Here is a 56,955-nt window from a genome sequence, read left to right as displayed (position 1 = left end):
GCAGGGCCTGGATCCCGATACCCTGAATCTGGATTCCGACGAGCTGCGCGAGCAGTTCCGGGAGAACGCCACGAACCAGGTCAAGATCGGCTTGATGGTCCCGGAGATCGCCCGCATCGAGGGCGTCGAGACGAGCCAGGACGAGATCCGGGAGGAGCTGGAGCGTATGGCCGACCAGTACGGCTCGCAGCGCGATCAGTTCCTGCAGTACGTGGCCCAGAACCAGGAGCAGATGCAGGAGGTCGAAGGTAGAGCGCTCGAGACCAAGGTGGTAGATTGGATCGTTGAGAACGCCCAGATCAACGAGGAAAAAGTGCCCGTCAGCACCCTCTTGGGCTGGGAGGAAGAGTCGGGGGAAGGCAGCGAGTGACGGCGGCCCCGGCGAGGATGGCGCCACCTTGAAACCCTGGGGCGCCATCCCCATCTAAGGGACTGCCCGATACCTTCAACCAACCGAAAAGATCAGGAACCGCAATTGGATTGGGAACCGAGCCGGCACGGAGCGGGCGATACGCAGGCCCTGGGCTACGTCCCCATGGTCGTGGAGCAGACCGGCCGCGGCGAGCGTGCCTATGACATCTATTCCCGCCTCCTCAAGGAGCGCATCGTTTTCCTGGTGGGTCCGGTGGAGGACCACATGGCCAACGTTGTGGTGGCCCAGATGCTGTTCCTGGAGGCGGATAACCCCGACAAAGACATCTACCTCTACATCAACAGCCCCGGGGGCTCCGTGACGGCCGGGCTGGCCATCTACGACACCATGCGCTTCGTGCGGCCCAACGTCTCCACCCTGTGCGTGGGCCAGGCCGCCAGCATGGGGGCCCTACTGCTGACTGCCGGGGCCGAGGGCAAGCGCCACATGCTGCCCCACTCCCGGGCCATGATCCATCAGCCGCTCGGGGGCTTCCAGGGCCAGGCCACGGACGTGGACATCCACGCCCGCGAGATCCTCAAGACCCGGGAGACCCTGAACAAGATCATGCAGGAGCACACGGGTCAAAGCTACGAACGGATCCAAGAGGACACCGAGCGCGACTTCTTCATGTCCGCGAACGAAGCGGTGGATTATGGACTCGTTGATTCGGTCCTGGAGAACCGCCCCTCCGGAGGGACCGCCTAGGACCGGCTAAAGGTATTCTGCGATGAGCGACGACAACGAAGGCCGCAACAACGGCGGGGAGCAGCTTCTCTACTGCTCCTTCTGCGGAAAGAGCCAGCACGAGGTCCGCAAGCTGATCGCGGGCCCCTCGGTCTTCATCTGCGACGAGTGCGTGGATCTCTGCAACGAGATCACCGCCGAGGAGGAGGAGGAGCCCGCCTCCCTGTCGGGCATGGAGGGCCTGCCGCGGCCCCGCGAGATCTACGAGACCCTCGACGACTACGTGGTGGGCCAGGATTTCGCCAAGCGGGTCCTGTCCGTGGCGGTGTACAACCACTACAAGCGCCTGGAGTCCCAGGGGCTCGACGACGAGGTGGAGCTCTCCAAGAGCAACATCCTGCTCATGGGCCCCACGGGCTCCGGTAAGACCCTGCTGGCCCAGACCCTGGCGCGGATCCTCAACGTTCCCTTCGCCATCGCCGACGCCACCACGCTTACCGAGGCGGGCTACGTCGGCGAGGACGTGGAGAACATCATCCAGAAGATCCTCCAGAACTGCGACTACGACGTGGAGAAGGCGCAGAAGGGGATCATCTACATCGACGAGATCGACAAGGTCACCCGCAAGTCCGAGAACCCCTCCATAACCCGCGACGTGTCGGGCGAGGGGGTGCAGCAGGCCCTGCTCAAGCTCATCGAGGGCACCACCGCCTCGGTGCCGCCGCAAGGGGGGCGCAAGCATCCCCAGCAGGAGACCCTGCAGGTGGACACCACCAACATGCTGTTCATCGCCGGCGGGGCCTTCAACGGTCTGGAAGAGGTGATCCGGCAGCGCAGCGAGCAGGGCGGCATCGGCTTCGCCGCCGAGGTGCGCAGCGAGGACGAGAAGGGCAAGCGCGACGAGCTGCTGCGCAAGGTGGAGCCCGACGACATGATCAAGTACGGCCTGATCCCCGAGTTCGTCGGCCGCCTGCCCGTGCTCGCCACCCTGGACGAGCTCGACGAGGAGGCCCTGATCTCCATCCTCACCGAGCCCAAGAACTCCCTGGTGAAGCAGTACCAGCGGCTGTTCGAGATGGACGGGGTGGAGCTGGAGCTGCGCGACGAGGCCCTGCGCGCGGTGGCCCGCAAGGCCATCGAGCGGGGGACCGGCGCCCGGGGTCTGCGCTCCATCCTCGAATCCTCCATGCTCGAGATCATGTACGAGCTGCCCTCCATGTCCGGCGTGAAGAAGTGCGTCATCGACGCCTCCGTGGTGGAGGAGGGCGGCGAGCCGCTGCTGATCTACGAGGACGAGGAAGAGAACCGCTATGCCGGGGGCGACGCGAGCCGCTGAGGCCCCCGCATCCAAAGGTGCCCGGCGGCGCCTGCCCCGATCGCGGGGACAGGCGCCGTTGAGTACCGGGGAAGGTAAATAACGCTATGGCCGAACAGGAACAGAACCAGATTACCGCGCAAACCGGGGACGTGGTGCCCGTCCTGCCGCTGCGGGACGTGGTGATCTTCCCCCACATGGTGATCCCGCTGTTCGTGGGCCGGGAGAAGTCCATCGCCGCCCTCGAGGAGGCGATGGCCAACGACAAGCAGATCCTGCTGGTCGCCCAGAAGGACGCCTCCGTGGACGAGCCCGAGGCCGAGGGCATCCATACGGTGGGCACCCTTTCCACCATCCTGCAGCTGCTCAAGCTGCCCGACGGCACGGTGAAGGTGCTCGTGGAAGGCGGCAAACGCTCCAAGGTGAGCGAATTCCGCACCGAGAACGAGCACTACGTCGGGCGGGTGGAGCTGCTCGCCGAGAGCGCGTATGAGGACAAGGAGATGGATGCCCTCATGCGCTCGGTGATCAACCAGTTCGAGCAGTACGTCAAGCTCTCCAAGAAGACGCCGCCGGAGGTGCTCACCAGCCTGTCCTCCATCGAGGACCCGGCGCGGCTCGCCGACACCATATCCGCCCACCTCTCCCTGAAGGTGGAGGAGAAGCAGGAGGTCCTGGAGATGGAGGACCTCCGCGAGCGCCTGGAGCACCTCTACAGCCTGATGGAGTCGGAGATCGACCTCCTCCAGGTGGAGAAGCGCATCCGCGGCCGCGTGAAGTCGCAGATGGAGAAGTCCCAGCGCGAGTACTACCTCAACGAGCAGATGAAGGCCATCCAGAAGGAGCTCGGCGAGCTCGAGGAGGGCGGCAACGAGGTAGACGAGCTGGAGGAGAAGGTCGAGCAGGCGGGCATGCCCAAGGAGGTCAAGGAGAAGGCCGACAAGGAGCTCAAGAAGCTGCGCATGATGAGCCCCATGTCCGCCGAGGCCACCGTCGTCCGCAACTACATCGACTGGCTGGTCTCCGTGCCCTGGAAGAAGAAGTCGCGGCTCACCCGCGATCTGGCCAAGGCCCAGCAGGTGCTCGACGAGGACCACTACGGGCTGGAGAAGATCAAGGAGCGGATCCTCGAGTACCTGGCCGTGCAGCAGCGGTCCAAGAAGCTCAAGGGTCCCATCCTCTGCCTGGTGGGTCCCCCGGGCGTGGGCAAGACCTCGCTCGGCAAGTCCATCGCCCGCGCCACCAACCGCAAGTTCATCCGTATGAGCCTGGGCGGCGTGCGCGACGAGGCGGAGATCCGCGGCCACCGGCGCACCTACATCGGCGCCCTGCCGGGCAAGATCGTCCAGAACCTGGCCAAGACCGGCACCCGCAACCCCCTCATGCTGCTGGACGAGGTGGACAAGATGGGCATGGACTTCCGGGGCGACCCGGCCTCCGCCCTGCTGGAGGTGCTCGACCCGGAGCAGAACAGCCACTTCCAGGACCACTACCTGGAGGCGGAGGTGGACCTGTCGCAGGTGATGTTCCTCACCACCGCCAACAGCATGAACATCCCGCCGGCCCTGCGGGATCGCATGGAGATCATCCACCTCCCCGGCTACACCGAGGAGGAGAAGCTCCATATCGCCGAGAAGTACCTGCTTCCCAAGCAGAAGGAGGCGAACGGGGTCAAGGAGGACGAGCTCACCGTCTCCCGTAACGCCATCCTCGACATCATCCGCCGCTACACGCGGGAGGCCGGCGTCCGCAACCTGGAGCGGGAGATGGGCACCCTGTGCCGCAAGGCGGCCAAGGAACTACTCACCGAGTCCAAGCGCAAGAAGGTGCAGGTTACCCATAAGAACCTGGACAAGTACCTGGGCGTGCCGCGCTACCGCTACGGCCAGGCCGAGGAGGAGAACCAGGTGGGGGCCGCTACCGGCCTGGCCTGGACCGAGGTGGGGGGCGACATCCTCACCATCGAGGCCACGGTGGTGCCCGGCAAGGGCAAGCTGACCATCACCGGCCAGCTGGGTGACGTCATGCAGGAGTCCATCCAGGCGGCCATGAGCGTGGTGCGGGCCCGTTCGCGCTGGCTGGGCCTGGAGGACGATTTCTACCAGAAGCACGACATCCACGTGCACGTTCCCGAAGGCGCCACGCCCAAGGACGGCCCCTCGGCCGGCATCGGCATGTGCACCGCCATCATCTCCTCCTTCACGGGCATCCCCGTGCGGGCGGATGTGGGCATGACCGGCGAGCTGACCCTCCGGGGGCGGGTCCTGCCCATCGGCGGCCTCAAGGAGAAGCTCCTGGCGGCCCGGCGCAGCGGTCTCAAGGAGGTGATCATCCCCCGCGAGAACGAGAAGGACCTCACGGAGATCCCCGCCAATATCAAGGATCCCCTGCAGGTCCACGCGGTGGACACCATCGACGAGGTCCTGCGGATCGCCCTGGAGTATCTGCCCGAGCCGCTTCCTGGGACCGGGCCGGCCGCCAAGGGCGAGGAACGGGATACCGCGCAGGGAAGACCTACAGCACATTAGAAAATTATAAATTTAGAAAACCGGGTCGGGTTCCGACCCGGTTTTTTTTGTGTTGAGCCTCGGAATGAACGCTGGTATGTTGCATTTCCAGTGTCCGGGATACGCTGACGCGTAGCCGGACAACCAACCGAATTTCCAAAATTTGGTGGATTTTTTTGTCAGGGGGCCTTGGCGTGGGTTTTCTCATGGTTGACACTGTCGCGCACGGGCCCGTATAAGAAATCAGGGTCACTCACCGGAAGAAAGGGGAGTACTGTGAACAAGACCGACCTGATCGAGAAGGTGGCGAAAGACGCGGACCTGTCCAAGGCTGCGGCCGGGCGGGCCGTAAATGCGGTGTTCGAGGGGATCTCCGATTCCCTGTCCAAGGGCGAAGAAGTGGGCATCGTCGGCTTCGGGACGTTTTCCGTGTCCGAGCGTCCGGCGCGCCAGGGCCGCAACCCCCAGACTGGCAAGCCCATCCAGATCGCGGCGACCAAGGTTCCCAAGTTCAAGGCTGGCAAGAACCTCAAGGATTCCGTAAAATAAGGGGTTTTCGGCGGGCGGTTAGCTCAGTTGGAAGAGCGCCGGTCTTACACACCGGAGGTCACAAGTTCGAACCTTGTACCGCCCACCAAAACTCGTTATAATACGTTTTCCATTTGCGGGGCGGTAGCTCAGTTTGGTTAGAGCGCTGGCCTGTCACGCCAGAGGTCGCGAGTTCGAGTCTCGTCCGCCCCGCCATTTTTGTAAAAGCGAACCTCCGGGTTCGCTTTTTTTATGCCCGGTCACAGGGGGCCGCAGGGGGTTCAGTTCCATCCCGCGGGCCTTTATCTTGGTGGCCTTCTTCCCGGCTCGGTCCGGGCGCGGATCCATAACCACCACGAACGGAGCAAGGACCCCGTAAATGCTCGATTTCATGCGCCGCCAGGCCCAGGGATGGATCGTCAAGGTCCTGTTCGGCCTGATCGTTCTGAGCTTCGTCTTCTGGGGAGTGGGGGATTACTTCTCCGGAAACTCCTCGGTTACGGTGGCCACCGTGGGCGACCAGGAGATCACCCAGCGGGGCCTGGAGAACCGGGTGCGGAGCGAGCGGAATCGCCTGCGCCAGGTGATGGGGGATCGGTTCTCCCCGGACCAGATCGATCCCGAGCGGCTCCGCCGCCAGGTCCTTCAGGACCTGATCCGGGAACGGCTCCTGGAGCTGGAGGCCGAGCGCCTGGGCCTGACGGCCAGCGACCAGGCCGTGCGGCTGGCCATCCGGGGCCAGCCGGCCTTCCAGCAGGGCGGCGAGTTCAGTACCAGCCAGTACGAGAGCATCCTCGGTCGCATGGGCCTCGGGCCCAGCCAGTACGAGAACCGGGTGCGTCGGGACTTGGCGGTGCAGGCCTACCAGGGGTTTTTCTACGAGGGCACCCTGGTGGCCGAGGAGGAGGTCTGGGAGGCCTACCGGACCCGCAACGAGGAGCGCCGCATCCGCTACGGACGGCTGGCCCCTGACCAATTCCGCGACCAGGTGACCCTGGAAGACGCGGCCGTGGAGGCGTACTACGAGGAGCACCAGGACCGCTACCGTCGACCGGCCCGGGCCAAGGTGGAGTACGTGGTCCTGAGCCCCGAGACCGTGGCCGGGCAGATGGGGGAGCCGGGCAGCGACCAACTGCGCTCCTACTACGAAGCCAACGCCGGCCGATACACCGACGATGCCGGGGAGACGGCACCCTTCGAACAGGTGCGGGACCAGGTGGCGGAGGATTGGCGCCGGGAGCAGGCGGAGCAGCGGATCTACGACCGCCTGCCCACCTTCCAGGACCTCCTCTACACCCGGGACAACCTGACCGCCGCGGCGGAGGAGTTCGGCCTGGAGGCGCGCACCTCCCCCTGGATCCCGCGTAACGGGGACCTGCCGGACGGGGTTCCCGAGGACCCCGCCTTCCGCGAGGCCGCCTTCGACGTGGGCGTTGGCCGGAACTCCGAGGATCTGGAGCTCGAGGATAACCGCTTTGTGGGCCTGCACGTCCTGGAGCGCCAACCGCCCTCGGCCCGCCCGCTGGAGGAGGTGCGCGAGGAGGTGCGCCAGGACCTGCGCCGGGAGCGGGCCCGGGAGCTGGCCCGGAAGCGGGCGGAGGAGATCCGCGAGGCCGTGGCCCAGGGAGGGTCTTTGGCCGGACAGCTGGAGGACCTGGGCGTCCAGGTGGAGGAGGCCGGGCCGATTACCCGCTCGGAGGCGGGGTCCCGACTCCCCGGGGACCTCGCGGGATCGGCCTTCGCCGCCCAATCCAGCGCGGCCGGGGTGGCCCGGATGGACCGGTCCGATTTCGCCGTGTTCCGGGTGGAGGAGGTTATCCAGCCCGGCCGCGACGATCTGGAGGAGGGCCAGCTCCGTAAGCTCCGCTCCGGGGTGCGCCTGGATCGGGGCGAGTCCCGCATGCAGGCGGTGATGGATCAGCTCCGCCAGCGGCACGGGGTGCGTATCCTGAAGGAGTTCGGCTCCGGGAACGGCTGAGCCCACCGGCCTGATAGCCCCTCGCCGGACAGGCGGGATTCCGCCCGGGGACGGTCGATACCGTCGCCCGGGCGTTTTTGTTGGTGGATCCCTCTCCGGACGGGGCACCGCGCGTGTGCACCCTTTCCCCCACCTTGGATTCCCCTCCCGGCCGCCCCTGGCGGTTACGCGGTACAGTCCCGGGCGCGGCAGGCAGTACAGTTTCCGTCCGCACAAAACTGTACCGGTATATTAACTGGACTATGAATCTGTATGGATCCGTTCCTTCCACCTACAGTAGGGGCTGTGAGGCGGCCCGCCGGCCGCCATCGACAGCCAAGAAGGAGCAGTCATGACCATTCGCAACGTGAACACCGGCAACCAGTACGGCCAATACACCCCCGACTTCGTCGACTACTGGGACGATCTGGTGGGCTGGGAATCCCGTGCCGCCTCCGAGGGCGGGTTCTACGAGCGCCTGCTCAAGGGATCGGGTGTGCGCGAGGTGGCCGATGTGGCCTGCGGTACCGGTTTCAACGCCATCAACCTCGCCAAGTCCGGCCTGGTGGTCACGGCCGCCGACGGCTCCGAGAACATGATCGCCAAGACCCGGGAGAACGCCGCCCAGATGGGGGTGACCTTCGCCGAGACCAAGGTGGCGGACTGGGTGAAGCTGGACAAGGAGGTGGGCACGGAGCGCTTCGACGCCCTGGTATGCCTGGGCAACTCCTTCACCCACTTGTTCGAGCACGAGGCCCGGCGGGATGCCATGGAGGCCTTCTTCAAGGTGGTGCGCCCCGGCGGCGTGGTAATCATCGACCACCGCAACTACGACTCCATGCTGGACCACGGCTACACCTCCTCGCACCAGCACTACTACACCGGCAAGGGGGTGGACGCCTACCCGGCGGAGCTGAACCGCTACCTGGCCCGCTTCGAGTACAAGTTCCCGGATGGCGCCCACTTCCAGCTCAACATGTACCCGCTGCGCCAGGACTACGTCTCCCACCTCCTGGAGGACGCCGGCTTCATCAACGTGGAGCGCTACGGCGACTTCGAGAAGCCCTACGACCGGGAGAACGTGGACTTCATCCAGCAGGTGGCCTACAAGCCCAAGGCCTAGCCTCCGTAAGACAGGATCGGGAAGGGATTGCGGTCGCCGGGAGCGGAACCCGCAACGAAAAGGCCCCCGTCGGTGACGGGGGCCTTTTCGTGCGCCGTTGGGCGGGCGTTCACATGGCGACGCTGTGGTAGCCGCTGTCCACGTGGAGCACCTCGCCTGTGATGCCGGAGGCCAAGGGACTGGCCAGGAAGGCGGAGGTGTTGCCCACTTCCTCGATGGTGGTGTTGCGGCGCAGCGGGGCGCGGTCCTCGTTGTGCTGGAGGATCAGGCGCATGTCGCCGATGCCGCTCGATGCCAGGGTCTTGATGGGCCCGGCGCTCACGGCGTTCACGCGGATGCCCTCCGGCCCCATGCTCGCCGCCAGGTAGCGCACGCTCGCCTCCAGGCTCGCCTTGGCCACGCCCATGACGTTGTAGTGCGGGATGTAGCGCTCCGCGCCCAGGTAGCTCATGGTCAGGATGGAGGCGTCCTCGCGGTTCTTCATGAGCGGGTAGGCGCCCTGGGCCAGCCGGGTGAGGCTCCAGCTGCTGACATCATGGGCCGTCATGAAGCCTTCCTTGGTGGTGGACTCCACGTAGCCGCCGCGCAGCTCCTCCTTGGGCGCGTAGGCGAGGGCATGCACCAGGATATCCAGACCGCCCCATTGGCTCTCCAGCTCCTTGAATACCCCCTCCACCTGCGATTCGTCGGTAACGTCGCAGGGGAGCACCAGATCCGCGCCCAACTCCTCGGCGAGCGGCTGAACCCGCTTTTTGAAGCTTTCGTTCTGGTAGGTGAGCGCCAGTTCGGCGCCCTGGTCCGCCATGGCCCGGGCAACGCCCCAAGCGATGGAGCTCTTGTTGGCGACGCCGAAGATGATGCCCCTTTTCCCGCTGAGAAAACCCATGAGCTGTGCTGCTCCTGCCTGGTTGGATGCCTTTGGAGACGGTTGTGTGGCGCTAGTTTATAGGCTCGAGGCGGAGCTGAAAAGAAACTGCCGCAAAACTACCCTTTTTCCTGTTCCTGCCGGGGGTCAAAGGCATCGCGCAGCCCCTCGCCGAACAGGTTGAAGCCGAGCACAGTGATCCAGATGGCCAAACCCGGAAACAGCGACAACCACCAGGCGAACTCGATGTGGTCCTTGCCCTCGGTGAGGATGTTGCCCCAGGAGGCGAAGGGCGGCTGCACGCCGAGGCCCAGGAAGGAGAGGGCGGACTCGATGAGGATGGCCTCCGCCACTCCCAGGATGGCGGCCACCAGCACAGGAGCCATGCCGTTGGGCAGCAGGTGGACGCCGATGAGCCGGGCGTCGCTGGCCCCCAGGGCGCGGGAGGCGAGTACGAATTCCCGGGAGCGCAGGGACAGCAGCTCGGCGCGTACCAGCCGCGTCACCCCCATCCAGGAGGTGAGCCCGATGACCGCCATGACGTTGAAGACGTTGGGCTCCAGGAAGGCGATCACCGCCAGCACCAGGAAGAAGGTGGGCACGGCCAGCATGACGTCCACCAGGCGCATGATCAGGCTGTCCGCCCAGCGCCCGTAGTAGCCCGCCAGGCTGCCGAGCAGCACGCCGATCACCGTGGCGATGCCCACGGCCACGAAGCCCACGGAGAGGGATACCCGCGCGCCGTAGAGGACCCGGCTGAGCACGTCGCGGCCGAGGCGGTCCGTGCCCATCCAGTGCTCCGCCGAGGGGCCCTCCAGGATGCGGTCCACGTTGATGGCGTAGGGGTCGTGGGGGGCGAGCCAGGGCGCGAAGACCGCGGCCACGGCCATGAGGCCGACGATCACCCCGCCGGCCACGGCCAGCGGGTTGCGCAGGAGGCGGCGGACGGCGGGGCTCATGAGGAGGTCAGCCCCCGGCGGACCCGCGGGTCCGCCCACGCGTAGGCCAGGTCGGCCAGCAGGTTGCCGAGCAGGGTAAGGATGGCGCCAATCACCAGGATCCCCATGACCACCGGATAGTCGCGCATGAGCACGGCGTTGTAGAAGAGCTGCCCCATGCCCGGGATCCCGAAGATGGTCTCGAAGATCACCGAGCCGCCGATCAGACCCGGCACCGACAGGCCCAGCAGGGTGATCACCGGCAGCAGGGCGTTGCGCAGGGCGTGGCGGTAGATCACCGCCCCCTCCGGCAGGCCCTTGGCCCGCGCGGTGAGCACGTAGTCCTGGCGGATCACCTCCAGCATGTTGGAGCGCACGTAGCGGGAGAAGGCGGCGATGCCCGCGAAGGCGGAGACCACCACGGGCAGTACCAGGTGTCGGGCGCGATCGGCCAGCTTGCCCCAGAAATCCAGCTGGTCGTATTCGTAGCCCTGGATCCCGGAGACCGGCAGCCAGCCCAGCTGGACGCCGAACAGCACCATGAGGAGCAGCGCCAGCCAGAACCCGGGGATGGCGAAGGCGAGGAAGACGGTCACCGTGAGGCTGCGGTCCAGCAGGCTGTTCTGGCGCACCGCGGAGATCACCCCCACCGGCAGGGCCACGGCCAGGATCAACAGCAGGGAGGCGATGTTGATGGCCAGCGTCACCGGCAGTCGCTCGCCGATCTTTTCGAGCACCGGCCGGTTGTCGGAGCTGAAGGACTCGCCGAAGTCCAGCGCCACCACCCGCTTGAGCCACAGCCCGTACTGGACGTGCAGGGGCTCGTCCAGGTTGTAGGCCTCGCGCAGCTGCTCACGGGCCTCCTGCCCGCTCTGCGGGTTGAGGCTGGTCTCCAGGGTGGTGATGTCGCCGGGCGCCAGGTGCATCACCCCGAAGGAGATGATGGTGATGCCCAGCAGCACCGGGATCATCCACAGCAGGCGTTTGGCAAGATAGATCAGCATGGCATCGGGCCGTCCATGGCTGCGGTTACCGCTGGATCGTGTGGCGCTGGAGGTCCCGGGGGATGTACCACTCCTCCACATTGTGCTCGATCCCCGCCGGGGCCGGCTCGATGCCCCGGATGCGGCGGTCGATGGCGGCGAGGGAGTAGGGCGCGTACAGGTAGACGATAGGGGCGGCGTCCAGGAGCTCGTGGGCGAACTCGTGGTAGATCTCCGCCCGCTCCTCGGGGTCGAACTCGCGCAGCCCGGCCTCCAGCAGCCGGTCCACCTCCGGGTCTTCCAGGCCCACAAAGTTGAACTGGCCCGGGTCCTGCTGGCTGGAGTGCCAGATGCTGTACTGATCCGGGTCGGGGGAGAGGCTCCAGCCCAGGATCACCGCATCGAAGTCATGGGTGTTGATGTGCTGGCTGATGAAGGTGGCCCATTCCACCAGCCGCAGCTGGATGTCGATGCCCACCTCCTCGAGGCGCCCCTGGATCAGGGTGGCGGCGATCTGCCGCTCCTTGTTGTCGTTGTTGGTCAGGACCTCGAAGGAGAGCTCCCGGCCGTTCTTCTCGCGGATGCCGTCGCCGTCGGTATCCTCCCACCCGGCCTCCTCGAGCAGGCCCCGCGCCTTCTCTGGGTCGTAGCCGTAGGGCTCGATGTCCTCGGGGTACCAGCGCGTGCCGGGCTTGTAGGGTGCGGCGATCCGTTCCGCCAGGCCCAGGGTGACCCCCTTGATGAGCTCCTGGCGGTCGATGGCGTGGGCGATGGCGCGCCGCACGCGGATATCGGTGAAGGGCTCGCGCCGGAGGTTGAAGCCCAGGTAGGTGTAGTTGCTGCCCATGTAGCGGTAGGTGGCGATGCGCTCGCGCAGGTCCTCCCGCTTCGGGAAGGTGCGCTCGAACAGGGTCGGGGAGGGACTCATCTGGTCGATGTTCCCCGCCTCTAGCTCAAGAAACTGGGTGGTGGTGTCGGGAATGACGCGGAACGACACCCGCGTGATGTTCGGCTCCCCGCGGTAGTGGTCGGGGTTGGCCTTCAGGTGCAGCGACTGGCCGCTCCGCCACTGCTCCAGCGCGTAGGGGCCCAGGCCCACCGGGTCCCGGGCGAAGCCCGTGGTGTTGATGTCCTCGTCCCGCAGGAGGTGCTCCGGCAGGACGGCGAGGGTCGCCCAGGTGGAGAGGGCCGGGGAATAGGGCTCGTCGTAGTGGGCGATGAAGGTGTGCGGGTCGGGGGTCTCCACCTCGCTCACCCGCCGGTACTGCTCCCCGTAGGGGGTGCGGGTCTCGGGGTCGGTGACCGTCTCCCAGGTGAAGACCACGTCCTCGCTGGTGAAGGGCTCCCCATCGGGGAAGCGCACCCCCTCCCGCAGGTGGAAGGTGATGGTGCGGCCGTCCTCGCTGATCTCCCAGTCCTCGGCGAGCCCGGGGACGAGCTCCAGGTTCTTGTCGTAGCGCAGCAGGCTGGCGTGGATGAGGCCGCCCACCGCGTTGGAGGCGGAATCCCCCGCCATGAAGGGGATCAGGTTGGAGGCCTCGGCGCCCATGGCGACGATCCGCTCCCCCCCGTGGACGGGCTCCGCCCCATGGGCGCCGTCGCCCCCGCCGGCCAGGGCCAGGGCCAGGGCCGCCGCGGAGGGGAACCGGGGAAGGCGCCGCCCGCGACCCGCCATCGCCGGTCAGCCCTGGTGCTCGGCCAGGCGGGTGGGGTCCACGTAGATGGTCAGCCCCTCGCCGGGCTGCAGGATCTGCTGCTGGCCCAGGTCGTTCCAGTTGCGGAGGCGGTCCACGGTGACGTTGAACTTGCGGGCGATGGACCACAGGGAATCGCCACTGCGTACCCGGTACCGGAGCTTGGAGGACCGCTCGCTGCCGTTGCCGCCGCCGTCCACCCAGACGGCCAGCTCCTGGCCCGGGCGGAGGGTGTCACCGGGCGCCATGCCGTTCCACTTCGCCAGCTTGCCCACCTGCACGCCGAAGCGCCGGGATATGGCCCACAGCGAGTCCCCCGGCTGCACCCGGTGCACCACCTTGGAGCGGTCGCTGGGGCCGCTGCCGCGGATGGCGGCCAGGCGCTGGGACTTGCTCAGCGCGTATTCCCGGTCCGAGGCGGAAGAGGTGGGGATCAGGAGGTGATCGCCGGCGGTGATGCGGGTGCCGCGCAGGTCGTTCACGTCCTTGAGGACGGATACGGTGGTATTGTAGCGGGAGGCGATGGTGGAGAGCGCCTCCCCCCGCTTGATCTTGTGCCGCGCCCACTGCACCCGCTCCGAGGAGTCCAGCTCCGCCAGGCCCTCCTCGAACCGCTCCTTGGTACCCTTGGGCAGGAGCAGGCGGCCGGGGCCCTCCGGCGGGGTGGCCCAGCGGTTGAGCCCCGGGTTCAGGCGGTACAGGGTCTCGATATCGGAGCCGCTGAGCTCGGCCGCCTTGGCCAGATCGAGCGGTTTTTCCAGGTTCACCACCTGGAAGCCCTTCTCCATGGGCAGCTCGGGGAGCTCGATGCCGTATTCCTCGGTGTTGCGGAGCACGTGGGAAAGGGCGAGCAGCTTGGGCACGTAGCTCCGGGTCTCGCGCGGCAGGTTCAGGCTCCAGAAGTCGGTGGGCCTGCCGAGCCGTTCATTCTGGCGGATGGCGCGGCTGACGTTGCCGGGCCCGGCGTTGTAGGCGGCCAGGGCCAGCAGCCAGCTGTCGAAGCGTTCGTTGAGGCGGTGGAGGTATTCCACGGCCGCGTCCGTGGAGGCCAGGATGTCGCGCCGGCCGTCGTACCACCAGTTCTGCTTCAGGTTGAAGTGGCGCCCCGTGCCCGGAATGAACTGCCAGATCCCGGCGGCCCGGCCCGATGAGTAGGCGAAGGGCTGGAAGGCGCTCTCCACCACCGGCAGCAGGGCCAGATCCGGCGGCATGTCCCGCTCCTCGAGACGCTCCAGGATGTGCGGCAGGAAGGGCTTGCCCCGATTGAAGACGCGATCCAGGTAGGTGTCATGGGTGCGGTAGAAGCGGATGAAGGCCTGGACCTGGTTGTGGTCGGGGGCGTCCAGCTTCAGGCGGGGCAGGTAGTAGCTCCAGAAGTCCTCGGGCTCCTCCGGCTGGGCCGTTTTCCCCTCCGGGTCGGACGTCCCGGCCTGCCTGGAGGCCTCCGGAACGGGTGCGGCAGGGGTTTCGATCAGCGCGGTCATGGGCTTTCCGGCTCCCGGGCCGGCCTCGACCTTTTCCCTGTTTTCCCGGTCGCTCTTGCGGGCTTCCTGGTCGGCGTCGGAATCGGCGCCGGAAGAGGGGTCATGCAGCTGGGCACATCCCGAGAGGAAGAGGGAAATGCCGAGATAGGCCAGAGTGCGCATCGAGGTTGGCTCTCCTGTGCGTTCGGGTGCGCCGCCGTTTCCGGCGGTTTCGCCCCGTTCGTCCCCAACCGCCGTTCTGTGGCGGTCGTAACGATGATAATATTCGGGCCCCTTTTCGGGGGACGTCGCGCAGAGCTGCCACAATAACATCTTTGGACACGGTGTCCGACCACGACGAGCGTTCAATGACAGTACGTACCCGCTTCGCACCCAGCCCCACCGGCTATCTCCACATTGGCGGTGCCCGCACCGCCCTGTTCTCCTGGCTGCACGCCCGGCAGAGCCAGGGGGTCTTCGTTCTCCGCATCGAGGATACCGACGCCGAGCGCTCCACGCCCGAGGCCGTGCAGGCCATTCTCGACGGCCTGTCCTGGCTCGAGCTCGACTGGGACGAGGGGCCGTACTTCCAGAGCCAGCGCACCGAGCGCTACCGGGAGGTCATCCACCAGCTCCTCGAGGCGGGGCAGGCCTACCACTGCTATTGCACCAAGGAAGAGCTGGACGCCATGCGCGAGGAGCAGCGCGCACAGGGCAAGAAGCCCATGTACGACGGCCGCTGCCGCCACCGCACGGAGCCCCGCGAAGGGGTGCCCCCGGTGGTGCGCTTCCTGGCCCCCGATAGTGGCAAGACCGTGGTGGAGGACCGCATCCACGGCACGGTGCCCTTCGACAACGCCGAGCTCGACGACCTGGTCATCGCCCGCTCCGACGGCAGCCCCACCTACAACCTGACCGTGGTGGTGGACGACTGGGACATGGGCATCACCGACGTCATCCGCGGCGACGACCACCTCAACAACACCCCCCGCCAGATGCAGATTCTGGCGGCCCTGGGGGTGGAGCCGCCGCGCTACGCCCACGTGCCCATGATCCTCGGCGAGGACAAGAAGCGCCTCTCCAAGCGCCACGGGGCGGTAAGCGTGCTGCAGTACAAGGAGGACGGCTTCCTGCCCGAAGCCTTGGTCAATGGCCTGGCGCGGTTGGGCTGGTCCCACGGCGACGAGGAGATCTTCGCCCGCGACGACCTGCTGCGGCTGTTCTCCGTGGACGCGGTGGGCAAGACCGCCTCGGTGTTCAACCAGGACAAGCTCCTGTGGCTCAACGGCCACTACATCCGCGAGCGCGACCCCGCGGACCTGGTGGAGCCCTTCAAGGAGCAGCTGCGCAAGCGGGACGCCGACCCGGAGGCGGTGGCCGATCTCCTCCCGATCGTCGAGAGCCTCCAGGAGCGCTCCAAGACCCTGGCGGAGATGGCGGAAACCGGCCTGTTCTTCTTCCGGGACTTCGAGGAGTTCGACGAGAAGGCCGCCAAGAAGAACCTCAAGCCGGCGGTGGAGGAGCCCCTGCGGGCGGTGCGCGACGGCCTGGCCGGCCTGGGGGAGTGGAGCGGCGAGGCCGTCCACGGCGTCATCCAGGAGGTGGTGGACGTCCGCGACATGAAGTTCGGCAAGGTGGCCCAGCCCATCCGGGTGGCGGTATCCGGCGGCGCGGTCTCGCCGCCCATCGACGTGACCTTGCAACTGCTGGGGCAGTCCACTACCATTGAGCGTCTGGATCGGGCGCTGGCCTACATCCGGGAGCGCGCCGAGCAGGCCGAATAGCTCCTTGACAGGCCAACGGCCAACGCCTAGAATTCTGCACTTCATTTCGGGGCCGTAGCTCAGTTGGGAGAGCGCGTGAATGGCATTCACGAGGTCGTCGGTTCGATCCCGACCGGCTCCACCAAATCCCGAAAAAAAGCCCCGCCGACCGGCGGGGCTTTTTTTGTCCCACTAAAGCCCTGCGCACGACCCCGCCCTCCGCTTTAAGGGGGCCGGGCCGTGCCCATGAGCACCGACCCCTCCTTCTCCGGACCCAGCCGGGGAGGGGCCGGGATCGGTCCCTATTGCCCTTCACCCAACGCGAGGCCTGTTGTGAGCGCGGAGAAGATCCTCGAATCCCTCATGTTCAACAGCCGGTGGCTGCTGGTTCCTTTCTACCTCGGCCTGATCGTCGGTATGGTCCTGCTGCTCGCCAAGTTCGCTACGGAGCTGCTGCACCTGGTGGGCACCCTCCCCGAGGCCAGCACGGGGGAGCTGATCGTGGGCATCCTGGCCCTGATCGACCTGTCGCTGGTGGCCAGCCTGCTGCTGATCATCATCTTCAGCAGCTACGAGAACTTCGTCTCCAAGATGGACACCGGCGACAACGAGGACCGGCCCGAGTGGATGGGCCACGTGGACTTCTCCGACCTCAAGCTCAAGGTGATCGGCTCCATCGTCGCCATCTCCGCCATCGAGCTGCTCAAGTCCTTCATCAAGGTGGGCGAACTGTCCAACGAGCAGCTGGCCTGGAAGGTGGGCATCCACCTGACCTTCGTGGTCTCCGGCGTCCTGTTCGCGCTCATGGACCGTCTGGGGGAAAAGCACTGAGGATGGGTCGGGGGTAGAGGGTGGGAGCGGCCAGCGGCCGCGACCCGCCAGGGGACGTGGTCAGGGGGCTCAGGCCCCTCGACTGCTCCGCGACCGCCACTTGTAGAGCACCGACAGCCGCCAGGCGCCGAGGAACAGGAAGTAGCCCGCCAGGGCGGCGGGCAGGGCGATCAGCAGGCTGCCCAGGCCCAGATAGAGGGTCTGGGTTGCGGCGTGGCCCGCGGCGCCCGACGGCGAGAGCCCCAGCCATTCGCCGAAGACCGCCTCCCCCGTCCGGTTGAAGGCGAAGTAGAGCGGAGCGGCCGTCAGGGGGTTGCTCACCCAGGAGACCAGGAAGGCCGCCGGGAAGCTGGCCCGCAGCAGGACGCACAGGAGGATCAGGAGGGGGGTCTGAAAGCCGACCGTGGGGGTCAGGCCGACGAGCAGGCCCACGCTCACCCCGCGGGCCAGGGTGCGGCGGTCCAGCCCAAAGAAGCCGGCACGCGCCAGCAGGCGGCGCATGAGGGGATGCTCGCCCACCCAGGCCCGGATGCGGGCCTCCGTGGGCAGGTTGCGGCGGAAGAAGCGGTGCATGGTGGCCGCGGCCGCTCCAGGGGTTGGGCTCGGTGCAAGGGTGGGCCCGGGGGCCCTGTCCGGAAAAGGCTCCCCCGTCTTGAACGAGGGAGCCGAGCCCCGGGACAGCGGGGGCTGTCCGGTGGGTCAACGACGGCCCGGTCGGGGTTCCCCCATCCCCGGCCGGGCCCGATATTCGTGGCGCATCCACCGGCCTCGGCGGGCGTCCAACGAAAAACGCCCCGGACCGGGTGGTCCGAGGCGAAGCGAGGCTGAGGCCTGCTATCCGTTTGGCTGGGGGACCAGGATTCGAACCTGGGTTAACGGAACCAGAATCCGTCGTCCTACCACTAGACGATCCCCCAAACGAGACCGGCAAGTATAAGGATTCCCTTGGACCGGGTCAACCCGGCCCGGGCTTAGGCGGAACGGCCCCATGTGCTAGATTTCCCGGGTTATTCCAAACCCAAGCCAACGAGGGGCCCGGGATGAGTCCAGCCGCCGTCGCCGTCGTCGCCATCGTCCTGTACCTGGTCTTCTACCGCTACTACAGCCGTTTCCTGGCGGAAAAGGTCTGGCGGCTCGACCCCCAGGCCGTGACTCCCGCCCACGCCCAACGCGACGAGCTGGACTTCGTCCCCACCAACAAGTACGTCCTGTTCGGCCACCACTACGCCTCCGTGGCCGGCCTGGCGCCCATGCTGGGGCCCGCCATCGCGGTGATCTGGGGCTGGGTGCCGGCCCTGCTGTGGGTGGTGCTGGGCGCCCTGCTCATCGGCGCTGTCCACGACTTCTCCGCCCTGACCCTGTCGGTGCGCAACAAGGGCCAGTCCGTGGGGCGGATCGCGGAGCGGGTCATCACGCCCCGGGCCAAGCTGCTGTTCCTGCTGATCATCTTCTTCCTGGTGGCGCTGGCCATGGGGGTGTTCGTGCTGGTGGTGGGCTCCCTGTTCGCCTCGCCGGCCGGCGGCCCGGAGAGCGTGGTGCAGCACCCCGAGGCTGTGATGCCCACCTTCTCGCTCATGGTCCTGGCCATGGTGGTGGGCTTCCTCCACTACCGGCGCGGCTGGCGCCTGGGCCCGCTCACCGCCGTGGCCTTCCTGGCGGTGCTGGCGCTCACCTTCGGTGGCCTGCAGTACCCCGTGCTCGGCGTGGACGCCTCCGTGTGGCGCTGGGCGCTGCTGGGCTACGCCCTGGTGGCCTCCCTGCTGCCGGTGTGGCTGCTGCTGCAGCCCCGCGACTTCCTCAACTCCCTGCTGCTGTACCTGGCCCTGGCGGCCATCCTCGTCGGCCTGTTCCTGCTCAATCCGGAGTTCGCCGCCCCCGCGGTCAACCCGAACCCCGAGGGCGCACCGTCCATGCTGCCCTTCCTGTTCATCATCATCGCCTGCGGCGCCATCAGCGGCTTCCACGGCGTGGTGGCCAGCGGCACCACCGCCCGCCAGCTGGACAAGGAGACCGACGCCCGCCTGGTGGGCTACGGCGGCATGATCGGCGAGAGCTTCCTGGCCCTCATCGCCGTGCTGGCCACCACCGCCGGCTTCGCCAGCTACGGCGAATGGGCGGACCACTACGCCACCTGGGAGGCGGGCTCCGGCCTGGACGCCAAGCTCGGGGCCTTCATCCAGGGCACCGGGCTGTTCATCCACTCCTGGGGGGTGCCGCGCGGGCTCGCCGAGGCCTTCGTCTCCGTGGTGGTGGTGGCCTACGCGCTCACCTCCGTGGACTCCGGCACCCGCCTGCTGCGCTACAACCTCAACGAGATCGGCGCCACCTTCAACCTGCGCGCCCTGGAGAACCGCTGGGTGGCCACGCTGCTCGCCGTGGCGGCCATCGGCTTCTTCGCCTTCTTCAAGGTGGACGGCAAGCCCGCGGGCCTGCATCTGTGGGCCCTGTTCGGCACCACCAACCAGATCCTCGCCGCCCTCACCCTGCTGGCGGTCTCCGCCTACCTGCTCCACATGCGCCGGCCGGTGATCTACACCGCCGTGCCGATGGTCCTGGTGCTGGTGGCCACCGTCACCGCCATGGTCTACAACCTCGCCGACTACATCGCCCAGGGCAACTGGGCCCTGACCATCGTCGGCGGCATCATCCTGATCCTGGCCCTGTGGGTGGTGCTGGAGGGGCTGTCCATGCTGCGGGCCCACCGCGAGGCGCGGCGGGGGGAGGGCGTCGTGGCCTCGGGCGAAGGCGAGTGAGGAGCGCGGCCGATAGCCGTTCCCACAGGGGCCCGGGAGGGCTGATGGGCCGATTGTAGGAGCGGCCAGGGCAGCCGCGACATGCCTGAGGGGTCGCGGCTGATAGCCGCTCCTACAGGGGTCTGGGAGGGCTGGCTGATGGTTCTTTTGTGGGAGCGGCCAGTGGCCGCGACCGAAAGGGGTCTGCAAATGCCGGAAAAGGGCTATCACCGGCTACGACGGGGCCGATACTCCGAGCCCGGGAGGGCCTATCTCCTGACTACGGTGACGGCCGGCCGCGAAGCCCTTTTCGAGTCCCTGCCTCTTGCCCGCTCCCTGGTCGCCTGCCTGCGGGTGCCCCATAACCGGGGAGAGGTGCGTTCCTTGGCCTTCGTCGTTATGCCCGACCACCTCCACTGGCTGGTGCAACTGGAGCGGCCCCTCTCCCTGACCGCCTTGATGCGGTCGGTGAAAACCTACTCCGCGCAGCGGATTAATACCTTTCGGGGTACCAAGGGGGTGCCGGTGTGGCAACGAGGCTTCCACGACCGCGCCGTGCGCAAGGAGGAGGACCTCCGGGCTTTGGCGCGCTACGTGATTGCCAATCCGCTGCGGGCAGGCCTGGTGGAGCGGATTGAAGACTATCCGCACTGGGATGCCGCTTGGCTGGACGGGAAAGGCAGAGTGATCTGAAGGCCTTAGGGAGCCTGAAAGCAGGGTGTGGGAGCGGTCCGTGACTGCGACTTCCTCTTGCCCAAGATGGAAGGTCCGGTCGCGGTCACGGACCGCTCCCACATGCTCCCTGACGGACCGCCCCGTCTACTCCTCCCCGAACAGGAGCTTCTGCTCCATCTGGGTGTAGATGAAGTTGGCGTTCTTGCGGTGGTTCTCCTCGAACAGGGCCGTGTCCTCCCACTCGGGGAAGGACTCCTCGGCCTGGTTCACCGCCTCGGACAGGGGCACCATGTTCTCCACCGCGTCCTTCATCATGTCCCGCAGTCGGGTGACGTAGGAAACGGTCTTCTCGCGCATGGGGAAGGGCGGGCCCTCCTGCGCCACGCCGTGGCCCGGGATCATCAGCTCCGTCTCCAGGCCCTTGGCCAGCTCGTCCGCCTTGAAGTAGTCCTCCAGGTTGCCGTCGAGCATGTAGGTGGTGCGGTTCTGGAAGTACAGGTCGCTGCCCCAGGTGATCTGCCGGTCCGGCATGTGGATCAGCAGGTCGCCGAAGCTGTGGTGGCCGCCCACGTTGTAGACGTGGAAGGCCTCGCCGCCCACCTCCAGCTCCAGCGGCTCGCCGAAGGCCGGCTCCACCGTCTCGTCCGGATGCACCGCCTCGAAGCCCTCGAAGTCTTCCTCCAGCAGGTCCTCCCGGTAGGCCACGCTGTCGGCGAACTGGTTGGAGCGCAGGTAGTCCTCCGTGGCCGGGTGGGCGATCACCGTGGCGTCGGTCTCCTCCCGGAAGGCCACGGCGCCGTAGGAGTGGTCCGGGTGGTTGTGGGTGAGCACCAGGTACTCGATGGGCTTGTCGGTCACCGAGCGGATGGTCTCCAGCCAAGCCTTGCCCAGGCGCGGGCTGCCCAGGGCGTCGATCACCACCACCCCCTCGTCCGTCACCACGAATCCGGCGTTGCCGTTGAAGCCGCGGTTGAACTCGTCGATGGTGCCGATCACCCCGTAGGTGACGTACACCCCCGGAGCCACCTCGCGCAGGGTGTCCTCCGGGGACAGCACTTCCCCGGGCTCCTGGTCCTCCAGGGCCGCCTGCACCGGCTCCGGCTGGATGTCGACGCGGATGGGGTGGTCCTCCCCGGCGGCGGACACCGCTTGTGTCGTCGCGAGGAGACAGATGGAAAGTGCGACTGTCGCCAAAGATTGAAATATTCGCATGTTCTAATCCTTTATAGGCCTTCCCGTACCAGTTTATATACCTTTTGACAGCGATCGATACCCTGCGCTCCTTCGCGGCCTACAAAACTGGTCGTGTTAAAAAAATGGGCCCATCTTCCTCCTATGGCGCATGGACACGGGAAATCGGCAGTCCGAAAGTATTGCGTGGGTGTCGGGGCTATGCTACAAACCCCACCAATCGCATTGCCCAAACCTCTAGAGGGAGGAAGAACATGCGCAACAAGCTCGTTGCTACCGCGATTGCCGGCCTCGTGGCCGCCCCGATGGCCCAGGCCGACTCCGAAGTCAGCTGGTTCGGCTTCAACCAGATCACCCTTGAGCAGCAAGGCGAAGACAACGCCACCGGCGACGGCGGCGGCTTCGCCTTCGGTGCCGACCGCGTCCGTATCGGCTACAAGGCCAGCTTCGACTCCGGCGCCTTCTCCAAGCTGCAGGTGGACTTCAACCGGGGGGATCTGAGTGGCCAAACCGGTTATGACCTTCCCTCGGTTATCAAGGACGCCGTGGTGGGTTATGACTTCGGCGCGGCCAGCGTCCAGGCCGGCCAGTTCAAGACCCCGGTGGGCATGGACTTCAACACCTCCGGCAAGAAGCTGGACATCACCAAGCGCGGCATGGAGAAGTCCCTGGTGCTGGAGCGCGCCGCGGGCCTGATGCTCTCCGGCGGCGCCGGGGGCCTCGGCTACAAGGTGGGCGTGTTCAACCCGACCGTGCGCGGCATCGCTGATGAAGCCGCTACCCCTAACGCGGGTGAGGATTACGCCTACGCCGGCAACCTCAGCTACGACATGGGCAAGATGCTCCATGCCGAGGTCGGCTACGGTGTCAGCGCCGCCAGCGTTGATCAAATTGGCGGTGTTAGCGCTGATGATGCAACCGTCATGGACATCGGCCTGATGTCTCAGCCCGTGCCCGGCCTGACCCTGAAGGCCGAGTACATCGACGCCACCGGCGTGAACAACATCGAGGATAACGACCGGTCCGTGTGGTTCGCCCACGCCGGCTACATGTTCACCCCGATGGTCGAGGGCGTGGTCCGGCACTACTCCTCCAGCGAGGATGCCAACGACACCGACTACACCGAGACCTTCGTGGGCGCCAACATCTTCCTGAACCCCGATGTGAAGCACGAGGCCCGCATCCAGCTGAACTACGTGCTGCCCGGCGGGGACACCGAGGATATCACCAACCATGGCGGGTCCCGGGCCGTCACCGACGACGCCGGCGAAGCCACGGGCACCTTCCTGGCCCAGTTCCAGACCAGCTTCTAAGCACGCTTAGCAAGCTTGGGCCCCGCGCGAGCGGGGACTGGAACCGAAAAGGCCGACCCCTCGGGGTCGGCCTTTTCTTTGTTGGGGCGGGCCTTTGGGCTACGCCCCTCCAGGTCAGGGGCTTCGGTACCACGAAGCGGCCCTTGTGGGAGCGGCCAGTGGCCGCGAAGGGCCCTAGTCGAAGGTGTAGCCCAGGTTGGCGATATCGGCGGCGAAGTGGCGGGCGACCAGCTCGGCGGCGGGATCGCTGTAGTAGCGGCGGTAGTCCTCCCGGTCCCCGGCCTTGCGCTTGTGGGGAAGCCGGGGCGGCTTCGCGAAGCCGATGCGCCGGCAGACCTCGTCGAAATCCGCCGCCAGATTCTCGTAGCGGCCGATGAAGTCCACGATGCAGCGGCCTTCCAGGTCCATGAGGTGGTGCCACTGGGGCTCCACCGAGGCGTCCAGGATGTAGTGGTAGGGCCGGTCGCCCTCCAGCTTATAGCGCAGGAAGGTCTCGAAATCGTTGATGCCTTCCAGGACGTGGGGCCGCTCCCGCCGGATGTGGTGCCAGGAGCTCACCTGCAGGTCCCAGGGGTTGCGCACGAAGGCGAACTTGAACAGGGACTCGAAGACGTCGTTGGGCAGCATCTCCTTGGCCGTTACCGCCTTGGCGTGGCGGGGGAACTTGAGGCCCAGCTTGTGCCCGGTGAGGTGCGACAGCCGGCTGCAGATGAACTGGGGGATGCGGTAGGGATCTCGCCACTTGTAGCTTTCCAGGGCGGCCCGGACGCTAGTGCCCCCGGTCTTGGCGGTGTGCACGAACAGGAACTGTTGGCGGTACGACAGCAGCATGGCGGGGTCTCGCGGAAGTTGGCTCGGTGTCAGGGGGTGTCGGAGCGAACGCCCAGGGCCGCCAGGTACGCCCGGGCGCTGGCCTCGGCCTCGAAGGGGGCGGCGGCCTCCTGCAGGAAGGCCGATTCCGGTGGCTCGGCCAGGGTGTCGGCCAGGGCCCGCCCCAGGGCCTCGGCATCGCCCACGGGCACCAGGGGGCCGTAGCGGCCGCCGGCCAGGGTCTCCCGGGGACCGCTCTGGCAGTCCGTGGCCGCCACGGGGGTGCCCAGAGCCAGGGCCTCGGTGAGGACGTTGGGGCTGCCCTCCCAGGCGGAGGACAGGGCGAACAGGTCCGCCCCGGCCATGAAGGCATAGGGGTTGGCGGCGAAGCCGGGTAGGTCCAGGTCCCCGGCGATCCCCAGCTCCGCGGCCAGGGCCTCAAGCTCCGGCCGGTCGCGGCCCTCGCCCAGAATGATCAGGCGAGCGGGGCGCTCCTCGCGCAGCCGGGCGAAGGCACGCAGCAGGGTGGGGAAGTCCTTCTGCCGGGTGAGCCGGCCAGCGGCCACGACCACCGGGATCTCCCGCGAATCCCCTTCCAGCCAGGGGTGGCCGACCGGCTGGCGGGCCGCTTCCCGCATGCCGGGCGTCACCACCGGGTTGGGGATGACGTGGATGGCCTGCTGGGGGATGCCGGTGATGCGGGCGGTGTCCTCGGCCACGCCGGCGGAGACGGCCACGATGGCGTCGGCATGGGGGTAGGCGGCGCGCATGGGGCGGTAGCGCAGCCACTTCTTCAGCCCCGAGCGGCCCTCCAGGGAGCGGGAGAGGTGGGTGCCCAGCCGCACCGCCAGCCGGGTATCGACCCCGGCGCGCTGGCGGGCGCGGATGGCTACCCGGTTGGCCCGGTCCTTGGCCGCCAACATGGCGTCGGGTCGCTCCCGCCGGAGGTAGCGGGTGAGCGGCTTGAGGCTGGTGCGGGTGTGGGCCGTGCCCAGGTCGATGACCCGCACGCCTTCGGGCGCCTGGTCGTGGCCCCCTTCGGCCTTGGCTCGCACCAGGTCTACCGGATGGCCCAGGCGGGCGATGGCGCCGGCGAGGTTGAGCATCATGCGCTCCACCCCGCCGTCACCGGAGAAGGAGAGGAATAGGGCGATTCGTTTGGGCAGGTTCATGGCCTGGGCTCGGATTGGTTCGGTGCGGCGGCTCAGAGTCTACGCATGGGGCGGGGGAGCGGCAAGGTGGCCTCAGGCCGTTGGGGCAAGGATCTCCCGGTAAACCCGGTAATTGCCCGCGACCATGGCGGAGATGTCGAACTCCTGTTTCACCAGTTCCCGGCCGGCTCCCCCCATGCGTTTGGCTGTGTCCGGAGCCGCCAGGATTTCCCCCACCGCCTCGACCAGCTCGTCGGGGGCTCCCGGGGTTACCAGCCTCCCGTTCACCCCGTCCCGGACCACCTCCGGAATGCCCCCGGCCCGGCTCCCGACGATGGGTGCCCCGCTGGCCGCGGCCTGGAGGAGGGAAACGCCCAGGCCTTCCATGAGCGCGGGGTGGACCACCAGGTCCAGGCAGGGAAGGATCCGGGGCAGGTCGGAGCGGAAGCCGGTGAATCGGACGCAATCGTCGAGGCCCCGTTCCTGGACCTCCCTCTCCAGGTGTTCGCGCAAGGGGCCTTTCCCCAGAAAAAGGACGTGCAGTCCCGGGAACCGTTCCCGCAGGGCGGGCAGGGCCTGCAGGAGGTAAGTGTGGCCCTTGCGTTCGATGAGCTGGGCGATGACGCCGATGACGGGACCGTGCGCGGGCAGGTCGAATTCGGCTTGGAACCAACCGGGATCACAGGGCTGGGAGAACTGCGTACTGTCTACCGCGCTGGGGACGGTGACCACATACTCCGCGGATAGGCCTTCCCGGAGCAGCACCTGGCGAATCCCCTCCGAGATGGCAATGACGCGCTCGTAGAGGGAATACTTCCGGACCGCCCACCAAGGCGGCTCGGGGTTGTCCACGCGCCGGCTGACCAGGGCCGGAACCCCCGCCCAGCGCGCGGCCACCCCGCCCCAGAGGTCGGCCCCCCGCCGGCTGTGGACATGGACCAGGTCAGGCCCGACCCGGCGGATGAGACGGTAGAGCTGGAGGGCCATCCCCAGGCTGAGATCCCCACTCCGGGTCAAAGGATGAACTGCGATGCCGGAGTCTTCCGCGGCCTGGCCGATGGCGCTGCCCGCCGGGCAGGCCAAATGGCTCTCGCAATCCTCCCGTTGGGCCGAACCCTCCAGCAGGTAGAGCACCTGTCGGGCCCCGCCATAGAGGTTGCGGCCGGTCTCGATGTGCAGGACCTTCATGACCGAATCACTTCCCGGGCCGCATCCAGAACCTGATCCACCTCAAAGGCCGCCATGCAATCGAAGGTGCCCCCACAGGTGGGACGACGCCGGCAGGGAGAGCAGGGCAGGGCGGAGTACAGAACGTGGGCATTCTCTGTGGCGGGATCGAGGTAGGGACGGGTAGAGCCGAAAAGGGCCACCGTGGGGGTGCCGAAGCCGATGGCGGCATGGGTGAGCCCGGTATCCACCCCGAGGCAAAGCGATGCCTCGTCCAAAAGGGCGAAGGTCTCGGTAAGCCCCGTTTGCCCCGTTAGATCGACCAGCCCTTCCCCAGCCTGGCTCTCGATCCGCCGGGCGGCCTCTTGGTCCCCGGGCCCCCCAACCATCACCACGGGCAGCCCCAGTTCTTGTTGAATCCGGTCGGCTAAGGGGGCCCACCGCCCCTCAACCCAGTGCTTCTGGGGGCGTGTAGTGAACGGGGCGACCACGGCAAAATTCCCGGTGAGCCCCTTTGCCGCCAGGAGCGCTTCCGCATTCGCCCGGTCACCATCGGATACCGCCGGAGCCATGGGGAAGGCGCCCGGGTCGATCCCCAGGGCCTCCACTAACCGGAGGTATTCCGAGGCAATCCGCTCGTCGCCCCGCGGCCGGGTAACCACCTCCGTCATCAAATACTGGCTCCCTTCGCGGGAGCCGAGGCCGACCCGTCGCGGGGCCCGGGTAACCCGGGCCCAGAGACCGCTTTTGGCCAGTCCTTGGAGGTCAAGGACCAAGTCATAGCGGTTTCCACGCAACCGCCGGGCGAAGCCTATTACCTCCCGGGTCAAAGCCCGTAAGCGTCCCTGCCGCAGCAGCCGCTTCCAATCACCCTTGGGCCAGGTAATGATCTCGTTGAGCTCGGGCTGGGCCCGGAGCACGGCATCGGCTGGCGGCTCTGCCAACCAGTCAATGCGGGCTTCGGGGTAGGCACGGCGCAAGGCGGGGATGACCGCGGAGGCCATGACCACGTCGCCGATGGCGCTGAGACGGATTATCAGGATCTGCATTAGCGCGAGAAAGTTCCATGGTTAAAATGCACTATAGCCATAAAGGCGAAGGCGGTTGTCAACTTGGTTCCCAAATTCCTGTAATTGAGGAGAGGTACGAAAGGCAAAAGCCCGGGAGGCTTCGAAATCCTGTGCAACCCGATTCAAATCGGTGCTGGAAGGTTTAATCCCGGAAAAATGAGAAAGTTTTTCAAGAGATTTAAAAGGGGATTGTAAAATCGATTCAAATTCCATATCTAGAACATCAAGGGAGTTTGACGCGAGATTTGTACTTGCTGCCTCCAGGTATTCCTCCCAGAGGGAAAAAGCGCCCTCAAGGCTGGAGCAACGGGGGTTATTACCGAGATTGTTGGGAAGAAAACCAAGTTTGTTAAAAAGTTTCTTTTTATTAAGCTTGTTTTGGGTTTTGGCCAGCGATTTGTTATGGCGAGAATAAAGGCTCTGGGCTACATCTACCCCATGTCGGCGGATATGAACAATTCGAGCATGAGGGAAAATTGAGAGCCAGAGAGGAAGGGTTAGGGTGTTCCTAGGATCCTTCCAACCCCAGATGCGTTGAGGGGGATGGTGGCCATAACCCCAAAGCCCCAAGGGCACTAGGTATTGGGCATAACGAGGGCTATGCAAAAAATGTTTGAGTTGATCCCGTATTAAAGCGAATAGCTTTGGGTTATCCAGCAGTTGAAATATTGGTAAGGGTTGGGTCCAGTGGCTACGGGCTTGCCGTAACACCCAACTATTTGCACGGACGAAGAACCAAGCTTCGCAGTTACGGTCACGGTGAGAACCCAAAAAAAGACCTAATTTTCTAAGAGCCTCCGCTACCATGGTAGTACCGGAGCGGTGCATGCCGAGTATAATTATGGGTTGGGAAGATTTAGGAATGGTCATTTTTCAGTTTCGTCTTCTGAAGGGGAAAGCCCCATAATTTTTTGGTATTCGAGGGCAATGTTTTCCTGGCTGAAACGGAGACCCGCTTTACGAAGGGATTCAGGATTTGGCGGGTTAACCAGAACTTCCTTCATGGCCTTCGCCATTGAATCAACATCTCCAACCGGGACAAGGGGACCATATAGCCCGCCATTCAAGATTTCAGAAGGGCCACTAGGGCAGTTTGTTGATACGGCTGGAGTACCCAGGCTGATAGCCTCCGCCAAAACATTCCCGAAGCCTTCCCACGCAGAAGAAAGGGCAAAAAGGTCAGCCTTTTTCATGATAGAATAAGGATTGGAATAAAAACCAGGAAGGTCCACATCATTTTGCAACCCCAATTCCTCTATTAAGTTTTCTAAATATTCCCTTTTTTCTCCCTCCCCAATAATAAGTAATCGTGCGGGCATTTCTTCCCGGACTTTTTTGAATGCTTTGATTAAGGTTGGAAAATCTTTAGAAGAGCTAAGTCGGCCAACCCCGAGAATTACAGGGGCCGAACGGTTGTTCAGCAGCCAAGGGTGGTTAGGAGACTCATTCGCAAGATGAAAGAGAGACTGGTTGGTTATAGGGTTATAAATGACGTGAACTTTTTCCGGTTTAATTTTGAAGGTCGTGCAAAGTCCTCTTGCAGCCCCTTGAGAAACCGTAATTATTGCATTGGCTCTTGGGTAAAGGTGCTTAACCCAAAATTTTCTGGTAAATTTGGTTACAGTTTGACTAAGGCTGCTATGAATGGAGACAAATACTGGGGTATTTGTCCTGGAAAGTTCTGCAGAAATTATACCAACATTAGCACCGTGATCTTTTGCGGTTAAAAGAGCATCTGGTTTGAATTTTTGTAGGTATCTTGCTACTGGGAGTATAGCCGAGAGCTTGTGGTAAGTTCCAAGATCGATCACATTCGTATTCGGATTTAACTCCTCTGGGTAAGGCACTTCCCGGTCGCGGCTCAAAAGTAGATCAACCTGAATTCCGGAAATAGAAAGTTGATTAATCAGGTTGACTATTACCCGCTCTATCCCCCCCCAAGAACGGGATGGCATTAAAATGGCCAAACGTTTTGGGTGCCTTCCTGGAGAGATGTGGTTTGTTTTGGTGTTGGGCATTATTTTATTGAAAACCGAAGTTTTTTATTAAAAATTAAAGCTAATTCAGGCCCAATTCGGCAAGAAACTTGTTGGTTGCCTGCGAAACACTATAATGTTTGACGGCATTTTTCAGAGTTGAAGCAGAGGGAGGAGAAGCTAAAATCCTTTCCAACCCCTTTCCCAATTCCTCCCAATCACCGACTTTTACCAAGGGCCCTAATTTGCCCTCCTGGAGGATTTCCCGAGGGCCACTAGGACAATCCGTGGATGCCACTGGGGTACCCAAAGCCATTGCTTCAATGAGTACGAACCCCAACCCTTCCCATCTTGAAGTAAGGGCGAGGGCTGATGCATGGTAAATAAATGGATAAGGGTTATTTACAAAACCCATAAATTCAACATCCCGGAAAATTCCTAGTTCCTTTGAAAGTTGGGATAATTCGTCTTTTTTACGCCCCTTACCCAAAAGGATTAGGCGACAATCCCTCCGGCTTCGTAAATCAGAAAAGGCTTTTAGTAAAGTTTTAAAATCCTTCCTGCCCGAAAGCTCCCCGACACCCAGGATTACTGGAGGTTCTCCTGGTTGATACCATGGGTGTTCAGGTCGGGAAAATTTTTCATTGGATAAAGAATCCGGGATAACCGGGCTTGGTCCAACAGTTAGATTTTGAGTTTTCCCTTCCATATAGGTGGATAAATCGTCCATTACTCCTTTTGAGTCGGCAAAAACCTTAAACACCTTTGGGTATGCAAATTTTATGAAAAATTTTTGTATTTTTCTTTCAAAAAACCCTCGGTTTTTTATTTCAATAGAGGGCATGGTTCCATAACGGAAAACCTGCTTTGATTTTTCTTTAGAAAAATTGTTAGCCCAAAAAGCGACCCGGTTAACTTTATCCTTCCCAGAGATAAGGAAACCGGGCTTTTCTTTCTCTAAGTATTTCTTTAAGGGGATCAAACTGGAATAAGCATGGGAAGATCCCAAATTTATGATTCGCACATTGGAAGGTGTGTCTACCAAGTAGGGTCCATGACCTGAAACTTTTAACAAGTCAACGCGATAGCCTCGAGAGGCAACTTCGGGAATTAAATTTTTAAGTAGGCGGTCAACGCCACTATGTCCCGATGTGACAAAAAAGAAAGAAATCGTTGGCTGGCTATACAATGGTTAACCCCGGCTCAATATGGGTTTGGAGAGGGATTCTTCGTATGGTTTATGGAATGCTTTTTTATTCCATAAGGAACCCCTCCTAAAAGAGCAATAAAAAAGCTCATTTCAGGGTGGTTAAGACGAAAAGCAAAAAAACTCCATACAACCCATAATACCCAACCTGCTATAAGGAAATTAGCCAAAGGTGGGGGGATTATGCTTTTCTGCCAAGTGGTTCTTATAGCATTAAATATCAAAATCCATTGAAAAAAGAAAAAGGCAAAACCAACAACTCCAAATCTTACCAGTATCTCAATAAAAGTGTTATGTAAGTGAGTAAGCTTTGGAACCTTTTCTATAATTGGGTCTTTTTTTGCCACAAAATGCAAATTTCTAGGGCCCCAACCGAACCAGGGGCGCTCCATCCACCTATTGATCCCCCAACGCCACATTAAGACACGTTTGGAAATGGAAGTAACCTCTGCCTTATCAACGCCCTCTTCTATTATTTGGCTTATTACTTTGCCCTCGGAAGTTATTCGGGAGTAAATTTTATCCGATTGAAGGGCCATCAATACCATAAGAAACGTTAAGAACGCGGTTAATACTATTGAAAAATCCTTTTTTGGAAATAAATTTTCTTCTCTTGAAAAGATAAATAGTACAAAAGAAACTGATAAAGCCAAAACAAAACCTAGCCATGCCCCCCGTGCTTTTGTCGCTAATAACGCAAATAGCAAAATAGAAACTAGCGCAATTAATGTAAAAACAAGGTAAATTTTAAACTTGGGCGGAGTTAGATTGACTACAAAGGGTGTCAACGTTATTACTAGAATAATCCCAAAAGCCGAATAAAGGCCTGCTTCTGTTCCCGCAAAGCCAAATTGCTCCCTTTTTCCATTAATGATTTGGATCAAATTTTGGAATTCAAAATAGGGTAATATGCTGAAAGTAAATCCCAAAGCGAATAATAAGAAGACAAGAACCGCCAAATTATTGGGATTCTTGTGCTTAGATACCCAGAATGAAATCAAATAAACTGTCAGAAAACCCGTTAAAAGCCAACCTTTGGCTGCATCCCACTGTTGTTCCCATTGGTGGGGCCATTCTTGGCCAGCCCAAAAGGTTCGAGCTGCAATATAAAATAAAAATGAAATTGACAAATATAATAATAAATCCTTCTCGGCTATGGCTTTCGACTCTTTGAAAAACCAGATTAACCCAAATACTAATAAAAACCCTAAGGAAATGTTTCCTATGGCTGTGCTTAATTCCGCGCTAAAAGAAAAGACATATAAAAAAAAGAAGGGTAGCACCAGCCATGTTATAGGTGAATGGTAGCTGGGAAGAGGGAGAATTTGAAATTTAATCATACTGCACCTCATAACCGAAGAATTCAATTTCCTTCTTACAAACCTCCCCTATTAAATCAATAGCATTTTTACTCAATAGTTTTCCTGCCGGATCCCGGTTCTTTCTGTGATTCCCTTTTGCTTGATATTCAGGAAGGGTTAAGCCTGTTAAACCTAAAAAGTTCCCTAGATTTTCAAAATCTTTACTGAGGTCCTCATATCTCAGGACTTTATCAACTAAAAATTGGTCATCTTTAGTGTATAAATGCCAATTGCTTAATTTGTGTTTATGGTTTTTTGCTCTATTCTCAACATAATGGTCAATTGTATTAAATTTTTTTCCGTTTCTCTGTTGCCAATAGAAAAACGATATTGCCCTATCCCACGGGTTTCTTTCTATAGTAAACGTGAAGGTCTTTTTCCAAATTTCCGCACCTAGTAAAAGTTTGACATCATGTGCTGACATATGCTCGTCAAACTTATATGTAGCTGGGTATTTTTTTGTCAAAGGGTGTTTTAAAAATTTTCTGTATCTATTTGGTCTTTTTGTTATGTCCCGTAATAACCCCCAGGGTTTTTCCTCTTCCGGCCATTCGAAGTTTTGTGCTCCTATTCCGGCAAGGGAGGCCCGTTTTTCCTCATCCTCGGGTGTAAGTGGGGTTAAAATATCTTCCCCTCCGCAGAAGGAAGATAAAGCGATCTCGACGCTTGAACCGGCGGTTTTTGTTGTTTTTATGAAAATAAAATTTTCTTTTTTTGAATATATCATTGGTTAAATTGCCCTAATAGTTATAGGTTTTCTTTTAGGGAATCAAATGCCTTTAAGCTCAAACTCTTTTCTATCCGTTTTTGGGTTGTAGTATCGAAAAGGTTAGGAAATTTGGAAGGAGAAGGCTCGATTTTTTCTTCCACATTGCTTTTCCAAAATTCCTGATTCCCAACGAAAGGTAAACTTCTCGGATTTTTGACCATCTCTTCCTCATAGGGAAACTTCGCGATCCTGCAAACTTTTTGTAGAATTTTCTCTGGTTCATGGGCAAGGGAGTCGTAATGGACCACCAAATGTCCTTCCTGGTTTAGTACCTCTAAGGTGGCCCTTATCGAATTGTTCCATTGGCGAATGGCGTAGTCCGGTTTTAGTTGGCGGCTAAAAAAATCAGGGAATTTTCGGGCTCGGTCTACAATGGAAGCAACTACGTCCCGGCCGTCGCGGACGACGTGGATGCACAAGGAATCGGGAACCATCTCCTGGATTCGTCCGGCGTGGAGGACATGCCGGGGCGTTTTCTCCACCCAGGTATCGGTCCCGTGGGCTAGGGCCATCCGGTCCAAGAAATCCACTGTGTCCGCTACCGAACGATTCAGGCGAATACGCCGAGGGGGGAGCGATGGCTGTTCCTCCTCGGGGAGGTCGCTCTGGGCGCGCAGTTGGCCGAGGACCTTCCGCTCCTTGCCCAGGGTCAGCCCCAGCCGGGTCCAGGGCAGCTCCCGCCCGCGCATGCCCAGGGCCTTGAGGAACACCCCGGTCTCCGGGAAGGTATGGATGCGGGAGTGATTGGCCAGCATCCGCTGGAGGAGGGTGGTTCCCGAGCGGGAGCACCCCATGACGAAGATCCGGCGGTGGATGGATTCCTGCATTAATCCAGTAGCTCGAGTGGGTCCCGATCCTGAGGCGGCTGCTGGCCTTTCTCCTCGATGATCAAGCGGTACCAGAGGGCGAACTGGAAGATCGCCCACAGGGGCTGGGCGGCATCCCCTTTGCGCCGCTGACGGCGGCACAACCGGCGCACTCCCTCCGGACGGAACCAGTCTCGGACCGCGTCCTGCCGGGGCAGGTGCCGTTCGAGCCGGTCGAGGAAATCCCCCTGCAGCCACTCGCTGACGGGGACCTTGAATCCCTGCTTGCGTCCCCACAGGTGCTCGGGCGGCAGGTAGGTCTCCGCCCATTCCTTGAGGAAGGTTTTCCCCTGCCCCTTGCGGGTTTTCAGTCCGTCCGGCAGGGCCAAACCGAATTCTATCAGACGGCGGTCCACCAGCGGCACGCGCCCTTCCACACCGGAGGCCATGAGCATCCGGTCCACCTTGGTGAGCAAGTTGTCCGGAAGGGCGGTGGTGATGTCGGTCCCCTGCATGCGCTGCAGGTCGCTCCAGCTTCCGGGGGCGGACCGCCAGGCCTCGATGAAGGGTTGCCGGGAGCGGCCCACGGCCTCACGTAGCGGCGTCTGGAGCAGCCAGTGGGCCTGGCGGCCCCGGAGCATGCCCCTGGCGCGGAATCCCCCTGTTCCCGGATGAAGCATCCCCTTGAAGCCCCGCTCCAGGGCTGAGGTGCGATAGCGGCCGTACCCGGCGAAGGCTTCGTCGCCCCCTTCGCCGGTGAACACGACCTTGAGGTCCTGGCTGGCCTCCCGGGCCAGAAGGGAGGTGGGCAGGTTGGCGTAGTCCCGCATCAGGTCGTCGGCGGCCCAGACGGTGTGCGGGAAGCGGTGGAGCAGCTGTTCGGGATTGAGCCGCAGGGGTGTGAAATGGGCGCCGAGCCGGTTGGCCAGGTTCTCGGCGACGGGGAGCTCGTCCCGGAAGCGGTCGCTGGTGAAGCCCACGGAGAAGGTGCGGATGGGCTCTTCACTGTACCGGCTCAGCAGCGCCAGGATCAGGGCCGAGTCCACCCCGCCGGAAAGGAAAAGCCCATAGGGGACATCGGTGCGCATGTGCTGGCGCATGACCGTGTCCATGAGCCGGTCGAAGCGGTCGCTGGCCTCCTCGAAGCCCATCGGGCGGGGCTCCACCTCCCAGGGGGACCAGTACTGCCAGCGGCGCTGGATGGCGCCCTCTTCCACGACCATGGCCTCCCCCGGCAGGAGGCGCTCCACGCCCGCCACGGGGGTCCGCCGCCCCGCGCTGAACTGGTGCTGGAGGAAGCGCGCCAGGCCGTCGGCGTTTACCTCCGGACGGTGGGGCCAGGCCGGGAACAGCCCCTTGATCTCCGAGGCAAAGGCGATCCCCCCCGCCCAGGGGGCGAGGAAGAGGGGCTTCATGCCGAGCCGGTCGCGGGCCAGGATCAGGCGCCTGCGGGACCGGTCGTAGAGGGCGAAGGCGAACATCCCTTCCAGATGGTTCAGGAAATCCTCGCCGTAGGCGGCGTAGGCGTGCAGGATGGCCTCGCTGTCGGAGCCGGTGGCGAAATGGTGTCCCCGGGCCGCCAGGGTTTCCCGCAGCTCCACGTGGTTGTAGATCTCGCCGTTGGCCACCACTACCAGGTTTCCGTCGGGGCTGAACAGGGGCTGGTGGCCCCCGCCGGGGTCGATGATGGACAGGCGGGCGTGGCCCAGGGCGGTGGGACCCTCCAGGAAATGGCCCGAATCGTCCGGCCCGCGGTGGGCCAGGGCGCGAAGCTGGGCTGCGAGCGGAACCTCGGTCGCTTCCCCGTTCTGCTGCATGTAGCCGGCGATGCCGCACACGGTTGGTGGGGGCTCCTTGGGCGGGGGGTTAAGGTCCGGATAAAGGGCAAGGAGGAAAGTAGCCGTTGGGGTTGGACCCACGATGGCTGCCGCAATTGTAGTGGGCGGAAGATACCAAACCCACCGCCGGGATCAAACGCCGTCTCCCCCGAAGTTCCCCCCGCCGGACCCAGCTGTGTTAGATTCCGCATGGAATTCCACAGGGCCGTCGCCGCCATGTCCATTCCTGATTTCTCCGCCGCCCGCCTGCTTGTCGTGGGCGACCTCATGCTTGATCGCTACTGGTCCGGGGCCACGGGGCGAATCTCCCCCGAGGCCCCGGTGCCCGTGGTTCGCGTGGATGGTGAGGAGGTCCGCGCTGGCGGTGCCGGAAACGTGGCCCTCAATGCCGCCGCCCTGGGTGGGCAGAGCACACTGCTGGGCTTCACCGGACAGGACGAGGAAGCGGATCTTTTGGGTCGGTGCCTTCAGCACGGAGGGGTGGACTGGCGCTTCCTGCGCAATCCCCGCATCAAGACCCTGGTAAAGCTGCGCATCCTGAGCCGCAACCAGCAGCTCATCCGGCTGGATTTCGAGGACGGTCTGGAAGAATGCGACTGGCCCGTCCTGCGGGAGCAGTACAACGAGCTCCTCTCTCAGGCGGAGGTGGTCGTCCTTTCGGATTACGCCAAGGGCACCCTGGCCGACCCGGCGGAGCTGATCCGGCTTGCCCGGTGCGAAGGCAAGAAGGTGCTGGTGGACCCCAAGGGGGATGACTTCCGGCGGTACCGGGGGGCAAGCGCGCTCACGCCTAACCGGGAGGAGTTCGAGGCTGTGGTGGGGCCCTGCGCGGATGAGGCGGAAGTGGTACGCAAGGCGGAGCACCTGCGCGGTGAGCTGGACCTGGAGGCCCTGCTGGTTACCCGGGGAGAGAAGGGGGTGACTCTGGTGCGGGCGGGCCAGGAAACGGTCCATTTCCCCACCCGGGCGCGGGAGGTCTACGACGTTACCGGTGCCGGGGACACGGTAATTGCCACCCTGGGGACGGCGTTGGCCGCCGGGGAAAGCTGGGAGGCCTCGGTGTCCCTGGCCAACCTGGCCGCCGGGGTGGTGGTGGGCCGGCTCGGTACGGTGGGCGTCACCCCCGCGGAGCTTCGTCGCGCCCAGTTGGCCGAGGAGCGGGGTGGAAAACGGGTCCTGGACGAGGAGGCCCTAGCCCTTTCGGTGGCCGATGCCCAGGCCCACGGCGAGCGCGTGGTGTTCACCAACGGCTGTTTCGATCTGCTTCATGCCGGGCATGTGGCCTACCTGGAGGAGGCCGCGGCCCTGGGAGACCGCCTGGTGGTGGCGGTGAACGACGACGATTCGGTTCAGCGCCTCAAGGGGGAGGGTCGCCCGGTGAACCCCCTGGACCAGCGTATGGCCGTGCTGGCCGGGCTAGCGGCGGTGGACTGGGTGGTTCCGTTCTCCGAGGACACCCCGGCCCGCTTGATCGAACGGCTCCGGCCGGATGTGCTCGCCAAGGGCGGAGATTACCGGCCCGAGGCCATCGCAGGCTACGACACCGTAACCGCCGCGGGTGGCGAGGTGGTGGTACTGCCGTATCGGGAAGGCTGCTCCAGTAGCCGGATGATGGAAGCCATCCGCCAAACCGCGTCCGAATGACCACCGGCATCCCCCAGAGCGAGCGCTACCTCCGCCTCCTGTATAGCCTACTGGCCTATCTGGCGGTGCCGGCGGTCATGGGACGGCTCCTGGTCCGGGGAGTGAAAGCCCCCGGCTATCGCCGTCGCTGGCGAGAGCGGTTCGGCTTCCCGCCCTTCGAACCGCAAACGGGCGCCATCTGGGTCCACGCGGTTTCCGTGGGCGAGGTCCAGGCTGCGGTCCCCTTGATCCGGGGGTTCCTGGAACGCTATCCCCGCCGGACGGTAGTGGTGACCACGACTACCCCCACCGGTTCGGATCGGGTGAAGGCGCTGCTCGGGGATTCGGTCTGCCACAGCTACCTGCCCTATGACCTGCCGGGTGCCGTGCGGCGCTTTCTTCAGCGGGTGGATCCGGCCCTGGCAGTGGTTATGGAGACGGAGCTGTGGCCCAACCTGTTCGCGGCTTGCCACGCCCGGGCCGTCCCGCTCATGGTAGTGAACGCCCGCCTGTCGCCCCGCTCGTTCCGCGGTTACCGCAAGCTGCGCCCTATCATCACCGGACCGCTGCACCGCGCCGCCCTCATTCTGACGCAGACCGAGGCCGATGCTGAGCGCTTCCGGGCCTTGGGGGCGCCGGTGGAGCGGGTCCGGACCGCCGGCAATCTCAAATTCGACCAGCGCCTTCCCGAGGGAGTGGTGGAAGAGGGCAGGGGGCTCCGTCAGGGGTGGGGCGAAGAACGTCCGGTTTGGGTGGCGGCCAGCACCCATGAAGGAGAGGAGGAGCAGGTGGTGAGGGCCCACCGCCAGCTGCTGACCGACTTCCCCGAGGCTCTGCTGGTACTGGTTCCTCGCCATCCCGAGCGTTTCGGAGTGGCGGCGCGGGTGGTGGAGGATGCTGGATTCCCCGTGTGCCGCCGTTCCGGCGGTTGCCAACCGTCGGAGAGCGCGATCTATCTGGCCGATACCATGGGTGAGCTTCCCTGTCTGTTCGCTGCGGCGGATGTGGCCTTCGTGGGGGGCAGCTTGGTGCCAACGGGGGGGCACAATCTGTTGGAGCCGGCAGCCTTGGGACTTCCGGTGGTGACCGGGCCCCACCTGTTCAATTTTCACGAGATCTCCGCCTTGCTGCTGGAGCAGGGCGGCGCGCTGCAGGTGCATTCGGGGGCCGAGCTCGGTGAGACGGTGTCTCACCTGTTCGGTGATCCTGCCCGGCGGGAGCCCATGGGTCGGAAGGCCCGGGAAGCAGTGGTGGCCAACCGGGGCGCCCGGGAACGCATTCTGGAGAGCGCGGACCGGTGGTTGGCGAACGGTTCCTGATCCCTTCGATGTCATGGAGCGCTTGGAAAATGTGGCAAAAACGGCGGTGGGTGACGGTGGTGGCGGGCCTAGCGATCCTCGGCTTGAGCGGCTGCGGGGTCAAGCACACCGTGGGCGACACCACGATCCACGATCCGGAGGCCGGCCAGGAGCAGGAGGCCCAGGCCGATTCAAACGGGACGGTCCCGGGGGACGCCGCAGAAACCGGGGCCGGGGCCGAGGGCCCCACCGAGCCCACCGAACCAGCCCCCGAGACCGGCCAGTTCCTGGAGGCCAAGGGCACCAGCTACGGCGGGGAGGACTGGGTTGCGGAGATCCGCGGCGAGGGCGAGGGCCTGTGGCTCGCCAGTCCCTTCGATGCGGACACCACCTACGCCATGGTGCGCGCGGCCACGTTCCTCCAGGGGCTGCGCCTGACTGAGGAGGATCTCGACCGGCGCCGTTTCACCACCTCTCTGGCCTACAAGGCCTGGCATGGGGAGGACGAGGGGGGCTTCGCGCTGACCATGAAGATCCTCACCAAGGGCTTCGGCAAGGACGCCCGCTACCGCTTCCGGGTGGCGGTGGACCCCCTGGAGGACGGCGGCAGCCGCGTGGCGGTGGATCAGTACCGCGAGGTGATGGAGGAGGAGCCCCACCAGGACGTGGGCGACTGGGCGAAGGCCGACGAGGCGGATCCGGAGATCACCCGCGACTACTTGGAGGGCCTGCGACGGGGGCTGGGCGACTAGCTTCAGCCGCGGGCGCGGCCCGTAGCCGCCCCTGCGGCAGCTTCCCGGCCGGGCAGGGCGCCTGTGGGAGCGGCCATTGGAGGCCGCGACGCGGTTTCCGGCCTCGGGCGGTCGCGGCTGATAGCCGCTCCCACACCGGAAATCTTCCACGGCCGAGTCTGGTCCCTGTGGGAGCGGCCAGTGGCCGCGACAAGCCGTTTTCCCACGAAGCCGGACAGGCGATCGCCCCGCCGGCCGCCCCCTATTTTCGCCCGCTAAAGCGGGCTCCTACCTGAGACCCCCTGGGTGGCTGGCTCTGACTGGAGCGGCCCGTTCGGTTGCCGTAGGAGCCCACTTCAGTGGGCGAATCCGGACCGGAACCGTTCGCTAAAGCGCCTGGTTGGCGAAGTCCGCCAGCCGCGAGCGCTCGCCCTGGATCAGGGTGATGTGACCGGCGTGCTCCCACTCCTTGAAGCTGTCCACCACGTAGGTGAGCCCCGAGTTGGCCTCGGTGAGGTAGGGGGTGTCGATCTGGTTGATGTTGCCCAGGCACACCATCTTGGTGCCGGGGCCGGCGCGGGTGATCAGGGTCTTCATCTGCTTGGGCGACAGGTTCTGCGCCTCGTCCACGATGATCAGGCGGTTGAGGAAGGTACGCCCGCGCATGAAGTTCAGCGACTTGATGCGGATGCGGTGGCGCAGCAGGTCCTGGCTCACCTGGGCGGCCCAGGTGCTTTCCCCGCCGTTGCCGCCCTTGCCCCCCTTGCCGCCCCCGTTGCCGGATCCGGTGAGCAGCTCCAGGTTGTCCTCCACCGCGCCCATCCAGGGCGCCATCTTCTCTTCCTCGGTCCCCGGCAGGAAGCCGATGTCCTCGCCCACCGGCACGGTGGCGCGGGTGACGATGGCCTCTGCGAAGCGCCGCTCCTCGATGACCTGGTGCAGGGTGGCCGCCAGCGTCAGCAGGGTCTTGCCCGTGCCCGCCAGCCCTAGCAGGGTGACGAAGTCCACCTCCGGGTCCATGAGCAGGTTCAGGGCGTAGTTCTGCTCCTGGTTGAGGGCGTTTATCCCCCACACGGCGTTGTTGGGGTTGGTGTAGTCCCGGATCGGCTCGATGAAGTAGGTGGAGGGGTCCAGCCGGCGCCGCACCCGGTAGGACAGGCCCTCGTCCTCGCCGTGGCCCTCGGAGTAGATGAACTCGTTGGGCCACCAGTCCCGCTCCACCTCCCCCAGGCGATAGAGGGTCCGGCCCTCCTCCGCCTCATAGTCGGCGATGGTCAGGGGATGGGTCTCCCAGAAGTCGTTGGCCACCGGGTTGTGGCCGGTATAGAGGAGGTCGGGATCCTCCACCGTGTGGTCGCTGGTGTAGTCCTCCACGTGCAACCCGAAGGCGCGCCCCTTGATGCGGAGGTTGATGTCGTTGGTGACCAGCGAGACCTGCCGCTCGGGGAAACGGTGCTCCAGCCCGAGCACCACGCTGAGGATCCGGTTGTCCGCCTTGCCTTGCGCGAGGTCGTAGGGCAGGGGATGCTCGATGGCGTCCATCTGGAAGAACAGCCGGCCGTCGGTTCCGGGTATGGGGATCCCGCTGGCGAAGTCGGTCACTCCCTCGCAGAGGCCGTCGAGGTACCGGGAGACCTGGCGGACGTTGCGCGCCACCTCCGACATGCCCTTCTTCCCGGCGTCGAGCTCCTCGAGGACGACCATGGGGAGGTAGAGGTCGTGCTCCTCGAAGCGGAAGAGGCAGCTGGGGTCGTGCATGAGCACGTTGGTGTCGAGTACGAACAGGCGTTTGGCTTCGGCCATCGACTCCTGCCTTGTTGCCGAAAGGAAGTAGGTTAGACCGGGTGCGCCGCCGAAAGCTCCGCCCCGTCCGGGCGCGTGCCCAGGTTGCCCGAAAGTGCCTCTGACGGCTAGTATGAGCCGATCCGTTCGCGGGTCGGACCCGAAACAGGCGTACAGCCGAGAGGACGAACATGTTCCACGGAAGCATTGTGGCCCTGGCGACCCCCATGCTGGAAGACGGGGCGGTGGATTGGGACGCCCTGGCCGACCTGGTGGATTTCCATCTGGAGCAGGGGACCGATGCCATCGTGGCGGTGGGCACCAGCGGCGAGTCGGCGACCCTGGACCACGACGAGCACCGCCAGGTCATCCGCTTCGTGGTGGACCAGGTCCACAACCGGATCCCGGTGATCGCCGGAACCGGCTCCAACTCCACCCGCGAGACCCTGGAGCTGACCCGTCACGCCCGGGAGGTGGGGGCGGACGCGGCCCTGCTGGTGGCGCCCTACTACAACAAGCCCACCCAGGAAGGCCTGTACCAGCACTTCCGCCGGGTGGCGGACGAGGTACACCTCCCGCAGATCCTCTACAATGTCCCCGGCCGTACCGGTTGCCAGATCGCCGTGGAGACGGTGGAGCGGCTCTCCCACCTCTCCACGGTGGTGGCCATCAAGGACGCCACCGGGGACATCGCCCGCGCCCAGGACCTGGTGCGCGGCTGCGGCGAGCGCATGGACGTGCTGTCCGGGGAGGACGGCATCGCCCTGCCCATCATGCTGGCGGGCGGCAAGGGGGTGATCTCGGTCACCGCCAACGTGGCCCCCGCCCGCATGGCGGAGATGTGCCACGCCGCCCTCGCCGGGGAGCTGGCCCGCGCCCGGTCCCTGGACGACGATCTGGCCCCGCTGCACCATGCCCTGTTCCTGGAGGCCAACCCCATTCCCGTGAAATGGGCCCTCCACGAGATGGGCCGCATGGGGCCGGGCATCCGACTGCCGTTGACGCCTTTGTCCGAGGTGCATCGTATCGAGGTCCGCCAGGCTCTGGAGAAGCTCGGCCTGGTGGGCGCCTGAGGGGGCACCGCAACGTACCGTGAGCTGGGAGGGAGAGGTCATGAAGGTACCTGGGAAAGGGAAGGTCGCCGTGCTTGGCGCGCTGATGCTGGGCGCCGGTTCCGCTTGGGGCGAGGTTCATGAGGTGGAGGTGCGCAACCAGGGCAGCGACGGGCAGCGCATGGTGTTCGAACCGGCCCTCGTGGAGGCCGCTCCCGGTGATACGGTGCGGTTCGTGTTCGAGGATATGGGCCATAACGCCGCCGCCTACCACCCCGACAACCGGGGCAAGCCCAGCCTGGTCCCCGAAGGGGCCGCCGCCTGGGACAGCGGCTTCAAGAAGCCCGGCGACGCCTTTGAGGTGACCCTGGATACCGAGGGGGCGCACCACTACTTCTGCCTGCCCCACGAGGGCATGGCCATGGTGGGCCTGATCGCCGTGGGGGACGCCGGCCAGGGCCCCGGCCTGGACGCCGTGGAGGACTCCGGCATCCCGGACGCGGCCAAGGCGAAGCTGCGCAAGCTCCATGAAGAGCTGGACGGGTAGGGAGGCGACGTTGCAAGCCCGCCCGAAGCCTTCCTTGCTGGCCGCCATCCTGGGACTCGCCTCCCTGGCCGGGGCGGCCGTCCCGGCGATGGCGGCGGGGGACGACGCCGAGAACGGCGGGGAGGAGTCCTTCCTGCCTCCCGAGGTGCAGGTGTGCATGGGCTGCCACACCATCGACCGGGACGACCGCCAGGGCGCCGGCAGCGCGCCCTCCCTGTGGGGGGTGGTGGGTCGGGAGCCCGCGGTGGATGGGGTGCGGGTGAGCCGCTGGGACGAGGAGTCCCTGCAGCGCTGGTTGGCCAATCCCCGCGCCATGGCCCCGGACACCACCAGTCGGTTCCCCGGCTACGCCGATCCCGCCGCCCGGGAGCGCGTCATCGAGTTCCTCAAGGGGCTGTAGCCCGGCGCGGGCGTTGCCGCATTTTTTACCGGCGTGCTAGAGTCTTGTACGCGCCGGTTATTTCCGTCGGCCCGGGGCTCGCGCCTCGGGCCGCCTTCATTTGAAAGGGTGGCCGTCTCCATGAAGTCGACCCCTAGTGGCTGTACCCCTGTGTTGAACCGCACCCTCCTCCGGGCCGGTCCCCTGCTGGCCCTGGCCGCGGTGGTCCTGGCCGGCTGCGGGCCCAATCGGGGCCCGGAGTACGGCGCGGAACCGGTGGAGCGGGAGGCCCTCGCCATTCCGCCCGACCTCGCGGCCGAACCCCTGGCCGCCCAGGACCCCTTTCCGAACCTGCCCGACGCCAGCCAGTTCCGCCCCGGTCCACGCGCCGCGGAAGCCGACGGCGAGTGGGCCGCGAAGCTGGACGGCAACACCCTGAGCGCCCCGGTCCCCGGGGGCTGGGCGCTGGGCGCCTTCCGGGCGGCCCTCGTGCTGCAGGGAGCGGGTATCGACGAGGAACGGCGGGGCATGCTCCGGACGGAATGGCTGGGCGAGGAGGCCCTCTCCGCCCTGGGGGTGCCGGTGGTGGAGGACGGGCCCGTGCGCTTCACGGTCAAGGCTCGGGGGCTTGCGGGTGGCGGCACCCGCCTCCTCGTGCAGGGGGCCGTCCGCAGCGGCAGCGACGCGGATTCGGCGTCGGAGGAATCCGTGCAGGGCCTCCTGGAGGCCGTGCGTCCCGCCTTCGGCAAGCGCCGCTGACACCCAAAGGGGGAAGAAGCCATGATCGGCAAGATTGTGCTGGCCCTGCTGGTGCTGCTGGTGTTCTGGTCCCTGTCCCGGTCCATGCCCATGGTCCTGGGCGGCTGGGTCGGGCGGCTGGCCAGCAAGACGGCTACCCAGCTGGACGACCACCTTGTGGAGGAGCTGGACGACGCCACCGGGCGGGTGGTTCTGGCCCTCGGCCTGTGGCTGGCGTGGGCGATCCTCGGCCTGGAGGGGGCTTTCTCGGATCTGGTCGGTGTCGTCCTGCTGCTGGGCGTGATCTTCACCGCCGCGGTGCTGGCCTTCGAGGCCGCCTGCGCCGTCTTCGAGTTCTTCGTCGATCCCCACGAGGAACAGGGCCGGGAGATGATCCGCGTGTTCGAGGAGCGCTTCCAGCGGGCGGTGGGGACCTTCGTCGCCCTCGCCGGCTTGGCCTTCGGCCTGGCGGTGGTGGGGGTGGACCCCTTCCTGGTGGGGGCCGTGTTCCTGACCTTCGGCCTGGTGGGGACCCTGGCCCTGCAGCCGGCCCTGCAGGAGTTCAACGCCGGCCTGGACCTGATTCGTAGCGCGGGATGGCGCCCGGGCATGCAGGTGGTCATCGGGGAGTATTCGGGCAAGCTGGCGAGCGTCTCCCCGGCGGCCATCGTCCTGGAGACCCATGAAGGACGCGCCTACGTGTCCAACACCCGGGCCGTGGGAGCCGCCCTGGTGCAGGGTGCCGAGGGAGAGGGGTAGAACCCGATGGAGAAGGGCGATCTGCTGTACGAGGGCAAGGGCAAGCGGGTCTACCGTACGGAGGACCCCGAGGCCCTGATCCTGGAGTTCAAGGACACCGCCACCGCCTTCGACGGCAAGAAGCGCGAGGAGCTGGACGAGAAGGGCCGCATCAACAACCGCATCAACGCCTTCCTCATGGACGAGCTGGCCGCGGCGGGCATCCCCGTCCACCACCGGCGGGTGGTCTCAGACACGGAGAGCGAGGTGAAGGCGCTCGATATGCTCCCCGTGGAGGCGGTGGTGCGCAACGTGGTGGCCGGTAGCCTGGCCCGCCGCCTGGGCCTGGAGGAGGGCACCGAGCTGGACCGCCCGGTGTTCGAGTTCTTCTACAAGAGCGACGAGCTCGGCGACCCCATGATCAACCAGTTCCACATCCTCGCCTTCGGCTGGGCCAGCCGCGAGGAGGTGGACCGCATGATCGAGCTGTCCTTCCGCGTCAACGACGTGCTGGTGCCCCTGTTCGAGGCCGGCGGTATGCGCCTGGTGGACTACAAGCTGGAGTTCGGCCGCTTCCGCGGCGGCCTGGTGGTGGGCGACGAGCTCACCCCGGACGGCTGCCGCCTGTGGGACCTCTCCACCGGCGAGAAACTGGACAAGGACCGCTTCCGCCGCGACCTGGGCGACGTCCTGGAGGGTTACCGCGAGATCGGCCGCCGCCTGGGGGTGGACCTGTAGATCCGGCTATCGCCCGCTGAAGCGGGCTCCTACGGTGGCCTTCCTGGTCCGCTGCCACCCGATTACCCCATTCCGCCCCTCCCCGGCCCCCCGCCGGGGCGCTCGCGTTCCCCATAGAAGGATTTCCGTGACCATGGAGCTTTTCCCCGGAGCCGCCGCCTATTCCCCGTTCCGCCGCGCCCGCCTGCTGGAGCAGATCCGGGCGGAAGTCCCCGCCGTCCGCGATCTGGGCACCGCCTTTGTCCATTTCGTGGAGCCCGAGGGCGAGCTGACGGCGGAGGATCGCCAGGCCCTGCAGCGCCTCCTGGACTACGGCGAGGAGCCCGGTAGCGAGCGGGCCCTGTCCAACCCGGACTTCGTGGTGGCCCCGCGCCCCGGCACGGTCTCGGCCTGGTCCTCCCGGGCCACGGAGATCGCCCGGCGCTGCGGCCTGGAGCGGGTGGTTCGGCTGGAGCGCGGCGTGGCCGTGGCCCTGGTCCCCGAGGAGGGCGCGGAGCTGTCCGAGGCCGACCACGAGGCGGTCGCCGGCCTTCTGCACGACCGCATGACCGAGACCGTGCTGCCGGGCCTGGAGGCCGCCGACGCCCTGTTCTTTCACGCCGCGCCCGGGCCGCTCGGCGAGGTGGACGTCCTGGGCCGCGGGCGGGCCGCGCTGGAGGAGGCGGACAGCGAGCTGGGCCTGGCCCTGTCCGCCGACGAGATGGACTACCTGGTGGACGGCTTCACCGACCTGGGCCGCAACCCCACGGACGTGGAGGTGATGATGTTCGCCCAGGCCAACAGCGAGCACTGCCGCCACAAGATCTTCAACGCCGACTGGGTGGTGGACGGCGAGGAGCAGGCCGACTCCCTGTTCGCCATGATCCGCCGCACCCACGACAACAACCCGCGCCGCACCCTGTCCGCCTACAAGGACAACGGGGCGGTGATCGAGGGCGCCTGGACGGGGCGGTTCTTCGTCCACCCGCAGGAGGGCCGCTACGGCTACCACCTGGACGAGGCCCTGCCCATCGTCATGAAGGTGGAGACCCACAACCACCCCACCGCCATCGCGCCCTTCCCCGGCGCGGCCACCGGCTCCGGCGGCGAGATCCGCGACGAGGCGGCCACCGGCCGCGGCGCCAAGCCCAAGGCGGGCCTCACCGGCTTCACCACCTCCAACCTGCGCATCCCCGGCGCCGAGCGTCCCTGGGAGCGCGACGACGGCAAGCCGGTGCGTTTCGCCTCGGCCCTGGACATCATGCTGGAGGGTCCCATCGGCGCGGCCCGCTTCAACAACGAGTACGGCCGCCCGGGTATTGCCGGCTACTTCCGCACCTTCCAGGAGGAGGTGGCCGGCCCCGAGGGCCGGGAGCTGCGCGGCTACCACAAGCCGCTCATGCTCGCCGGCGGCATGGGCAACGTGCGCCGGCGCCACGCCATCAAGGCCAACAAGGCCTACGTGAAGCCCGGCACGCCGGTGGTGGTGCTGGGCGGCCCGGCCCTGCGCATCGGCCTCGGTGGCGGCGCCGCCTCCAGCCAGACCGGCGGCACCGCCGACGCCGAGCTGGACTACGCCTCCGTGCAGCGCGCCAACCCGGAGATGCAGCGCCGCGCCCAGGAGGTGATCGACGCCTGCTGGGGCCTCGGCGAGGAGAACCCCATCCTATCCGTGCACGACGTGGGCGCCGGCGGGCTCTCCAACGCCCTGCCGGAGCTGGTGGACGACGCCGAGCGCGGCGGCCGTTTCGACCTGGCGAAGATCCCGCGCCTGGACACCAGCCTGTCGCCCGCCGAGCTGTGGTCCAACGAGGCCCAGGAGCGCTACGTCATCGCCGTCTACCCGCATTTCCTGGAGCGCTTCCGGGAGCTGTGCGAACGGGAGCGCTGCCCCTATGCGGTGGTGGGAGAGGCCACGGAGGAGACCCACCTGCACGTGGCCGACTCGGAGACGGGGCAGGTGGCGGTGGACATGGACCTGGAGCTGCTGCTCGGCAAGCCGCCCAAGAAGACCATGGACGCCGCCCGCTACCGGCGCCCGGGCGACGGCTTCGACCCCGCCGGGCTCGACGTGGCCGAGGCGGCCCAGCGGGTCCTGCGGTTCCCGGCGGTGGCCGACAAGACCTTCCTCATCACCATCGGCGACCGCACCATCACCGGGCAGGTGGCCCGCGACCAGATGGTGGGCCCCTGGCAGGTTCCGGTGGCCGACGTGGGCGTAACCACCGCCGGCTTCGACACCTACCGCGGCGAGGCCATGGCCATGGGCGAGCGGGCCCCGGTGGCCCTGCTCGACGCCCCGGCCAGCGGGCGCATGGCGGTGGGGGAGGCGCTTACCAACATCGCCGCCGCCCGCATCGGCCGGCTCGAGGAGGTGAAGCTGTCCGCCAACTGGATGGCCGCCTCCGGCCACCCCGGCGAGGACGCCGCTCTGTTCGACACGGTCCGGGCGGTCTCCGATTTCTGCACCGCGCTGGATATCGCCATCCCGGTGGGCAAGGACTCGCTGTCCATGAAGGCGGTGTGGGCCGACGCCGAGGGGCGCAAGGAGATGACCTCCCCGGTGTCCCTGGTGGTCTCCGCCTTCGCCCCGGTGCGCGATGCCCGCGCGACCTTGACCCCGCAGCTGCGCCTTGATGCCGGCGACACCGAGCTGCTGCTGGTGGACCTGGGAGGAGGCCGCAACCGCCTGGGCGGCTCCGTGCTGGCCCAGGTGCACAACCGCATGGGCGACGCGGCCCCCGACGTGGACGACCCGCAAACCCTGGCCGCCTTCTTCGCCGCCGTGCAGCGCCTGGCGAGCGAAGGGCGGCTGCTTGCCTACCACGACCGCGCCGACGGCGGCCTGCTGGCCACGGTGGCGGAGATGACCTTCGCCGCCCGCTGCGGGGCGGAGATCGACGTTGTGGGCCCCGCGGCCGAGGGCGACCCGGCGGCCGCCCTGTTCTCCGAGGAGCTGGGGGCGGTCCTCCAGGTGCCGGCGGACCGGCGCGAGGAGGCGCTGGCCGTTCTGGCGGAGGCCGGGCTGGGTGACTGGAGCCATGTCCTCGGCCGTCCCCGCGACGACGACCGCCTGGTGGTCACCGCCGGCGGCGCGACCCTGCTGGACGCCGATCGGGTGGACCTGCACCGCGCCTGGTCGGAGACCAGCCACCGCATGCAGGCCCTGCGTGACGACCCCGACTGCGCCCGCGAGGAGTACGACCGCCTGCTGGACCGCGAGGACCCCGGCCTGCACGCGGCGCTCACCTTCGACCCCGCCGAGGACGTGGCCGCGCCCTACGTGAACGCCGGGGCGGCGCCGCGGGTGGCTGTGCTGCGCGAGCAGGGCGTCAACGGCCAGGTGGAGATGGCGGCGGCCTTCCACCGCGCCGGCTTCGAGGCGGTGGACGTGCACATGAGCGACCTGGAGGCGGGGCGCGCCGACCTGGGGGACTTCCAGGCCCTGGCGGCCTGCGGCGGCTTCTCCTACGGCGACGTGCTGGGCGCCGGCGGCGGCTGGGCCAAGTCCATCCTCGCCACCCCCGTCCTGCGCGACCAGTTCGCCGCCTTCTTCGCCCGCGAGGACACCCTGGTGCTGGGGGTGTGCAACGGCTGCCAGATGATGAGCCAGCTCACCGAGCTGATCCCGGGCGCCGACCACTGGCCGGCCTTCCGCGGCAACCGCTCCGAGCAGTTCGAGGCGCGCCTGGTGATGGCGGAGGTGCCCGAGAGCCCCTCGCTACTGTTCCGGGGCATGGAGGGCTCGCGGCTGCCCATCGCCGTCGCCCACGGCGAGGGCCGCCCGGCCTTCGCCGAAGACGGGTTGGAAGCCGCCCGCGAGGCCGGCACCGTGGCCCTGCGCTACGTGGACAACCGGGGCGAGCCGGCGACCGAGTACCCGGCAAACCCCAATGGCACACCGGACGGCGTGGCCGGCATGACCACGCCGGACGGCCGCTTCACCATCCTCATGCCCCACCCGGAGCGGCTGTTCCGCACCGTCCAGTATTCCTGGCACCCGGCGGACTGGCCCGAGGACGGTCCCTGGCTGCGCCTGTTCCGCAACGCCCGCCGCTGGCTGGGGTGAGTCATCGGGCCGCGCCCGTTGTCTAACGGCATTCGCCCGGCGGGCCCCGGCTCGGTGTCGAAAACCTTTACTTGCCCCCTTTCAAACCGGTGAGGCACCTTCAAGGGAGAGGGACATGGCCATTCCCACGCGCACCAAGGAGATCGAGCTCCTGCAGCTGGTGGCGGAGCTGGAGCGCTTCTACACCGAGGAGGAGCTCGACGAGATCGAGGAGACCGATCCGGATCGGGCCTACGAGCTGGCGCGGGCCCAGGCCCTGGCGGAGCAGTACGGCCTGGAGCCCGGCCAGCAGCCGGCCACCGATGAGGATCTGACCATCGACCACGAGCGGGTGAAGGCCGCCCTCGAGGAGGCCGCCCAACTGCTGCGCGGTGACGGCGGCGACCTGGAGCTGGTGGACATCGACGGCTCGCGGGTGCGTGTCCGCATGCTCGGGGCCTGCTCCGGCTGTCCGAGCTCCACCATGGACCTCAAGACCATCGTGGAGCGTAAGGTGAAGCAGCGTGTCCCCGGCATCAGCGAGGTGGTGAACACCATCTGATGGAAATGGGTTTTCCTCCTTGTCACGCTGGGTATAATTGTCGATCAGGTCCAGCTGTACAGCGACCTGGGGTGGGGATACACCTGTCCGCGCCCCTGTAAGGGGTTATCCCAAAGGGAATAACCCGGGCCGCATCCCGTCCCAGCCGGAGGGACGGATAGGTTTTTTTGAAGTTTTGTGCCTAATCGGGAAAGGACGGGCATGTTTCCACATCTGCTTGATCTGCCTTGGTGGGGATACGTTCTCTTCACTCTGGTAGTGACCCAAATCACCATCGCTTGCGTGACCCTCTACCTCCATCGGGCCATGTCCCACGGATCGGTCACCCTGCATCCGATAATAAGCCACTTCATGCGTTTCTGGCTCTGGCTCACCACGGGCATGAACACCCGGGAGTGGGTGGCCATCCACCGCAAGCACCACGCCTACGCGGACCGCGAGGGCGATCCGCACAGCCCGAAGTTCGAGGGCATCTGGAACATGCTCTTCCTGGGGGCCGTGCTGTACCACCGGGAGGCCAAGAACCAGCAGACCATCGAGAAGTACGGCAAGGGCTGCCCCGAGGACTGGATCCAGCACAACCTCTACGACCGGTTCCGCAACCTCGGCGTGCTGCTCATGCTCGCCACCGATGTGGCTCTGTTCGGTCTGGGCATCGGCGTGGCGATCTGGGCCGTGCAGATGGCCTGGATCCCCTTCTGGGCGGCCGGCGTCATCAACGGGGTGGGGCATTTCCTCGGCTACGCGAACTACAAGGTCAAGGACAACAGCCGCAACATCATCCCCTGGGGCTTCTTCATCGGCGGTGAGGAGCTGCACAACAACCACCATGGCTACCTCACCAGCGCCAAGTTCTCCGCCCGCAAATGGGAGTTCGACATCGGCTGGCTGTACCTGCGGGTGCTGTCGGCGCTGGGCCTTGCCGAGATCAAGGTGGTGGCCCCGCCCTACGACACCTCCAAGGGCTAGGCCCGCCCTCGCACGGTAATCCAGCCCGCCCGGTCCGCCGGGCGGGCTTTTTGTGTCCTGGCGGCAGTAGTAGGCACAAAAAAAGCAGGCCCCGCATGGGGCCTGCTTTTTTGTTGCGGGCCGGGCCGGTCAGGAGGCCTGGCCGATCCCCAGCTTCTCCCGCCAGCCGGGGAACAGCTGGTCGGCGTCGTGGGGGAAGGACTCGAAGGCCCGGGCGAATTCCGGATTGTCCTTGGCGAACTCCACCGGGTCGGCGCCCTCGTGCCAGCACATGTAGCCCTGCCACAGGGACTTGGCGCCGGCGGCCGGACCGTCGATGTGGCCGTAGGAGCCGCCGCCCGCGGTCATGATGACGTTGGCGTGGCCCAGGTTGTCGAAGAAGCCCGGGGCGCGTAGGGCGTTCATGCCGCCGGAGATGATGGGCGTGGTGGCCTGGACGCCGTACCAGTTCTGCTTGAAGTAGGGGCCCTCGGCCTCGTCCCGCTCCAGCATGTAGGCGATGGCCTTGTCGGCGGCGTCGCCTTCCATCTTGCCGAAGCCCATGGTGCCGGTGTGGATGCCCGAGGCGCCCTGCAGGCGGGACATCTTGGACAGCACGAAGGCGGTGTAGCCGCGCTGGGTCTGCGGCGAGGTCACGGCGCCGTGGCCGGCGCGGTGGAAGTGCAGGAACTGGTTGGGGAAGCGCCGGCGGGCCGTGGTGATGGCCGTGGGGCCGGCCACGTAGCCGTCCACCAGGAAGGCCACGTGGTGGGCGAACTCGCCGAACTGCTCAAGGATGTACTCGCCGCGGGCGATCATCTCGAAGGGATCGTCGGCGGTGATGTTGGCGGAGAACAGCTTGGCCTGGCCGGTCTTGTCCTGGGCCCGCTTCATGGCGTCCACCACCGCGGGGATGGTCTCGCGCATGGGGGCGAAGGTCTGGTTGCCCTGGGGCTCGTCGTTCTTGATGAAGTCCCCGCCGAGCCAGAAGTCGTAGGCGGCGTCGGCGAAGGGCTGGGCGCGCAGGCCGAGCTTGGGCTTGATGATGGTGCCCACCACGAAACCGCCGTTGTAGGGGTCGCGGCCGAGGGCCCGCCACAGGTCGGAGATGTTGGCGGCGGGGCCGTCGAAAAGCTGCAGGTAGGCCGGCGGCACGTAGAAGTCGTACATCTTGGCGTACTCGACGTCGCCCATGCCCTGGTTGTTGCCGATGGTCAGGGTCAGGAAGGACGCCAGCATGGCCCGGCCGTCGGTGATGTTGCGGTCGAACAGCGCCACGGGGTAGGCGATCTTCATCAGCTCGCTGGCCTCGTCCACCTCGTAGACCAGGGCATCCACCTGCCGGGTGTGGTCGTCGGTGGTGGACACCTCCACGTTGGTTCCGGTGGAGGATTCGGCGGCGAAGTGGGCCGCGGTGGCGAGGAAGTCGTGACCGGCCTTGGGCTTCATGTGGTAGGCGGCCAGGACGTGCTGCCCGCCGGCAATGAGGTCCTCTTCGCGGAGACTGAGGTCCGCGTAGCGATTGGTCTGGTCGAGTGCCACGGATGGTTCTCCTTATCGGGCCAAACGAATGAAAAAACCGCCCGGAGGCGGGTAAGTACGCTTCATGAAATACGGGAAGGGCGGGCTGGCGCGGGCCAACCCTCGAGAAAAAAAGCCTAACCAGTATAGGGGAAGGCGCTTTATATCATTTGCTTATTTTATTGAGCAAATTTGTCAAATTTATGATTGATCGCGACGCTCAAGAATCCCCGGTTTCCCCGGGAGGCACCGGATTGTGCCCCAGGCCCCGGGGCGGGATGCTTGGGTCGGGGGGACGTCCTCGTTCCCTGACAGTCCGGCACAATCCGGGGGAGGCCATGCGCCGCGATCTGGCCCGTCAGTTCCTGTACGACATGTTGCTCGCCCGCCGCTTCGAGCTGCGGGCCGCCGAGGAGTACGCCCAGGGCAACATCGCCGGCTTCCTGCACCTCTACCCCGGCGAGGAAGCGGTGGCCGTGGGCTCACTGCGGGCCGCCGACCCGGGCGACTACGTGGTGAGCACCTACCGGGAGCACGTGCACGCCCTGGTGCGGGGGACGCCGCTCGGGTCGGTGATGGCCGAGCTGTTCGGCCGAACCGGCGGCTGCTCGGGCGGCTACGGGGGCTCCATGCACCTGTTCGACGTCGAGCGCCGGTTCCTCGGCGGCTACGCCATCGTCGGCGAGACCTTCCCCGTGGCGGCGGGCGTCGGCTACTGGCTGGCCATGAACGGCGAGCCCGACGTGGTGCTGTGCTATTTCGGCGACGGCGCCGTGAATCAGGGCACTTTCCACGAGACCCTGAATATGGTGGCCCTGTGGGATCTGCCGGTGGTCTTCCTGTGCGAGAACAACCATTACCAGATCGGCACGGAGGTCCACCGGCATTCCGCCGTGTCGCACGTCCACCGCCGCACGGGCGGCTACGGCATCGAGGCCCACTGGGTGGACGGCATGGACGTTCGGGCGGTCCACGAGGCCACCCGGGACGCCCTTCGCCACGTGCGGGAAGGCAACGGTCCGGTGCTGCTGGAATGCGAGACCTACCGCTACCGGGGCCATTCCATGGCGGATCCCGCCGCCTACCGCTCCGCCCTGGAGGTAAACGAGCTGCGCGCCCGCGATCCGCTACTGACCTTTCGGGAATGGGCGGAGGGCGAGGGCTGGGTGTCCGCCACGGAGAGCGCGGAACTGGACCAGGCGGCGGAGCGGGCCGTAGAGGAGGCCGTGGCCTTCGCCGCGGAGAGCCCCCCGCCTCGCGACCTCCACGCGGGGGTCCACGTCCGCCCCCTCGACCTCTACGGGGGCCGCCCATGAGCCAATGGAAGAAGGGCAACGACCAGGCCGGTCTGCTGGCTCCCGCACGGCCCGCCGAACGGCTCCAGGTGTGGGAGGCGCTGAACATCGCCCACGACCGGGTCCTCGCCGAGGACGACGCGGTGTTTGTCATGGGCGAGGACGTGGGCCTGTTCGGCGGCAGCTACCGGGTCACCCAGGGGCTGTACGCCAAGTATGGCGCCTGGCGGGTGCGCGACACCCCCATCTCCGAGAACTCCTTCACCGGCCTGGGAGTGGGCGCCGCGCTGGTGGGCGGGCGGCCCGTCATCGAGCTCATGACGGTGAACTTCGCCCTCCTGGCCATGGACGCCATCATCAACATGGCCGCCAAGATGCGCTACATGTCCGGCGGCGCGCTGCGGGTGCCGCTGGTGGTGCGCACGCCGGGCGGGGTGGCCCGGCAGCTGGCCGCCCAGCACTCCCAGCGGCTGGAGCACCTCTTCATGAACGTGCCCGGGCTGCGGGTGGCGACGCCGGCCACGCCGCAGGACGCCTACTGGCAGCTTCGCCAGGCGGTGCGCGACGACGATCCCATCCTCCTCCTGGAGCACGAGCTGCTCTATTTCCGGGAGGGGGCCTTCGACCCGGAGGCCGAGGCCCCGCCCATGCACGCGGCCCGGGTCCGGCGGGAGGGCGGCCACTTCACCCTGATCGCCTACAGCCGCATGGTGGAGGTGGCCCTGGAGGCCGCCGAGGAGCTGGCCGCCGAGGGCATCGAGGCGGAGGTCATCGACCTGCGCAGTCTGCGGCCCATCGACCTGGTAACCCTGCAGGACTCGGTGACCAAGACCCACCGCGCCCTGGTGGTGGAGGAGGACTGCCGCTTCGGCGGGGCGGGCGCGGAGATCGCCGCGGCCCTCAACGAGCGGAGCTTCTTCGAGCTGGAGGCGCCAGTGGCCCGCGTGGCGGGGGCGGATGTCCCCACCCCCTACAACGGCGCCCTGGAGGCCGCCTCCATCCCCCGGCCGGGGGACGTGGCGGAGGCGGTGCGTGAGTGGATGGTAGGCTGAAGCTGTCAGCGCTTGGTCGCGGAAATGCAACGATTTTCCACGACCGGACACGAGTTGTCCCGGCGGGTTCGAGCCGGTAGGCTCACCGGGAAGAGGGCCAAGGGGCGAGGGCGCCATGCAGGAGCCGGACTGGGACAAGCGCTACCGGGAACGGTCGGTGGGGGACAGCGACCCCGTGGCGGTTCTCGAGGACAACCGCCACCTCCTTCCGGCCGGGGGCATGGCCCTGGACCTGGCCTGCGGCCTGGGGGCCAACGCCGTGCTCCTCGCCGAGCAGGGCCTGAAGACCTTCGCCTGGGACCGTTCGTCGGTGGCCGTGGAGAAGCTGGCGGCCTGGAGCCGGGAGAACCTCTTGCCCATCACCGCCGAGGTGCGCGACGTGGTGGTTTGGCCGCCGGAGCCCGGGCGCTTCGACGTGATCGTGGTGGGCCACTTCCTGGAGCGGCAGCTGGCGGGGGCCCTTCGGGACGCCCTCAACCCCGGCGGCCTGCTGTTCTACCAGACCTTCACCCAAACCCGGGTCAGCGACCGCGGCCCGCGCACCGAGCGCTTCCGCCTTGCGGACAACGAGCTCCTGCACCTGTTCGCCGATCTCCAGGTGCTGGTGTACCGCGAGGAAGGGCGGGTGGGGGATACGGCGCGGGGCGTTCGCGACGAGGCCCAGCTGGTGGCCCGCAAGCCCGAATGAGTGCCGCCGAGGCAGCTGGTGTCCAGGTAGGAGCCCGCTTTAGCGGGCGATTGCTCGAGCCGGCTTGGCTGCCGAATCGGGTCGCCCGCTAAAGCGGGCCCCTACACCGGCTTTTCGGCCCTGGAAGGTGGCTCCGGCACCAGGCCCTGGAGCGGGGCCTCCGTCCCCAAGTAGCGGAGATGGCTGCCGCAGCCCGCGCGGCAGTCGGAGGCCCCCAGCCCCGGGCACACCACCCGTCCGCCCACGGCGGCGTTAAGGCGGCACTCCGGCTCGGCGGACAGGCCGATGTAGCGGATTTCCGCCCCCGGTGCGGCGAGGAAGTAGTCGATGTGCCAGCGCAGGCGCTTGGACGCGGCGTCCCGGCAGTGGCGCCGCAGCCGGGCGTTGCGATGGCGCCGGGCGCTGCCCGTGTAGACGTACCAGCCCACGGGGAAGGCGCACCGGCCCAGCCGGCCCACCTCCACCTCCGCCGCCTCGGCCAGCCGGATCCAGAGCTGGTAAGTGGTGCAGGAGGGGCTCATGCGGCCCCCTTCGGCCCGCCTTTCGGGGGGCAATCGGGAAAGAAAGGCGCTGGCGGCACCGTGACCCTCGACGTCCTGCTCAATTCCTTCGTGGTCCTGTTCGTGGTGGTGGACCCCATCGGCAACGCCCCCATCTTCGCTGGGCTGACCCGCGGGTTGAGCGGCGCGGAGCGGCGGGTCCTGGCGGTGAAGGCCATCGTGCTGTCGGCCGCCATCCTGCTGGTCTTCTTCCTGGGGGGCAACGGGCTCCTGTCCGCCCTCGGCATCGGCGTGCCCGCCTTCCGCATCGCCGGGGGGATCCTCCTGTTCCTGGTGGCCATCGACATGGTGTTCGCTCGCCAGTCGGGCCTGCGCGGTGCCACCGCCAGCGAGCAGGAGGAGGCCCAGGAGCGCGAGGACATCTCCGTGTTCCCGCTCGCCTTCCCGCTCATCGCCGGCCCCGGGGCCATCACCACCGTCCTGCTCATGGCCTCGGAGGGGGGCGCCTGGACGGGGCAGCTGGTGCGGTTGGGGATCATCTTCGCCGTGCTGCTGCTCACGCTCACCAGCCTGCTGCTCACGGCGCGCATCATGCAGGTGCTCGGCGAGACCGGGACCAACGTCATCGACCGCCTGCTGGGGCTGGTCCTGGCGGCCATCGCGGTGCAGTTCGTGGTGGACGGTATCGGCGGGGCCTTCGGGGTGTAGGGAGGGCGGGGCGACGCTCCGTACCGTGGGGATGTAGAATCGTCCGTCCCGAAAGGAACCACGGGCGAACGCAGCCATGGGAGAGGAAATGGCCCGGCACTACGACTTTTTGGTCCTCGGCGGTGGCAGCGGGGGGCTGGCGGCGGCCAAACGCGCCGCCGGCCACGGCGCCCGCACGGCCCTGGTGGAGCCTCACCCCCTGGGCGGCACCTGCGTTAACGTGGGCTGCGTGCCCAAGAAGGTGATGTGGAACGCCGCCGGCATCGCCGAGGCCCTGGAGGACGCCCCCGGATACGGCTTCGAGGTGGAGGGCGCACGCTTCCACTGGGACCGGCTGCGGGCCGCCCGGGCGGCCTACGTGGAGCGCCTGAATGGCATCCACCGCCGCAACCTGGAGGTGGCGGAGGTGGAGCACCTGGCGGGCTACGGCCGCTTCGTTGACGCGGGCACGGTGGAGGTGGACGGCACCACCTACACCGCCGACCGGATCCTCATCGCTACCGGCGGCCGCCCCCGGGTCCCGAACCTGCCCGGCGCCGAGCACGGCCTCACCTCCGACGGTTTCTTCGAACTGGCCGAGCAGCCCCGCCGCGTGGCCATCGTCGGCGCCGGCTACATCGCCGTGGAGCTGGCGGGGGTCCTCAACGCCCTGGGCTCCGAGGTGACCATGCTGCTGCGCCGCGAGCACCTTCTGGGGGGATTCGATGCGCTCATGCGCGAGACCCTCATGGACGCCATGAGCACGGCGGGAGTGAACTTCCTCACCTGCATCCACATGGACCGGGTGGAGCGTGGCGACGATGGCTATGTGCTGGTTTCGGCGGACGGGGATCGCACGGGCGACTTTGACCAGGTCGTCTGGGCCGTGGGCCGGGACGCCAGCACCGAGGGCCTGG

Annotated in this window: 49 protein-coding genes, 4 tRNA genes and 1 pseudogene (2 of these 54 cut by a window edge); 32 read left to right on the top strand and 22 right to left on the bottom strand. The window is 65.6% G+C overall.

Annotation, left to right across the window (positions count from 1 at the left end; translation table 11 throughout):
- The 9 genes from tig to AN478_RS12745 all read left to right on the top strand — a co-directional run.
- Positions 1-370, top strand: the end of a protein-coding gene (gene tig, locus AN478_RS12785; protein WP_054967001.1) for a trigger factor. It extends 971 nt beyond the left edge of the window; the window shows 370 of its 1,341 coding nt (coding positions 972-1,341); its start codon lies beyond the left edge, outside the window; the stop codon is at positions 368-370.
- A gap of 150 nt (positions 371-520) precedes the next feature.
- Positions 521-1,120 carry an ATP-dependent Clp endopeptidase proteolytic subunit ClpP gene (clpP, locus tag AN478_RS12780; RefSeq protein WP_269434451.1) on the top strand — a complete coding sequence of 200 codons (600 nt, stop codon included), beginning with the start codon at positions 521-523 and terminating at the stop codon, positions 1,118-1,120.
- 22 nt (positions 1,121-1,142) lie between these two features.
- Positions 1,143-2,435, top strand: coding sequence for an ATP-dependent Clp protease ATP-binding subunit ClpX (gene clpX / locus AN478_RS12775; protein ID WP_054967000.1), 1,293 nt, complete (start codon positions 1,143-1,145; stop codon positions 2,433-2,435).
- Positions 2,436-2,521: 86 nt separating this feature from the next.
- Entirely contained in the window at positions 2,522-4,942 is a 2,421-nt protein-coding gene (lon, locus tag AN478_RS12770) for an endopeptidase La (RefSeq protein WP_054966999.1), read from the top strand.
- Between the two features lie 255 nt (positions 4,943-5,197).
- Complete coding sequence (locus tag AN478_RS12765; protein ID WP_054966998.1) at positions 5,198-5,470, top strand: HU family DNA-binding protein; 273 nt, start codon at positions 5,198-5,200, stop codon at positions 5,468-5,470.
- Between the two features lie 12 nt (positions 5,471-5,482).
- Positions 5,483-5,558, top strand: a tRNA-Val gene (locus tag AN478_RS12760).
- Between the two features lie 29 nt (positions 5,559-5,587).
- Positions 5,588-5,665: transfer RNA gene (locus AN478_RS12755), tRNA-Asp, on the top strand.
- A gap of 163 nt (positions 5,666-5,828) precedes the next feature.
- Positions 5,829-7,427, top strand: coding sequence for a peptidylprolyl isomerase (locus AN478_RS12750; RefSeq protein WP_054966997.1), 1,599 nt, complete (start codon positions 5,829-5,831; stop codon positions 7,425-7,427).
- Positions 7,428-7,758: 331 nt separating this feature from the next.
- Positions 7,759-8,529, top strand: a complete 771-nt coding sequence (locus AN478_RS12745) for a class I SAM-dependent methyltransferase (RefSeq protein ID WP_054966996.1) — start codon at positions 7,759-7,761, stop codon at positions 8,527-8,529.
- A gap of 109 nt (positions 8,530-8,638) precedes the next feature.
- Here the strand turns inward: AN478_RS12745 and AN478_RS12740 are convergent, their stop codons facing one another.
- The 5 genes from AN478_RS12740 to AN478_RS12720 form a co-directional block, all read right to left on the bottom strand.
- Entirely contained in the window at positions 8,639-9,415 is a 777-nt protein-coding gene (locus AN478_RS12740; RefSeq protein ID WP_054966995.1) for an enoyl-ACP reductase FabI, read from the bottom strand.
- A gap of 98 nt (positions 9,416-9,513) precedes the next feature.
- Positions 9,514-10,353, bottom strand: coding sequence for an ABC transporter permease (locus tag AN478_RS12735; protein WP_054966994.1), 840 nt, complete (start codon positions 10,351-10,353; stop codon positions 9,514-9,516).
- Positions 10,350-11,336, bottom strand: a complete 987-nt coding sequence (locus AN478_RS12730) for an ABC transporter permease (RefSeq protein WP_054966993.1) — start codon at positions 11,334-11,336, stop codon at positions 10,350-10,352. Before AN478_RS12730 ends, AN478_RS12735 begins: the two co-directional genes overlap by 4 nt.
- 25 nt (positions 11,337-11,361) lie before the next feature.
- A complete protein-coding gene (locus AN478_RS12725) occupies positions 11,362-12,990 on the bottom strand; it encodes a peptide-binding protein (protein WP_054966992.1) in 1,629 nt (542 codons plus the stop codon).
- A gap of 6 nt (positions 12,991-12,996) precedes the next feature.
- Positions 12,997-14,655 (bottom strand): LysM peptidoglycan-binding domain-containing protein, encoded by a 1,659-nt coding sequence (locus AN478_RS12720; protein WP_054966991.1) that lies wholly within the window; start codon positions 14,653-14,655, stop codon positions 12,997-12,999.
- A 185-nt stretch (positions 14,656-14,840) separates the two neighbouring features.
- Here AN478_RS12720 and gltX point away from each other — a divergent pair, with 185 nt between their 5' ends.
- The 3 genes from gltX to AN478_RS12705 all read left to right on the top strand — a co-directional run bounded on the left by gltX (position 14,841) and on the right by AN478_RS12705 (position 17,066).
- Positions 14,841-16,256 (top strand): glutamate--tRNA ligase, encoded by a 1,416-nt coding sequence (gene gltX / locus AN478_RS12715; protein ID WP_054966990.1) that lies wholly within the window; start codon positions 14,841-14,843, stop codon positions 16,254-16,256.
- 48 nt (positions 16,257-16,304) lie between these two features.
- A tRNA-Ala gene (locus tag AN478_RS12710) sits at positions 16,305-16,380 on the top strand.
- A 218-nt stretch (positions 16,381-16,598) separates the two neighbouring features.
- Complete coding sequence (locus AN478_RS12705; protein WP_054967120.1) at positions 16,599-17,066, top strand: TIGR00645 family protein; 468 nt, start codon at positions 16,599-16,601, stop codon at positions 17,064-17,066.
- 69 nt (positions 17,067-17,135) lie between these two features.
- Here AN478_RS12705 and AN478_RS12700 read toward each other — a convergent pair whose 3' ends face one another.
- Both AN478_RS12700 and AN478_RS12695 read right to left on the bottom strand, forming a co-directional pair.
- Positions 17,136-17,639, bottom strand: coding sequence for a DUF2062 domain-containing protein (locus tag AN478_RS12700; protein WP_054966989.1), 504 nt, complete (start codon positions 17,637-17,639; stop codon positions 17,136-17,138).
- A gap of 270 nt (positions 17,640-17,909) precedes the next feature.
- Positions 17,910-17,983: transfer RNA gene (locus AN478_RS12695), tRNA-Gln, on the bottom strand.
- Positions 17,984-18,106: 123 nt separating this feature from the next.
- Here AN478_RS12695 and AN478_RS12690 point away from each other — a divergent pair.
- Entirely contained in the window at positions 18,107-19,819 is a 1,713-nt protein-coding gene (locus tag AN478_RS12690; protein ID WP_054966988.1) for a carbon starvation CstA family protein, read from the top strand.
- Positions 19,820-20,008: 189 nt separating this feature from the next.
- The gene (locus tag AN478_RS12685) at positions 20,009-20,491 is read left to right on the top strand and encodes an REP-associated tyrosine transposase (protein WP_054966987.1); all 483 of its coding nucleotides are present in this window, start codon (positions 20,009-20,011) and stop codon (positions 20,489-20,491) included.
- 126 nt (positions 20,492-20,617) lie between these two features.
- On the opposite strand, the gene AN478_RS12680 is transcribed toward AN478_RS12685, so the two are convergent.
- Positions 20,618-21,619, bottom strand: a complete 1,002-nt coding sequence (locus AN478_RS12680; RefSeq protein WP_054966986.1) for an MBL fold metallo-hydrolase — start codon at positions 21,617-21,619, stop codon at positions 20,618-20,620.
- 299 nt (positions 21,620-21,918) lie between these two features.
- Between AN478_RS12680 and AN478_RS12675 the strand changes: the two genes are divergently transcribed.
- The gene (locus AN478_RS12675; protein WP_054966985.1) at positions 21,919-22,977 is read left to right on the top strand and encodes a porin; all 1,059 of its coding nucleotides are present in this window, start codon (positions 21,919-21,921) and stop codon (positions 22,975-22,977) included.
- Between the two features lie 174 nt (positions 22,978-23,151).
- Here AN478_RS12675 and AN478_RS12670 read toward each other — a convergent pair whose 3' ends face one another.
- The 11 genes from AN478_RS12670 to asnB form a co-directional block, all read right to left on the bottom strand.
- Positions 23,152-23,808 (bottom strand): sulfotransferase family 2 domain-containing protein, encoded by a 657-nt coding sequence (locus tag AN478_RS12670; RefSeq protein WP_054966984.1) that lies wholly within the window; start codon positions 23,806-23,808, stop codon positions 23,152-23,154.
- Positions 23,809-23,837: 29 nt separating this feature from the next.
- Positions 23,838-24,959 (bottom strand): glycosyltransferase, encoded by a 1,122-nt coding sequence (locus AN478_RS12665; RefSeq protein ID WP_054966983.1) that lies wholly within the window; start codon positions 24,957-24,959, stop codon positions 23,838-23,840.
- A 72-nt stretch (positions 24,960-25,031) separates the two neighbouring features.
- Positions 25,032-26,126, bottom strand: coding sequence for a glycosyltransferase (locus AN478_RS12660; RefSeq protein ID WP_054966982.1), 1,095 nt, complete (start codon positions 26,124-26,126; stop codon positions 25,032-25,034).
- A complete protein-coding gene (locus tag AN478_RS12655; RefSeq protein ID WP_054966981.1) occupies positions 26,123-27,154 on the bottom strand; it encodes a glycosyltransferase family 9 protein in 1,032 nt (343 codons plus the stop codon). The genes AN478_RS12660 and AN478_RS12655 overlap by 4 nt, the downstream gene beginning before the upstream one ends.
- A 21-nt stretch (positions 27,155-27,175) precedes the next feature.
- Complete coding sequence (locus AN478_RS13760; protein WP_074471174.1) at positions 27,176-28,045, bottom strand: sulfotransferase; 870 nt, start codon at positions 28,043-28,045, stop codon at positions 27,176-27,178.
- Positions 28,042-29,142, bottom strand: coding sequence for a glycosyltransferase (locus AN478_RS14010; RefSeq protein WP_176758706.1), 1,101 nt, complete (start codon positions 29,140-29,142; stop codon positions 28,042-28,044). Before AN478_RS14010 ends, AN478_RS13760 begins: the two co-directional genes overlap by 4 nt.
- A gap of 91 nt (positions 29,143-29,233) precedes the next feature.
- Positions 29,234-30,340 carry a glycosyltransferase gene (locus tag AN478_RS13750; RefSeq protein WP_074471218.1) on the bottom strand — a complete coding sequence of 369 codons (1,107 nt, stop codon included), beginning with the start codon at positions 30,338-30,340 and terminating at the stop codon, positions 29,234-29,236.
- Between the two features lie 14 nt (positions 30,341-30,354).
- Positions 30,355-31,698, bottom strand: a complete 1,344-nt coding sequence (locus tag AN478_RS13745) for an O-antigen ligase family protein (RefSeq protein WP_176758707.1) — start codon at positions 31,696-31,698, stop codon at positions 30,355-30,357.
- The gene (locus tag AN478_RS13740) at positions 31,691-32,446 is read right to left on the bottom strand and encodes a sulfotransferase family 2 domain-containing protein (RefSeq protein ID WP_074471176.1); all 756 of its coding nucleotides are present in this window, start codon (positions 32,444-32,446) and stop codon (positions 31,691-31,693) included. The genes AN478_RS13745 and AN478_RS13740 overlap by 8 nt, the downstream gene beginning before the upstream one ends.
- Positions 32,447-32,466: 20 nt before the next feature.
- Complete coding sequence (locus AN478_RS13735; protein ID WP_074471177.1) at positions 32,467-33,315, bottom strand: sulfotransferase family protein; 849 nt, start codon at positions 33,313-33,315, stop codon at positions 32,467-32,469.
- Positions 33,315-35,132: an asparagine synthase (glutamine-hydrolyzing) gene (gene asnB / locus AN478_RS12650; protein WP_054966980.1), complete on the bottom strand. Its 1,818-nt coding sequence runs from the start codon at positions 35,130-35,132 to the stop codon at positions 33,315-33,317. Before asnB ends, AN478_RS13735 begins: the two co-directional genes overlap by 1 nt.
- Before the next feature lie 216 nt (positions 35,133-35,348).
- On the opposite strand from asnB, the gene hldE reads away from it, so the two are divergent.
- From hldE to AN478_RS12635, 3 genes are read left to right on the top strand one after another with little or no spacing between them, the layout of a single operon-like run.
- Entirely contained in the window at positions 35,349-36,776 is a 1,428-nt protein-coding gene (gene hldE / locus AN478_RS12645; protein ID WP_054966979.1) for a bifunctional D-glycero-beta-D-manno-heptose-7-phosphate kinase/D-glycero-beta-D-manno-heptose 1-phosphate adenylyltransferase HldE, read from the top strand.
- Complete coding sequence (waaA, locus tag AN478_RS12640) at positions 36,773-38,074, top strand: lipid IV(A) 3-deoxy-D-manno-octulosonic acid transferase (protein WP_143004022.1); 1,302 nt, start codon at positions 36,773-36,775, stop codon at positions 38,072-38,074. The genes hldE and waaA overlap by 4 nt, the downstream gene beginning before the upstream one ends.
- Positions 38,075-38,103: 29 nt before the next feature.
- The gene (locus AN478_RS12635; protein WP_054966978.1) at positions 38,104-38,805 is read left to right on the top strand and encodes a hypothetical protein; all 702 of its coding nucleotides are present in this window, start codon (positions 38,104-38,106) and stop codon (positions 38,803-38,805) included.
- A 366-nt stretch (positions 38,806-39,171) separates the two neighbouring features.
- Here AN478_RS12635 and AN478_RS12630 read toward each other — a convergent pair whose 3' ends face one another.
- Complete coding sequence (locus AN478_RS12630) at positions 39,172-40,587, bottom strand: PhoH family protein (RefSeq protein WP_054966977.1); 1,416 nt, start codon at positions 40,585-40,587, stop codon at positions 39,172-39,174.
- Positions 40,588-40,757: 170 nt separating this feature from the next.
- Between AN478_RS12630 and dapA the strand changes: the two genes are divergently transcribed.
- From dapA to AN478_RS12585, 9 genes and pseudogenes are all read left to right on the top strand, one after another.
- Complete coding sequence (gene dapA / locus AN478_RS12625; protein ID WP_054966976.1) at positions 40,758-41,639, top strand: 4-hydroxy-tetrahydrodipicolinate synthase; 882 nt, start codon at positions 40,758-40,760, stop codon at positions 41,637-41,639.
- A 19-nt stretch (positions 41,640-41,658) separates the two neighbouring features.
- Complete coding sequence (locus AN478_RS12620; RefSeq protein ID WP_143004023.1) at positions 41,659-42,165, top strand: plastocyanin/azurin family copper-binding protein; 507 nt, start codon at positions 41,659-41,661, stop codon at positions 42,163-42,165.
- 10 nt (positions 42,166-42,175) lie between these two features.
- Positions 42,176-42,565 carry a c-type cytochrome gene (locus AN478_RS12615; protein ID WP_143004024.1) on the top strand — a complete coding sequence of 130 codons (390 nt, stop codon included), beginning with the start codon at positions 42,176-42,178 and terminating at the stop codon, positions 42,563-42,565.
- Positions 42,566-42,718: 153 nt separating this feature from the next.
- Complete coding sequence (locus tag AN478_RS14005) at positions 42,719-43,303, top strand: hypothetical protein (protein WP_054966973.1); 585 nt, start codon at positions 42,719-42,721, stop codon at positions 43,301-43,303.
- Positions 43,304-43,324: 21 nt separating this feature from the next.
- Positions 43,325-44,041 (top strand): hypothetical protein, encoded by a 717-nt coding sequence (locus tag AN478_RS12605; RefSeq protein WP_054966972.1) that lies wholly within the window; start codon positions 43,325-43,327, stop codon positions 44,039-44,041.
- 6 nt (positions 44,042-44,047) lie between these two features.
- Entirely contained in the window at positions 44,048-44,758 is a 711-nt protein-coding gene (gene purC, locus AN478_RS12600; protein WP_054966971.1) for a phosphoribosylaminoimidazolesuccinocarboxamide synthase, read from the top strand.
- Positions 44,759-44,891: 133 nt separating this feature from the next.
- Positions 44,892-48,806, top strand: coding sequence for a phosphoribosylformylglycinamidine synthase (gene purL, locus AN478_RS12595; protein ID WP_054966970.1), 3,915 nt, complete (start codon positions 44,892-44,894; stop codon positions 48,804-48,806).
- A 115-nt stretch (positions 48,807-48,921) separates the two neighbouring features.
- Positions 48,922-49,347, top strand: coding sequence for a NifU family protein (locus AN478_RS12590; protein WP_054966969.1), 426 nt, complete (start codon positions 48,922-48,924; stop codon positions 49,345-49,347).
- A 201-nt stretch (positions 49,348-49,548) separates the two neighbouring features.
- Positions 49,549-50,292: pseudogene (locus AN478_RS12585) on the top strand (DesA family fatty acid desaturase); the annotation flags it as partial.
- A gap of 153 nt (positions 50,293-50,445) precedes the next feature.
- On the opposite strand, the gene AN478_RS12580 reads toward AN478_RS12585, so the two are convergent.
- The gene (locus AN478_RS12580; RefSeq protein ID WP_054966967.1) at positions 50,446-51,837 is read right to left on the bottom strand and encodes a ribulose-bisphosphate carboxylase; all 1,392 of its coding nucleotides are present in this window, start codon (positions 51,835-51,837) and stop codon (positions 50,446-50,448) included.
- Between the two features lie 317 nt (positions 51,838-52,154).
- On the opposite strand from AN478_RS12580, the gene pdhA reads away from it, so the two are divergent.
- From pdhA to AN478_RS12565, 3 genes are all read left to right on the top strand, one after another.
- Positions 52,155-53,132, top strand: coding sequence for a pyruvate dehydrogenase (acetyl-transferring) E1 component subunit alpha (gene pdhA / locus AN478_RS12575; protein WP_054966966.1), 978 nt, complete (start codon positions 52,155-52,157; stop codon positions 53,130-53,132).
- Complete coding sequence (locus tag AN478_RS12570) at positions 53,129-54,163, top strand: alpha-ketoacid dehydrogenase subunit beta (RefSeq protein ID WP_082433088.1); 1,035 nt, start codon at positions 53,129-53,131, stop codon at positions 54,161-54,163. The genes pdhA and AN478_RS12570 overlap by 4 nt, the downstream gene beginning before the upstream one ends.
- A gap of 115 nt (positions 54,164-54,278) precedes the next feature.
- Positions 54,279-54,851, top strand: coding sequence for a class I SAM-dependent methyltransferase (locus AN478_RS12565; RefSeq protein ID WP_054966965.1), 573 nt, complete (start codon positions 54,279-54,281; stop codon positions 54,849-54,851).
- 101 nt (positions 54,852-54,952) lie between these two features.
- On the opposite strand, the gene AN478_RS12560 is transcribed toward AN478_RS12565, so the two are convergent.
- Positions 54,953-55,372 carry a GIY-YIG nuclease family protein gene (locus tag AN478_RS12560; RefSeq protein WP_054966964.1) on the bottom strand — a complete coding sequence of 140 codons (420 nt, stop codon included), beginning with the start codon at positions 55,370-55,372 and terminating at the stop codon, positions 54,953-54,955.
- A 60-nt stretch (positions 55,373-55,432) separates the two neighbouring features.
- Between AN478_RS12560 and AN478_RS12555 the strand changes: the two genes are divergently transcribed.
- On the top strand, positions 55,433-56,059 hold the full coding sequence (locus tag AN478_RS12555; RefSeq protein WP_054966963.1) for a MarC family protein: 627 nt from the start codon (positions 55,433-55,435) through the stop codon (positions 56,057-56,059).
- A gap of 88 nt (positions 56,060-56,147) precedes the next feature.
- Positions 56,148-56,955, top strand: partial view of a glutathione-disulfide reductase gene (gene gorA, locus AN478_RS12550; protein ID WP_054967117.1) — the 5' portion only. It continues 542 nt past the right edge of the window; 808 of the gene's 1,350 nt are visible here — the first part of the coding sequence; its start codon is at positions 56,148-56,150; its stop codon lies beyond the right edge, outside the window.

Source organism: Thiohalorhabdus denitrificans, from assembly GCF_001399755.1.
Taxonomy (GTDB): Bacteria; Pseudomonadota; Gammaproteobacteria; order Thiohalorhabdales; family Thiohalorhabdaceae; genus Thiohalorhabdus; species Thiohalorhabdus denitrificans.
This window is presented reverse-complemented; position numbering and strand designations above follow the sequence as displayed.

Excerpts from the sequence above, each read along its gene's own strand:
- AN478_RS12750 (WP_054966997.1), top strand. The coding sequence starts at position 5,829 with ATGCTCGATTTCATGCGCCGCCAGGCCCAGGGATGGATCGTCAAGGTC.
- AN478_RS12660 (WP_054966982.1), bottom strand. The coding sequence starts at position 26,126 with ATGAAGGTCCTGCACATCGAGACCGGCCGCAACCTCTATGGCGGGGCC.
- hldE (WP_054966979.1), top strand. The coding sequence starts at position 35,349 with ATGTCCATTCCTGATTTCTCCGCCGCCCGCCTGCTTGTCGTGGGCGAC.
- AN478_RS12655 (WP_054966981.1), bottom strand. The coding sequence starts at position 27,154 with ATGCAGATCCTGATAATCCGTCTCAGCGCCATCGGCGACGTGGTCATG.
- gltX (WP_054966990.1), top strand. The coding sequence starts at position 14,841 with ATGACAGTACGTACCCGCTTCGCACCCAGCCCCACCGGCTATCTCCAC.
- AN478_RS13760 (WP_074471174.1), bottom strand. The coding sequence starts at position 28,045 with ATGACCATTCCTAAATCTTCCCAACCCATAATTATACTCGGCATGCAC.
- AN478_RS12670 (WP_054966984.1), bottom strand. The coding sequence starts at position 23,808 with ATGCTGCTGTCGTACCGCCAACAGTTCCTGTTCGTGCACACCGCCAAG.
- AN478_RS12635 (WP_054966978.1), top strand. The coding sequence starts at position 38,104 with ATGTGGCAAAAACGGCGGTGGGTGACGGTGGTGGCGGGCCTAGCGATC.
- AN478_RS12700 (WP_054966989.1), bottom strand. The coding sequence starts at position 17,639 with ATGCACCGCTTCTTCCGCCGCAACCTGCCCACGGAGGCCCGCATCCGG.
- AN478_RS12740 (WP_054966995.1), bottom strand. The coding sequence starts at position 9,415 with ATGGGTTTTCTCAGCGGGAAAAGGGGCATCATCTTCGGCGTCGCCAAC.
- AN478_RS12745 (WP_054966996.1), top strand. The coding sequence starts at position 7,759 with ATGACCATTCGCAACGTGAACACCGGCAACCAGTACGGCCAATACACC.
- AN478_RS13735 (WP_074471177.1), bottom strand. The coding sequence starts at position 33,315 with ATGCAGGAATCCATCCACCGCCGGATCTTCGTCATGGGGTGCTCCCGC.
- AN478_RS12685 (WP_054966987.1), top strand. The coding sequence starts at position 20,009 with ATGCCGGAAAAGGGCTATCACCGGCTACGACGGGGCCGATACTCCGAG.
- AN478_RS12690 (WP_054966988.1), top strand. The coding sequence starts at position 18,107 with ATGAGTCCAGCCGCCGTCGCCGTCGTCGCCATCGTCCTGTACCTGGTC.
- purL (WP_054966970.1), top strand. The coding sequence starts at position 44,892 with ATGGAGCTTTTCCCCGGAGCCGCCGCCTATTCCCCGTTCCGCCGCGCC.
- AN478_RS12590 (WP_054966969.1), top strand. The coding sequence starts at position 48,922 with ATGGCCATTCCCACGCGCACCAAGGAGATCGAGCTCCTGCAGCTGGTG.
- AN478_RS12665 (WP_054966983.1), bottom strand. The coding sequence starts at position 24,959 with ATGAACCTGCCCAAACGAATCGCCCTATTCCTCTCCTTCTCCGGTGAC.
- purC (WP_054966971.1), top strand. The coding sequence starts at position 44,048 with ATGGAGAAGGGCGATCTGCTGTACGAGGGCAAGGGCAAGCGGGTCTAC.
- AN478_RS12725 (WP_054966992.1), bottom strand. The coding sequence starts at position 12,990 with ATGGCGGGTCGCGGGCGGCGCCTTCCCCGGTTCCCCTCCGCGGCGGCC.
- pdhA (WP_054966966.1), top strand. The coding sequence starts at position 52,155 with ATGCGCCGCGATCTGGCCCGTCAGTTCCTGTACGACATGTTGCTCGCC.
- AN478_RS12565 (WP_054966965.1), top strand. The coding sequence starts at position 54,279 with ATGCAGGAGCCGGACTGGGACAAGCGCTACCGGGAACGGTCGGTGGGG.
- AN478_RS12630 (WP_054966977.1), bottom strand. The coding sequence starts at position 40,587 with ATGGCCGAAGCCAAACGCCTGTTCGTACTCGACACCAACGTGCTCATG.
- clpX (WP_054967000.1), top strand. The coding sequence starts at position 1,143 with ATGAGCGACGACAACGAAGGCCGCAACAACGGCGGGGAGCAGCTTCTC.
- AN478_RS12605 (WP_054966972.1), top strand. The coding sequence starts at position 43,325 with ATGATCGGCAAGATTGTGCTGGCCCTGCTGGTGCTGCTGGTGTTCTGG.
- dapA (WP_054966976.1), top strand. The coding sequence starts at position 40,758 with ATGTTCCACGGAAGCATTGTGGCCCTGGCGACCCCCATGCTGGAAGAC.
- AN478_RS13745 (WP_176758707.1), bottom strand. The coding sequence starts at position 31,698 with ATGATTAAATTTCAAATTCTCCCTCTTCCCAGCTACCATTCACCTATA.
- AN478_RS12735 (WP_054966994.1), bottom strand. The coding sequence starts at position 10,353 with ATGAGCCCCGCCGTCCGCCGCCTCCTGCGCAACCCGCTGGCCGTGGCC.
- AN478_RS12570 (WP_082433088.1), top strand. The coding sequence starts at position 53,129 with ATGAGCCAATGGAAGAAGGGCAACGACCAGGCCGGTCTGCTGGCTCCC.
- AN478_RS12705 (WP_054967120.1), top strand. The coding sequence starts at position 16,599 with ATGTTCAACAGCCGGTGGCTGCTGGTTCCTTTCTACCTCGGCCTGATC.
- AN478_RS12560 (WP_054966964.1), bottom strand. The coding sequence starts at position 55,372 with ATGAGCCCCTCCTGCACCACTTACCAGCTCTGGATCCGGCTGGCCGAG.
- waaA (WP_143004022.1), top strand. The coding sequence starts at position 36,773 with ATGACCACCGGCATCCCCCAGAGCGAGCGCTACCTCCGCCTCCTGTAT.
- AN478_RS12720 (WP_054966991.1), bottom strand. The coding sequence starts at position 14,655 with ATGCGCACTCTGGCCTATCTCGGCATTTCCCTCTTCCTCTCGGGATGT.
- AN478_RS13740 (WP_074471176.1), bottom strand. The coding sequence starts at position 32,446 with ATGATATATTCAAAAAAAGAAAATTTTATTTTCATAAAAACAACAAAA.
- AN478_RS12730 (WP_054966993.1), bottom strand. The coding sequence starts at position 11,336 with ATGCTGATCTATCTTGCCAAACGCCTGCTGTGGATGATCCCGGTGCTG.
- lon (WP_054966999.1), top strand. The coding sequence starts at position 2,522 with ATGGCCGAACAGGAACAGAACCAGATTACCGCGCAAACCGGGGACGTG.
- AN478_RS12675 (WP_054966985.1), top strand. The coding sequence starts at position 21,919 with ATGCGCAACAAGCTCGTTGCTACCGCGATTGCCGGCCTCGTGGCCGCC.